The 56,211-nt window shown below is 71.7% G+C and carries 48 protein-coding genes, 1 rRNA gene and 1 other RNA gene (2 of these 50 cut by a window edge); 25 read left to right on the top strand and 25 right to left on the bottom strand.

Annotation, left to right across the window (positions count from 1 at the left end; genetic code table 11):
- A 16S ribosomal RNA gene (locus KO353_RS04595) occupies positions 1-78 on the bottom strand; it reaches 1,409 nt to the left of the window's first position.
- Positions 79-636: 558 nt separating this feature from the next.
- Between KO353_RS04595 and KO353_RS04600 the strand changes: the two genes are divergently transcribed.
- Entirely contained in the window at positions 637-1,908 is a 1,272-nt protein-coding gene (locus KO353_RS04600; protein ID WP_218286562.1) for a M23 family metallopeptidase, read from the top strand.
- 241 nt (positions 1,909-2,149) lie between these two features.
- Here KO353_RS04600 and clpB read toward each other — a convergent pair whose 3' ends face one another.
- Positions 2,150-4,732, bottom strand: a complete 2,583-nt coding sequence (clpB, locus tag KO353_RS04605) for an ATP-dependent chaperone ClpB (protein ID WP_218286563.1) — start codon at positions 4,730-4,732, stop codon at positions 2,150-2,152.
- A 140-nt stretch (positions 4,733-4,872) separates the two neighbouring features.
- Between clpB and KO353_RS04610 the strand changes: the two genes are divergently transcribed.
- Positions 4,873-5,637, top strand: coding sequence for an MOSC domain-containing protein (locus KO353_RS04610; RefSeq protein WP_218286564.1), 765 nt, complete (start codon positions 4,873-4,875; stop codon positions 5,635-5,637).
- 272 nt (positions 5,638-5,909) lie between these two features.
- On the opposite strand, the gene KO353_RS04615 is transcribed toward KO353_RS04610, so the two are convergent.
- The 9 genes from KO353_RS04615 to KO353_RS04655 form a co-directional block, all read right to left on the bottom strand.
- Positions 5,910-6,347 (bottom strand): DUF4167 domain-containing protein, encoded by a 438-nt coding sequence (locus KO353_RS04615; protein ID WP_218286565.1) that lies wholly within the window; start codon positions 6,345-6,347, stop codon positions 5,910-5,912.
- 220 nt (positions 6,348-6,567) lie between these two features.
- Positions 6,568-7,437 carry a peptide chain release factor N(5)-glutamine methyltransferase gene (gene prmC, locus KO353_RS04620; protein WP_218286566.1) on the bottom strand — a complete coding sequence of 290 codons (870 nt, stop codon included), beginning with the start codon at positions 7,435-7,437 and terminating at the stop codon, positions 6,568-6,570.
- Complete coding sequence (gene prfA, locus KO353_RS04625; protein WP_218286567.1) at positions 7,434-8,519, bottom strand: peptide chain release factor 1; 1,086 nt, start codon at positions 8,517-8,519, stop codon at positions 7,434-7,436. The genes prmC and prfA overlap by 4 nt, the downstream gene beginning before the upstream one ends.
- The gene (hisS, locus tag KO353_RS04630; protein ID WP_218286568.1) at positions 8,516-9,754 is read right to left on the bottom strand and encodes a histidine--tRNA ligase; all 1,239 of its coding nucleotides are present in this window, start codon (positions 9,752-9,754) and stop codon (positions 8,516-8,518) included. Before hisS ends, prfA begins: the two co-directional genes overlap by 4 nt.
- Positions 9,755-9,856: 102 nt before the next feature.
- Complete coding sequence (gene ispG, locus KO353_RS04635; protein WP_218286569.1) at positions 9,857-10,978, bottom strand: flavodoxin-dependent (E)-4-hydroxy-3-methylbut-2-enyl-diphosphate synthase; 1,122 nt, start codon at positions 10,976-10,978, stop codon at positions 9,857-9,859.
- Positions 10,979-11,031: 53 nt separating this feature from the next.
- On the bottom strand, positions 11,032-12,165 hold the full coding sequence (locus KO353_RS04640) for a helix-turn-helix domain-containing protein (protein WP_218286570.1): 1,134 nt from the start codon (positions 12,163-12,165) through the stop codon (positions 11,032-11,034).
- A 183-nt stretch (positions 12,166-12,348) separates the two neighbouring features.
- Positions 12,349-14,625, bottom strand: a complete 2,277-nt coding sequence (gene ptsP, locus KO353_RS04645; RefSeq protein ID WP_328774501.1) for a phosphoenolpyruvate--protein phosphotransferase — start codon at positions 14,623-14,625, stop codon at positions 12,349-12,351.
- Between the two features lie 9 nt (positions 14,626-14,634).
- Entirely contained in the window at positions 14,635-15,681 is a 1,047-nt protein-coding gene (locus KO353_RS04650) for an NAD(P)H-dependent flavin oxidoreductase (protein ID WP_218286571.1), read from the bottom strand.
- Positions 15,678-16,898, bottom strand: a complete 1,221-nt coding sequence (locus KO353_RS04655; protein ID WP_218286572.1) for an aspartate kinase — start codon at positions 16,896-16,898, stop codon at positions 15,678-15,680. Before KO353_RS04655 ends, KO353_RS04650 begins: the two co-directional genes overlap by 4 nt.
- 89 nt (positions 16,899-16,987) lie before the next feature.
- Between KO353_RS04655 and ubiG the strand changes: the two genes are divergently transcribed.
- The gene (ubiG, locus tag KO353_RS04660; RefSeq protein ID WP_235692024.1) at positions 16,988-17,710 is read left to right on the top strand and encodes a bifunctional 2-polyprenyl-6-hydroxyphenol methylase/3-demethylubiquinol 3-O-methyltransferase UbiG; all 723 of its coding nucleotides are present in this window, start codon (positions 16,988-16,990) and stop codon (positions 17,708-17,710) included.
- A gap of 154 nt (positions 17,711-17,864) precedes the next feature.
- A complete protein-coding gene (locus tag KO353_RS04665; RefSeq protein ID WP_218286574.1) occupies positions 17,865-20,093 on the top strand; it encodes an ATP-binding protein in 2,229 nt (742 codons plus the stop codon).
- 37 nt (positions 20,094-20,130) lie between these two features.
- Here KO353_RS04665 and KO353_RS04670 read toward each other — a convergent pair whose 3' ends face one another.
- From KO353_RS04670 to KO353_RS04690, 5 genes are all read right to left on the bottom strand, one after another.
- Entirely contained in the window at positions 20,131-20,604 is a 474-nt protein-coding gene (locus KO353_RS04670; protein WP_218286575.1) for a DUF1178 family protein, read from the bottom strand.
- Between the two features lie 104 nt (positions 20,605-20,708).
- The gene (gene grxC, locus KO353_RS04675; protein WP_218286576.1) at positions 20,709-20,969 is read right to left on the bottom strand and encodes a glutaredoxin 3; all 261 of its coding nucleotides are present in this window, start codon (positions 20,967-20,969) and stop codon (positions 20,709-20,711) included.
- Positions 20,962-21,795 (bottom strand): ComF family protein, encoded by an 834-nt coding sequence (locus KO353_RS04680; RefSeq protein WP_218286577.1) that lies wholly within the window; start codon positions 21,793-21,795, stop codon positions 20,962-20,964. Before KO353_RS04680 ends, grxC begins: the two co-directional genes overlap by 8 nt.
- Positions 21,773-23,344 carry a rhodanese-like domain-containing protein gene (locus KO353_RS04685; RefSeq protein WP_218286578.1) on the bottom strand — a complete coding sequence of 524 codons (1,572 nt, stop codon included), beginning with the start codon at positions 23,342-23,344 and terminating at the stop codon, positions 21,773-21,775. The genes KO353_RS04680 and KO353_RS04685 overlap by 23 nt, the downstream gene beginning before the upstream one ends.
- Positions 23,344-23,937, bottom strand: coding sequence for a cysteine dioxygenase family protein (locus tag KO353_RS04690; protein ID WP_218286579.1), 594 nt, complete (start codon positions 23,935-23,937; stop codon positions 23,344-23,346). Before KO353_RS04690 ends, KO353_RS04685 begins: the two co-directional genes overlap by 1 nt.
- Before the next feature lie 72 nt (positions 23,938-24,009).
- Between KO353_RS04690 and KO353_RS04695 the strand changes: the two genes are divergently transcribed.
- The 3 genes from KO353_RS04695 to radC are packed head-to-tail and all read left to right on the top strand — an operon-like array spanning position 24,010 to position 26,556.
- The gene (locus KO353_RS04695; RefSeq protein ID WP_218286580.1) at positions 24,010-24,972 is read left to right on the top strand and encodes a methyltransferase domain-containing protein; all 963 of its coding nucleotides are present in this window, start codon (positions 24,010-24,012) and stop codon (positions 24,970-24,972) included.
- Entirely contained in the window at positions 24,969-25,805 is an 837-nt protein-coding gene (gene map, locus KO353_RS04700) for a type I methionyl aminopeptidase (protein ID WP_218286581.1), read from the top strand. Before KO353_RS04695 ends, map begins: the two co-directional genes overlap by 4 nt.
- A 4-nt stretch (positions 25,806-25,809) precedes the next feature.
- Positions 25,810-26,556 (top strand): RadC family protein, encoded by a 747-nt coding sequence (radC, locus tag KO353_RS04705; RefSeq protein WP_218286582.1) that lies wholly within the window; start codon positions 25,810-25,812, stop codon positions 26,554-26,556.
- A gap of 134 nt (positions 26,557-26,690) precedes the next feature.
- Here radC and KO353_RS04710 read toward each other — a convergent pair whose 3' ends face one another.
- Positions 26,691-27,404, bottom strand: coding sequence for a TerC family protein (locus KO353_RS04710; protein ID WP_218286583.1), 714 nt, complete (start codon positions 27,402-27,404; stop codon positions 26,691-26,693).
- A gap of 113 nt (positions 27,405-27,517) precedes the next feature.
- On the opposite strand from KO353_RS04710, the gene purB reads away from it, so the two are divergent.
- Entirely contained in the window at positions 27,518-28,885 is a 1,368-nt protein-coding gene (purB, locus tag KO353_RS04715; protein WP_218286584.1) for an adenylosuccinate lyase, read from the top strand.
- Between the two features lie 217 nt (positions 28,886-29,102).
- On the opposite strand, the gene KO353_RS04720 is transcribed toward purB, so the two are convergent.
- Positions 29,103-29,441 carry a DUF1476 domain-containing protein gene (locus KO353_RS04720; RefSeq protein WP_218286585.1) on the bottom strand — a complete coding sequence of 113 codons (339 nt, stop codon included), beginning with the start codon at positions 29,439-29,441 and terminating at the stop codon, positions 29,103-29,105.
- Between the two features lie 144 nt (positions 29,442-29,585).
- Here KO353_RS04720 and KO353_RS16665 point away from each other — a divergent pair, with 144 nt between their 5' ends.
- The 10 genes from KO353_RS16665 (at position 29,586) to KO353_RS04770 (ending at position 39,639) form a co-directional block, all read left to right on the top strand.
- Complete coding sequence (locus KO353_RS16665; RefSeq protein WP_218286586.1) at positions 29,586-30,011, top strand: anti-virulence regulator CigR family protein; 426 nt, start codon at positions 29,586-29,588, stop codon at positions 30,009-30,011.
- Between the two features lie 128 nt (positions 30,012-30,139).
- On the top strand, positions 30,140-30,904 hold the full coding sequence (gene purC / locus KO353_RS04730; protein WP_218286587.1) for a phosphoribosylaminoimidazolesuccinocarboxamide synthase: 765 nt from the start codon (positions 30,140-30,142) through the stop codon (positions 30,902-30,904).
- 28 nt (positions 30,905-30,932) lie between these two features.
- Positions 30,933-31,175 carry a phosphoribosylformylglycinamidine synthase subunit PurS gene (gene purS / locus KO353_RS04735; protein ID WP_268906210.1) on the top strand — a complete coding sequence of 81 codons (243 nt, stop codon included), beginning with the start codon at positions 30,933-30,935 and terminating at the stop codon, positions 31,173-31,175.
- Positions 31,176-31,184: 9 nt separating this feature from the next.
- Positions 31,185-31,400 (top strand): hypothetical protein, encoded by a 216-nt coding sequence (locus tag KO353_RS04740; protein ID WP_218286588.1) that lies wholly within the window; start codon positions 31,185-31,187, stop codon positions 31,398-31,400.
- Positions 31,401-31,479: 79 nt separating this feature from the next.
- Positions 31,480-32,178: a phosphoribosylformylglycinamidine synthase subunit PurQ gene (purQ, locus tag KO353_RS04745; protein ID WP_218286589.1), complete on the top strand. Its 699-nt coding sequence runs from the start codon at positions 31,480-31,482 to the stop codon at positions 32,176-32,178.
- A gap of 215 nt (positions 32,179-32,393) precedes the next feature.
- Positions 32,394-33,827, top strand: coding sequence for a pyruvate kinase (gene pyk, locus KO353_RS04750; protein WP_218286590.1), 1,434 nt, complete (start codon positions 32,394-32,396; stop codon positions 33,825-33,827).
- Between the two features lie 192 nt (positions 33,828-34,019).
- Positions 34,020-35,057, top strand: a complete 1,038-nt coding sequence (gene dctP / locus KO353_RS04755; RefSeq protein ID WP_218286591.1) for a TRAP transporter substrate-binding protein DctP — start codon at positions 34,020-34,022, stop codon at positions 35,055-35,057.
- A 49-nt stretch (positions 35,058-35,106) separates the two neighbouring features.
- On the top strand, positions 35,107-35,625 hold the full coding sequence (locus KO353_RS04760; protein ID WP_235692025.1) for a TRAP transporter small permease: 519 nt from the start codon (positions 35,107-35,109) through the stop codon (positions 35,623-35,625).
- Between the two features lie 15 nt (positions 35,626-35,640).
- Positions 35,641-36,936 (top strand): TRAP transporter large permease, encoded by a 1,296-nt coding sequence (locus KO353_RS04765; protein WP_218286592.1) that lies wholly within the window; start codon positions 35,641-35,643, stop codon positions 36,934-36,936.
- A 177-nt stretch (positions 36,937-37,113) separates the two neighbouring features.
- Positions 37,114-39,639, top strand: coding sequence for a heavy metal translocating P-type ATPase (locus KO353_RS04770; protein WP_235692026.1), 2,526 nt, complete (start codon positions 37,114-37,116; stop codon positions 39,637-39,639).
- 259 nt (positions 39,640-39,898) lie between these two features.
- Here KO353_RS04770 and KO353_RS04775 read toward each other — a convergent pair whose 3' ends face one another.
- From KO353_RS04775 to hflK, 3 genes are read right to left on the bottom strand one after another with little or no spacing between them, the layout of a single operon-like run.
- The gene (locus tag KO353_RS04775; RefSeq protein ID WP_218286593.1) at positions 39,899-40,096 is read right to left on the bottom strand and encodes a DUF2065 family protein; all 198 of its coding nucleotides are present in this window, start codon (positions 40,094-40,096) and stop codon (positions 39,899-39,901) included.
- Positions 40,097-40,121: 25 nt separating this feature from the next.
- Positions 40,122-41,021, bottom strand: coding sequence for a protease modulator HflC (gene hflC / locus KO353_RS04780; RefSeq protein WP_218286594.1), 900 nt, complete (start codon positions 41,019-41,021; stop codon positions 40,122-40,124).
- Complete coding sequence (gene hflK / locus KO353_RS04785) at positions 41,018-42,205, bottom strand: FtsH protease activity modulator HflK (RefSeq protein ID WP_218286595.1); 1,188 nt, start codon at positions 42,203-42,205, stop codon at positions 41,018-41,020. Before hflK ends, hflC begins: the two co-directional genes overlap by 4 nt.
- Positions 42,206-42,358: 153 nt before the next feature.
- Between hflK and KO353_RS04790 the strand changes: the two genes are divergently transcribed.
- The gene (locus KO353_RS04790; RefSeq protein ID WP_218286596.1) at positions 42,359-43,489 is read left to right on the top strand and encodes an Mrp/NBP35 family ATP-binding protein; all 1,131 of its coding nucleotides are present in this window, start codon (positions 42,359-42,361) and stop codon (positions 43,487-43,489) included.
- A 167-nt stretch (positions 43,490-43,656) separates the two neighbouring features.
- On the opposite strand, the gene KO353_RS04795 is transcribed toward KO353_RS04790, so the two are convergent.
- The gene (locus tag KO353_RS04795) at positions 43,657-44,568 is read right to left on the bottom strand and encodes a ribokinase (protein ID WP_235692027.1); all 912 of its coding nucleotides are present in this window, start codon (positions 44,566-44,568) and stop codon (positions 43,657-43,659) included.
- Positions 44,569-44,572: 4 nt separating this feature from the next.
- Positions 44,573-45,511, bottom strand: coding sequence for an FAD-dependent thymidylate synthase (gene thyX / locus KO353_RS04800; protein ID WP_218286597.1), 939 nt, complete (start codon positions 45,509-45,511; stop codon positions 44,573-44,575).
- A gap of 69 nt (positions 45,512-45,580) precedes the next feature.
- Here thyX and ssrA point away from each other — a divergent pair.
- From ssrA to KO353_RS04830, 6 genes are all read left to right on the top strand, one after another.
- Positions 45,581-45,903: a transfer-messenger RNA gene (gene ssrA, locus KO353_RS04805) on the top strand.
- A gap of 100 nt (positions 45,904-46,003) precedes the next feature.
- Positions 46,004-46,516, top strand: a complete 513-nt coding sequence (locus KO353_RS04810) for an SspB family protein (RefSeq protein WP_218286598.1) — start codon at positions 46,004-46,006, stop codon at positions 46,514-46,516.
- A 103-nt stretch (positions 46,517-46,619) separates the two neighbouring features.
- Complete coding sequence (locus tag KO353_RS04815; RefSeq protein WP_235692028.1) at positions 46,620-48,275, top strand: fumarate hydratase; 1,656 nt, start codon at positions 46,620-46,622, stop codon at positions 48,273-48,275.
- A gap of 153 nt (positions 48,276-48,428) precedes the next feature.
- On the top strand, positions 48,429-48,836 hold the full coding sequence (locus tag KO353_RS04820; RefSeq protein WP_268906211.1) for a RidA family protein: 408 nt from the start codon (positions 48,429-48,431) through the stop codon (positions 48,834-48,836).
- 5 nt (positions 48,837-48,841) lie between these two features.
- Positions 48,842-49,240, top strand: a complete 399-nt coding sequence (locus tag KO353_RS04825) for a VOC family protein (protein ID WP_218286599.1) — start codon at positions 48,842-48,844, stop codon at positions 49,238-49,240.
- A gap of 171 nt (positions 49,241-49,411) precedes the next feature.
- Positions 49,412-49,630 (top strand): ribbon-helix-helix domain-containing protein, encoded by a 219-nt coding sequence (locus KO353_RS04830; RefSeq protein ID WP_218286600.1) that lies wholly within the window; start codon positions 49,412-49,414, stop codon positions 49,628-49,630.
- 5 nt (positions 49,631-49,635) lie between these two features.
- On the opposite strand, the gene KO353_RS04835 is transcribed toward KO353_RS04830, so the two are convergent.
- Together KO353_RS04835 and KO353_RS04840 are read right to left on the bottom strand one after the other, a co-directional pair.
- The gene (locus KO353_RS04835; protein ID WP_218286601.1) at positions 49,636-52,548 is read right to left on the bottom strand and encodes an AsmA family protein; all 2,913 of its coding nucleotides are present in this window, start codon (positions 52,546-52,548) and stop codon (positions 49,636-49,638) included.
- Positions 52,549-52,614: 66 nt separating this feature from the next.
- Positions 52,615-56,211, bottom strand: partial view of a hydantoinase B/oxoprolinase family protein gene (locus KO353_RS04840; RefSeq protein ID WP_218286602.1) — the 3' portion only. It continues 33 nt past the right edge of the window; the window shows 3,597 of its 3,630 coding nt (coding positions 34-3,630); the start codon falls outside the window, past its right edge; it ends in the stop codon at positions 52,615-52,617.

A 56,211-nucleotide genomic window follows, 5' to 3' on the forward strand; every position in this document is an offset into this window, starting at 1 on the left:
CCTTGCGGGGCGCACGACTTGCATGTGTTAGGCCTGCCGCCAGCGTTCGCTCTGAGCCAGGATCAAACTCTCAGGTTCATCCGAACACCCCCGAGGGGGCGCACGATGAACGGGGTCCGAACTGTCTCGCACTTTGGCGTCTTGGCATCGTGGCGATGCGTTCGACAGGCGATCCAGCCGAACCCCCGGAGCGCCGACACACGGGACCAAGTCCCGTGGGCCCGCGCCGGAGCAGCCAGACGCCCCCAACGCATCCCTTCCTCTCCGATCTCAACCTATCAAAGAGCGCTGCGGGGGACCTCATCCCCTCGCACCACGGCCTCTCCGCCGCGGCCCGCCATCAGGTGTTCCCATCGGCGAGGCGCGGCTTATACGCACGGCGATGCGCAATGTCAAACAGGTTTCAGGCCCCGCCGCAAGCCTTCTCCGCACCCGCCCCGGCAGGCCTCAACCGATTGACGCCATTCGGCTTTTTCCCCCTAGCGGTGGGGTGGCCCCGGAACGATCCACGCCGCCAGGAGGCCCTCGGCGCCCGCGCGCGGTCGCATGCCCGCCATGCGCCGAGCGGTTGACACACCCTGCGCGGGCGGCCGAGTGTGCGAGCGTCCGCGACCAACCCCATGGATTCGCAGCGTGATGCCTCGTCTCCGGGCCGTATTGGCCAGACTTGTCGCCGCTCTGCTCCTCACCGCGCCGCAGCTTGCGGCAGCGCTCGAGCTTGAAGGCCCGTTCGTCGCCAGCGAGGCGACGAGCGCCGAGCCGAGCGACCAGGCCGCCCTCCTGCCCGGTGAGGCGCTCGAGCCCGTGCTCCTCGAGGTCAGGCGGGGCGACACGCTGCTTGCCCTGCTCGGCAGGGCCGGGCTCGCCCCTGCCAAGGCGCATGCCGCCGTCGCGGCGATCAGGCCGCATCTGCGGCCACGCGATCTGCGGCCGGGGCAAGAGCTCTATCTGTTCCGTAGCCTCGATCCCTCGCGCCCGCTCGCCGCGCTCGCGATCGAGCCCTCCCCCGACCGGCGCGTCACCCTCTTCGCCCGCGAGGATGGCGGCTTCACGGCCACGCTCGAGGAGGTCGAGCGGGTGCGCCATCTCGTGCGCGCCGAGGGCGCGATCACCGCGAGCTTCTACGAGGATCTCACCCGCGCCTCGGTGCCGCCCGCCCTCGTGATGGGGCTCATTCGCGCCTTCTCCAACAGCATCGACTTCCAGCGCGACCTTCAGGGCGGAGAGCGTTTCGCGGTGATGTTCGAACGCTGGCGCGACCCGGACGGCGCGCTGATGGACCACGGCGATGCCTTGTTCGCCGAGCTCGAGGCGGGCGGCAGGGTGCACCGGATCTGGCGCTTCGTGGCGCCTGACGGCAGCGTCGACTGGTTCGACGAGAACGGCGTCTCGGTGCGGCGGTCGCTGTTGCGCACGCCGCTCGATGCGGCGCGGATCTCCTCAGGCTTCGGCATGCGCCGCCACCCGATCCTCGGCTACAGCCGAATGCACCAGGGGGTGGATTTCGCCGCGCCCACGGGAACGCCCGTCTATGCCGCGGGCGACGGGCGAGTCGCCTTCGCCGGCACGCGCGGCGGCTATGGCACCACGGTCGTGATCAACCATGCGGGTGGGGTCTCGACGCTCTACGCCCACCTCTCCTCGATCCAGCAGGGCTTGCGGCCCGGGTCGCTGGTGCGGCAGGGGCAGGTGATCGGCCGCGTCGGCTCGACGGGTCTCTCGACCGGGCCGCATCTCCATTTCGAGGTGCACCGCAACCACCAGCCGGTCAACCCGGCGGTCGCGCAGGTCATGCCGCCCAAGCGCCTCACCGGCCTCGCGCTTGCGGCCTTCCAGCGCGCGCGCGCCCGGGCCGAGCGTCAGTTCGCCCTGCTCGCGCCGGGCCGGGAGCTTGCCGCCGCCGACTGAGCGGCCCGCCGCCGAACGACGGGTATCGCCCCGGACCCGAACGCCCGGCACGTCCGCCCGTGGCCTGGTCGCGGGCGGTTTGCCTCCGCTCAAGCGGTCAGCTTACCCCGGCTGATCGGCCAAGAGGTGCGCCCAAGGCGATCGGCGGCCTGGAGGCGGGTCGAGGTGCCATCCCCCGCCCCGCCGTCCTGGGCCGGAGGCTCTCGCACCGGCCCCCGCCGCGCTCGCCCGTGGTCGAGTCTCAGGCCGCCTCGGCGAGCCTGCCGTTGATCACAAGCCCGTCGCCGGCTGCCGAGACATGCACGGTCTCGCCCTCGGCGATCGCGCCCTCGAGCAGCATCATGGCAAGCGGGTTCTGCAGCGACCGCTGGATCACCCGCTTCAGCGGCCTTGCCCCGTAGACCGGGTCGTAGCCGGCCTCGGCGAGCCAGGCCTTCGCATCCTCGCCCACCTCGAGCTTCACCTTCCGCTCCGCGAGCAGGGCCTTCAGGCGCTCGAGCTGGATCTCGACGATCGCCGCCATCTCGCTCCGGCCGAGGCGGCGGAACAGGATGATCTCGTCGAGCCGGTTCAGGAACTCCGGGCGGAACCGGCTGCGCACCACCGCCATCACCTGGCCGCGCACGAGATCGACATCCTCGTCCTCACGCTGCGCGGCGAGGATCTCGGAGCCGAGGTTCGAGGTCAGCACGATGATGGTGTTGCGGAAATCCACCGTCCGGCCCTGGCCGTCGGTCAGCCGCCCGTCGTCGAGCACCTGCAGGAGCACGTTGAACACGTCCTCGTGCGCCTTCTCGACCTCGTCGAACAGGATCACCTGGTAGGGCCGGCGCCGCACCGCCTCGGTCAGAGCCCCGCCCTCCTCGTAGCCGACATAGCCGGGTGGTGCGCCGATCAGCCGGGCGACGGCGTGCTTCTCCATGTACTCGGACATGTCGATGCGCACCATCGCCCGCTCGTCGTCGAACAGGAACGCGGCGAGCGCCTTGCAGAGCTCGGTCTTGCCCACGCCCGTGGGGCCGAGGAACAGGAACGAGCCGATCGGCCGGTTCGGGTCCTGAAGGCCTGCGCGCGCGCGGCGGACGGCGTTCGCCACCGCCCTGAGCGCATCCTCCTGCCCGACCACGCGGCGGCGGAGATTGTCCTCCATCGCGAGCAGCTTCGCCCGCTCGCCCTCGAGCATCTTGTCGACGGGAATGCCGGTCCAGCGGCTCACGACCTGGGCGATCTCGGCCTCCGTCACCGCCTCGTTGACGAGGCGGCCCTCCGAGCCGGCGGCGGCGATCCGCTTCTCGAGCTCGGGGATCACGCCGTAGCGGAGCTCCGAAGCGCGGGCGAGATCGCCCTGCCGCTGCGCCATCTCGGCTTCGGCCCGGGCGCGGTCAAGCCGCTCCTTGAGCGCCTGGGTCTCGGCGACGCGCGCCTTCTCGGCCTGCCACTCGGCCGTCATTGCGTTCGATTTCTCCTCGAGCTCGGCGATCTCGCGCTCGAGTCGCTGAAGCCGCTCCTTCGAGGCGGCGTCCTCCTCCTTCCGCAGCGCCTCGCGCTCGATCTTGAGCTGGATCAGCCTCCGGTCGAGCTCGTCGAGCTCCTCGGGCTTGCTGTCCACCTGCATGCGCAGGCGCGAGGCGGCCTCGTCGACGAGGTCGATCGCCTTGTCGGGCAGGAACCGGTCGGTGATGTAGCGGTTCGAGAGCGTCGCGGCAGCGACGAGGGCCGAGTCGGAGATCCGCACGCCGTGGTGCGTCTCGTACTTGTCCTTGATGCCGCGCAGGATCGAGATCGTGTCCTCGACCGAGGGCTCGGACACGAACACAGGCTGGAAGCGCCGGGCAAGGGCGGCGTCCTTCTCGACGTGCTTGCGGTATTCGTCGAGGGTGGTGGCGCCGATGCAGTGGAGCTCGCCGCGGGCGAGCGCCGGCTTGAGCAGGTTCGAGGCGTCCATCGCGCCTTCCGACTTGCCCGCGCCGACGAGGGTGTGCATCTCGTCGATGAACAGGATCACCTCGCCGGCGGCGTTCTCGATCTCGGCGAGAACGGCCTTCAGGCGCTCCTCGAACTCGCCGCGGAATTTCGCGCCAGCCACGAGGGCGCCGAGGTCGAGAGCGAGCACCCGCTTGCCCTTCAGCGCCTCCGGAACGTCGCCGTTGACGATCCGGAGCGCGAGCCCCTCGACGATCGCCGTCTTGCCCACCCCCGGTTCGCCGATCAGCACCGGGTTGTTCTTGGTCCGCCGCGCGAGCACCTGGACGACGCGCCGGATCTCCTCGTCGCGCCCGATCACCGGGTCGAGCTTGCCCTCGCGGGCAGCAGCGGTGATGTCGCGGGCATATTTGGAGAGCGCGTCGAACGTCTCCTCCGCGCCCTGGCTTGTCACCTTGCGTCCCTTGCGGATGTCGGCGACCGCGCGTTCGAGCGCTTGCGGCGTGGCGCCGGCCCCGCGCAGCGCCGCCCCCGCCGCCCCGTCCGCGTTGGCAAGCGCGACCAGAAGCCGGTCCTGCGCCACGAACTCGTCGCCTGCCTTCTGCGCCGCCTGCTGCGCGGCGTCGAGCACCCGCACGAGCTCAGGCGAGAGCATCGGCTGGCCGGCGCCCGGGCCCGACACCTTCGGCAGCCGCGCCAACGCACTGTCGACCGCGGCACGCGCCTTGGCCGGGTCGCCCCCGGCGGCGCGGATCAGCCCGGCGGCGGCACCGTCCGGGTCGTCGAGCAGGGCCTTGAGCAAGTGCTCGGGCAGGATCCGCTGATGGTATTCGCGGATGGCGATGGTGGATGCGGCCTGCAGGAAGCCGCGGGAGCGTTCGGTGAACTTCTCGATGTCCATGTCTCTGTCCCTCTTCGAGGCGACGGGCACCGTGTGCCCCCGAAGGCTGCACCCGGCGGCAGCGCCCGGTGCTCCGAGCGTTGCTGAAGGGAGATGGGAACCGCTTTGATGGCGCTCAAGTGCAAGAGAGGGCTCGCAGCGTGCGCGTCGAACACATCTACCGCTACCCCGTGAAGGGGCTGTCCGCCGAGGCGCTCGCCGAGGTTCATCTCGACCCGGGCGAGACCCTGCCGGGCGACAGGAAATTCGCGCTCGCGCACGGGGATGCGCCGTTCGACGAGGCGTCGCCCGCCTGGCTGCAGAAGCAGCATTTCGCGACGCTGATGGAGAACGAGCGGCTTGCTGCGCTGCACGCGGCCTGGGACGACCGGCGCGAGGTGCTGGTGCTGCGCCCGCCCGACGGCAAGGCGCTGACCGCCTCGACCGCCACCGCAGAGGGACGCGCGGCGATCGCTGCCTTCCTCGCCGACCTCCTCGGTCACGAGGTGCGCGGGCGCCCGCGCTTCGTCACCTCCCCCGGCCACAGTTTCTCCGACCATCGCAACAAGGTGGTGTCGCTGATCAATCTCGCCTCGCTCGCCGCGCTCGAGCGGGCAATGGGGCGAAGCCTCGACCCGCTGCGCTTCCGCGCGAACGTGTATTTCAGCGGCCTGCCCGCGTGGGCGGAGTTCGACTGGGTGGGCCGGACGATCGAGCTCGGCGGCGCGACGCTGCGGATCACGAAGCGGATCCCCCGCTGCGCCGCGACCGAGGTGAACCCGCTCACCGCGCGGCGGGATTGCGACCCGGTGCAGGGCCTGTGGGACGGGTTCGGCCACCCCGATCTCGGCGTCTACGGCAGGGTCGAGGCAGGCGGGCGGGTGGCAGTCGGCGACGCGATCGTGGTGCACGACGCCACGCCGTGAGCCGACGTTGGAGGCCTCAGCGGGGGCTTCGGCTCCGCTCGAGGCCGCGAGCGTTACCGTGGCGTCGCTCGCGCACGGCGTTGCACTCCCTGACGCCTGGGCACGGACGCCCGCTGACGGCGGACATGTCGAAAAAGAGAGAGGCGGGCGGCGCCGACAGGGGCCGCTCCCGGCCGGCGCCGGGTCGGGCGCAGTGCCGCGAGGGCTCCCCGATCTCCGCCTCGGAGCGTCGTCGAACGCTCCGCTTGGGGCGGAGCCCGGGAGTAGCCGGCTCAGTCGAGCCCGGGCGGCTGGAGCTTCGGCTGCTCGCCCTCGCCGGGGGCGAGCGGCTGATCGGCGGCGTGGCCGTTCATCGCCTGCTCGACGGCAGCCTCGAGCGGGTCGACCGCCTCGCCCTCGTAGCCGCGGCGCTGCTGGTGCCCGTTCTGGCCCTGCCCGTGGGCGTGTCCCTGGGCCTGCTGCATGGCGTTGAGGATGCGGAAATAGTGTTCGGCGTGCTGGAAGTAGCTCTCGGCCATCACCCGGTCGCCGGCCGAGGTCGCGTCGCGCCCGAGCTGGAGATACTTCTCGAACAGCTGCTGCGAGGTGCCGCGAAGCCGGACGTCCGGCCCGTTGCTGTCGAACACATGGTTGCGGTTGAGCGGCATGCCGCGGTGCTGGTGCCGGGAGGCCTGGTGATGGCCGCGGCCACGCATACGCTTGAGGTTCATCTTCCCGTATCTGCCATCGTTGTCGCAGCGTCGCTTGCCGGCCGGAGCCGACGCCCGGGCGGCGGCGTGTCTCGCCGGCGCCCCGGGGCCCGCACCACCCCGCGCCGCAAGCGGCGCCAGCGCCGCGCAGGGCGAGATCGAGGCGGAGTCGGTCGGCCCCTGAGGCACCCTAGTGCGGCGGCAAGGCCACGCCAACCGGTTTTTTTCCCAGGGACTTCGATCAGCCCTGCACGACCGCGAACGCACGCGGAACGCCGCCAAGGTCCTGCCGTATTTCCACGCATCGCAGCCCCGCCGACTCGGCCAGCGCCCCGACCTCTCGCGCTTGGCCTGCGCCGAGTTCGAGCACCGCCACACCCGACGGAGCAAGCAGGCGCGGCAGGTCAGGGATGATCGCCCGGTAGCAGGCAAGCCCGTCGGCGCCGCCGTCCAGCGCGACGCGCGGCTCGGCACGCGCCACCTCCGGGGCGAGGGTCGCGATCGTGCCGGTGGCGATATAGGGCGGATTGGCGGCGACGATGTCGAATCGCCCGGCCAACGCCGCGGCCCAGTCGCCGCAGACGAAGGCGCAGCGGTGGGCGAGCCCGGAGGCAACGGCATTGCCGCGGGCGACCGCGAGCGCTGCCTCGCTCCGGTCGAGCCCAACCCCCCAGGCGTTCGGGCACTCGGAGAGCAGCGCAAGCAGGATCGCGCCCGAACCGGTTCCGAGGTCGAGCACGCGACGGACGGCGTCGCGGCAGCCGGCGTGGTCGACCGCCGCGGCGACCACCGTCTCTGTATCGGGCCGGGGGATCAGCACGTCGGGAGTCACGGCGAGATCGAGCGTCCAGAAGCCCTGCCTGCCGATGAGGTAGGCCGTCGGCTCGCGTGCGGCGCGTCGGCGGACCAGCGCGCGGAACCGCTCGGCGTCGGCCTCCGTCACCGGACGATGCGCCTCGAGCGGCAGGGCGAGCGGCTTGCGCCCGAGCACATGGCCGAGCAGGAGCCGCGCCTCGATGCGCGCCTCCTCCACACCTGCCGCGCGAAGCCGATCCCCGGCCTCGCACAGAAGCGCGCCGACCGTCGCGCCGCCCGCTCGGGCGCCGGTCACGCCTCCTGCGCAAGCAGCTCTGCCTGCGCCTCCGCTGTCAGAGCGTCAATGATCTCGTCAAGCTCGCCTGCGAGCACGCGGTCGATCTTGTGCAGGGTGAGGCCGATGCGATGGTCGGTCACCCTCCCCTGCGGCACGTTGTAGGTTCGGATCCGTTCCGAACGGTCGCCCGTGCCGACCTGCGACCGGCGCAGGTCGGAGCGCGCCGAGGCTCTCGCCGCGCGCTCGCGCTCGTAAAGCCTGGCACGGAGGATCTTCATCGCCCGCGCCCGGTTCTTGTGCTGGCTCTTCTCGTCCTGGCAGACGACGACGATCCCGGAGGGCAGATGGGTGATCCGCACCGCGCTCTCGGTCTTGTTGACGTGCTGGCCGCCGGCGCCGGAGGCGCGGAACACGTCGATCCGGAGGTCCTGCTCGTTGATGGCGACATCGACCTCCTCGGCCTCGGGCAGCACCGCGACGGTCGCGGTCGAGGTGTGGATCCGCCCCTGCGCCTCGGTCGCCGGCACGCGTTGGATCCGGTGCACGCCGCTCTCGAACTTCAGCCTCGCATACACGTCCTTGCCGGTGATGGAGGCGACCGCCTCGCGAAAGCCGCCGAGGTCGTTCTCGGAGAGCTCGAGCACCTCGAAGCGCCAGCCGCGCGCCTCGGCGTAGCGGCGATACATCTCGAACAGGTCGGCGGCGAAGAGCGCCGCCTCGTCGCCGCCCGCACCGGCGCGCACCTCGAGGATGACGTTCCGCTCGTCCGCCTCGTCCTTCGGCAGGAGCGCGAGCCGGATGCCGTGCTCGAGCTCGTCGATCCGCGCAGCGAGCGCGCGGGCCTCCTCCTCCGCGAGCGCGCGCATCTCCGGATCGGCCGCCGCGTCGTCCCGCAGGGCCTCGGCCTCGGCGAGCTCGCGCTCGGCGCGCCTGAGCGACGCGATCCCCTCAGCGAGGGGAGCGAGCTGCGCCTGCTCGCGCGTCGCCGCGACGTAAGCGGGGCCTTCGAGGCCTTGCGCGAGCATCGCCTCGAGCTCGCGCGCGCGCGCAAGCACGCGATCGAGCCGTGCGGCGAAGGCGGGGGAGAGGCGACGGCTCATCCGGCAAGCCATTGCGGCAACTGATCGAGCGGCACCGCCTCCTGCGCGCCCGAGCGAAGGTCCTTCACCTGGGCGACGCCGGAGGCGATCTCGGCCTCGCCGAGGATCACGGCCGCGCGCGCACCCGCCTTGTTCGCCCGCTCCAGGCGCCGCTTCAGCGTGCCGCGGAACGCCATCTCGGCGCGGATCCCGGCGCGTCGCAGCGCAGTGAGCGCCGCAACCGCCGCCCGCTCCGACTCCTCGCCGATCGGGATCACCGCCACTGGAGCGATGGGCGCAGGCGGCGCGGGCAGAAGCATGGCAAGACGCTCGACCCCAGCCGCCCAGCCGACAGACGGCGTCGGCGGCCCGCCCATCTCCTCGACAAGGCCGTCATAGCGGCCACCCGCCATCACCGTTCCTTGGGCGCCGAGACGATCGGTGACAAACTCGAAAGCGGTGTGGGAATAATAGTCGAGGCCGCGCACGATGCGCGGATTGACCCGATAGGGCACGCCGAAGGCGTCGAGCGCCGCGAGCACCGCCTCCCAGCGGGCGCGTGCGGCCTCGGTCAGGTGGTCGAAGATGTCGGGCGCGTCGGCGAGGATGGCGCGGTCGCGCTCGTCCTTGCTGTCGAGAACGCGCAAGGGGTTGCGCTCGAGCCGGATCCGGCTGTCCTCAGACAGCGCCTGCTGATGGCGCTTGAGGAACGACACGAGAGCGGCACGCCAGGCATGCCGGCTCTCCGAATCGCCGAGCGTGTTGATCTCAAGCACCGTGCCGTCGGCGACGCCGAGAGCGTTGAGGATCTCCCACCCGCAGGCGATGGCCTCAGCATCAGCGAGCGGCTCCGCCGCGCCGAGGGTCTCGATGCCGATCTGGTGGAACTGCCGGTAGCGCCCCTTCTGCGGCCGCTCGTAGCGGAACATCGGCCCGGCGTAGAACACCTTCTGCGGCAGGTCCTGCGTCAGCCCGTTCGAGACGAGCGCGCGGCACACACCTGCGGTGTTCTCGGGGCGGAGCGTCACTTGCTCGCCGCCGCGGTCCTCGAAACTGTACATCTCCTTCATCACCACGTCGGAGGTGTCACCGAGGCTTCGGGTGAAGACGCGCGTGTCCTCGAGCACGGGCGTTTCCCACTCCTCGAAGCCCCAGAGGAGGGCGATACGGCGGGCGGTGTCGATGACGTGGCGGTGGCGTCGGGCGTCCTCGCCGATGAGGTCGCGCATGCCGCGCACGGGCTTGAGCGGGGTCACGGTGTCTCCGGCCGGGGAGGTGTCACGGTCGACGGCTCAAACGCCGCCTGCGCGCCCGCCTGTCAAGCCCGGGCGCGGCCGCGGGCCTCGCTTCGCCCCGGCTCAGGCTGCCGCCTCTGGCAGGGCGGTTTTGTCCCGCATCGCCTCCGCCTTCGCCTCCACCAGCGCGACGATATGGTCGATCATCTCCTCGGTGCTGATCGTATGGTCGGCCCTGCCGGCGGCGTAGACCATGTGCCGCCCCGCGCCGCCGCCGGTGAGCCCGAGATCGGTCATCAGCGCCTCGCCCGGCCCGTTCACCACGCAGCCGATGATCGAGAGGGTGATCGGCACCTCTATGTGCTCGAGCCGACGCTCGAGCGTCTCGACGGTGCGGATCACATCGAAGCCCTGGCGGGCGCAGGAGGGGCAGGCGATGATCTTCACGCCGCGGTGGCGCAGGTGCAGCGCCTTGAGGATCTCCCACCCCACGCGCACCTCCTCCTCCGGCTCGTCGGCGAGCGAGACGCGGATCGTGTCGCCGATCCCGGCCCACAGAAGCGAGCCGATGCCGAGGGCGGACTTCACCGTGCCGGTGCGGCGCGCGCCGGCCTCGGTGATGCCGAGATGGAGGGGGTGGTCGCAGGCTTCGGCGAGGAGCTGATAGGCGGCGACGGCAAGGAACACGTCCGAGGCCTTCACGCTGATCTTGAACTCGTGGAAGTCGTGCTCCTGCAACAGGGCCGCGTGCCACAGAGCGCTCTCGACCATCGCCTCCGGGTTCGGCTCCCCGTATTTCTCGAGCAGGTGCTTCTCGAGCGAGCCCGCGTTCACGCCGATCCGGATCGAGCAGCCATGGTCGCGCGCGGCCCGGATCACCTCCTTCACTCGATCGGGCGAGCCGATGTTGCCTGGGTTGATGCGCAGGCAGGCGGCGCCGGCCTTGGCCGCCTCGATCGCGCGGCGGTAGTGGAAGTGGATGTCGGCGACGATCGGCACGCCCACCTCGGGCACGATCTTGGCCAGAGCGGCGGTGCTCTCCTCGTCCGGCACCGAGACACGCACGATGTCGGCGCCGGCAATCTCGGCGCGGCGTATCTGGGCGATCGTCGCCGCGACGTCGGTCGTCGGCGTGTTGGTCATGGTCTGGACCGAGATCGGCGCATCGCCGCCGACGGCGACGCGCCCGACATGGATTTTGCGGCTCTTGCGCCGGGTGATCCTCTGGTAGGGACGATAGGACATGGTCGGATGCTCTCCCGCTCGGGCGGGAGAATGGCGTGCCGCGCGGCGTTCCGCTACCGCTGCAGGCTCGCGACCGCCTGTTTCAGGAGCTCGGGCTCGAGTGGCAGGTCGCGCCGCACTACACCGTGCTGCCCGAGGGTTGGCAGGGCATCGCCGTCGAGCACAATCTCGAGCCCGCCGGCATTGCCTGTGGTGAGCAGCAGGCCGGGACGGAGCGGGACGCGGTAGGTCTCGCCCGGCCGGAGCACGCGGTTGAAGAGAACAGTGCCGCCGTTCCGCTCGCGCACCTGGATCCAACTGTCGGCGCGGGCGCGCAAAAGCACCCGGCTTTCGTCAGCCGTGCCGAAGCTCTGCGCTGGCGCCTCCGCCTGCGGCGGTGGAGGCGGAGGGGTGAGGGTCGAGGCGCTGGCGCTGGTCGGGCTCGCGGCCGGGCGCGGCGCGGCCAGGCTCTCAGGCGTGACGGCAGGGCCGGTGGGCCACGGCCCGGTGGCCGGCAGGGCGACGCGCGGCTCGGGTGCGGGGGGGACGGGACCGGTGAGAGCGGGCGCGCCTCCACCGCCCGGCGACGGCTGAGGCAAGACTGGAGGCGGAGACTGCTGCGGCTGTGTGGCTGGCGGGGGCAGGGCCGAAGCCAGAGGCGCGGCGGAGACGGGAGGCTGGTTGGGCGTCGCGGACGGCGCAAGGGAGGCCGTCGCGGCGGCCGGCGGGGACTGTGGTGTCACCTCGATACGAGCGTAACGTTCGGGCAGAGCAGGCACAAGGTCGGCCACCCTCTGCCCGGTGCCCGAGAGGTAGTACCAGCCCCCGTAGAGCCCGGCCGCCAGCACAAGGCCGACGACGATCAGAGCGCCCGCTGGGATTCCCCGCTCGGGAACGGGGGCGGGGAAGGAGAGCTCGGGCTTGCGCGCATGCGCCGCCCCCGTCTCGAGGCGCCAGCGCCGGGCGACCTCCTCGGCGTCGAGCCCGAGCGCGGCGGCGTAGGTCTTGACGAAGCCGATCGCGTAGGCCTGCGCGGGCAGGGCGGACAGCCGCCCTTCCTCGATCGCCTCGATGTAGGGCCGGCGGATCTTGAGTGCGAGCGCGACGTCCTCGACCGCGAGCCCATGCCGCTGCCGCGCGGCCCGCAACAGGCCGCCGACCGCCGACTGACCAGCTGCCGGGACGGACACCATGTCCTCGGTCGCCATCGTCTTTCCGTCTTGCAGCACCGCAGACCTTCCTCGCACCACGGCAGCCTTCCGGGACCATGCCGCCCCCCGCCCTGGTGCCCAGCGCCCCATCGTCTAGCGCGGGACCCCCCTCTCCTGCCAGTCCTAACGTGAACACGTTACGAAATTCGATTAAGGACCGTGGCACGCCCGCCCGTGGCGCTAGAACGAGAGGCCGTGGTCACGCGCCCACGCTGCGATCTCCGCCCTGAGCGACCGCCCTCCGTGGGCGGACCGGCGAAGCCCGGCGAGGAAGCGCGTGAAGGCCCCGAGATCAAGCCCGCGCACCATCGCCTTCACGGCGGGAACCGCACTCGCCGGCATCGAGACAGCCCGGATGCCGACGCCGAGCACGGCGAGCGCCTCGAGCGGCCGAGACGCCGCCTCGCCGCAGAGGCTTAAGGGAACGCTCGCCGCCGCGGCCGCGGCGGCGACCTCGGCGAGCAGGTCAAGCACAGGGGCGGAGAGGAAGTCGTAGCGTCCGGCGAGCCTCGGGTTGCCGCGATCGGCCGCGAACAGGAACTGGGTGAGGTCGTTCGAGCCGATCGAGAGGAAATCCGCCTCATCGAGCAAGGCGGGAAGCTGCCACACGAGCGCCGGCACCTCGAGCATCGCCCCAACAAGCACCTGTTCGGGCGCGCGCCCGGCGCGGCGGAGCTGGGCGGTCTCGGCGCGCAGGATCGCCTTGGCGGCACGGAACTCCTCCACCGTCGTGACCATCGGGAACATCACGCGCAGCGTCCGCCCGGCCGTGGCGCGGAGCAGCGCCCGAAGCTGGCGCCTCAGCATCGCCGGGCGGTCGAGCCCGATCCGCAGCGACCGCCAGCCGAGCGCGGGGTTCTCCTCCTCGCCGTGCGGGAAGCCCGGCAGAAGCTTGTCGCCGCCGAGGTCGATGGTGCGGAACAACACCGGCCGCGCACCGGCGGCCTCGACCACGCGGGCGTAGAACGCCTCCTCGGCGTCCGGATCGGGCAGGCCGCCCCGGGCAAGCCAGGCGATCTCGGTCCGGAACAGGCCGATCCCCTCGGCGCCGCAGGAGTCGAGCTGGGCGAGGTCGGCGGCGAGCCCGGCGTTCATCAGGACGCTCACGCGCACGCCGTCTGCGGTCATCGGCGGCAGCGTCGCGGTCTCCGCAAGAGCGGCGCGCCGGGCCGAGCGGGCGGCGAGCGCGGCCTCATAGCCCGAGACGATCTCGCTCTCGGGGCGCAGGATCAGCCGCCCCTCCTCGGCGTCGAGCAGCACCGTCTCGCCCTCCTCGGCGCTGTCGACCGCGCCGCGGCAGCCCGCAAGCAGCGGCACCTCGAGCGCGCGGGCGATGATGGTCGCGTGCGCGGTGGGGCTTCCCTCCTCGAGCAGCAGGCCCGCAAGCCCGCGGCCGTGATAGTCGAGCAACTCCGCTGGGCCGAGACGTCGCGCGAGCAGGATGAAGCCCTGAGGCAGGCCCTCGGCGCGCGAGCCGCCGGCGAGATGGTCGATGAGCCTCCCGGCGGCGTCCTCGAGGTCGGCGAGCCGCTCGCGCAGATAGGCATCGCGCACGCGGCGCATCCGCGCGCGCAGCTCCGCAAGCTCGCGCTCGACCGCCGCCTCGGCCGTCAGCCCGGCCGCGACCGCGTCGCGGATCCGCGCGAGCCACCCGGCGTCGGCGGCGATCAGGCGATAGGCCTCGAACACCTCGCGCGTCTCGGCCGAGCCCGAGACGAGCCCGGCGCTGCCGGCGAGCAGGGTGTCGAGCCCCGCATGCATGGCGGCGACGGCCGCCTCGAGCCGCTCGCGCTCGGCCGCCGGGTCGGTCGCGAGCACGGCGGCGAGCGGCGGGCGGGCGCCGTGCCGCACGGCGGGGCCGAGGGCGATTCCGGGGGTGAGACCGACCCCTTCGAACACGCGCGGCAGGGTGCCGGCCAGAGCGCGCGGCACCTCGTCTCGGTCCCGCGGCGGGGGACGGAGGCCGAGCACGAGCTCGGCGAGAAGCATCGCGACCGTCTCGAGCGCCTCGACCTCAGGCTCCGTGTAGAGCCTTGCCTCGCGTGTCTGCACCGCAAGAACGCCGAGCACCCTGCCGGCGCGGAGCAAGGGCACGGCGAGCATCGAGGCGAAGGGCTCCTCGCCGGTCTCGGGCCGATAGGCGAAGGCGGGATGGTTCTGCGCGTCGGGAAGGTTGAGGGGGCGCGCCTCGGCCGCGACCGTGCCGACGATCCCCTCCCCGACCCTCAGCCGGGTCCGGTGGACCGCGTCCTGCCGCAGCCCCTCCGTGGCGACGAGCTCGAGGATCTCGCCCGGGCGCATCACGTAGATGGAGCAGACCTCGGCAGCGAGCTCGTCGGCGACGAGGCGCACGAGCGCGGCGAGCCGCGCCGCCGGCGCCTCGGCCTCGGCCATCACCGCCCGCAATCGGCTGAGCAGTCGTCGCGGCGCTGCCTCGTCCCTCGGCGCGGCGGCCACGGAGGTCGTTCAGTCCGCGGCCGCCGTCGCGGCGGCCGAGCTCCGCGCCATCAGGGCGGCGAGCGCCTGGTCGACGAGCTCGGCGATGATCTCTGCGGTTGGCTGCTCGCGGGTGACGAGGCCGACACTCTGCCCGGCCATCAGCGAGCCGTTCTCGACATCGCCCTCGATCACCGCGCGGCGCAGCGCGCCCGCCCAGAAATGCTCGATGGCGAGCTGCGCCTCCTCGCGGGTCAGCTCGCCGGCATTGTAGCGCCGCACCACCTCGGCCTGATGCGCCATGAAGCGCTCGGTTCCCTGGTTGACGAGGGCGCGCACCGGGATCACCGGAAAGCGCGGATCGAGCTGCACCGTGGGCAGGGCGTCGCGCGCGCTCGCGCGGATGTAGGCCTGCTTCAAGCGCGGATGGGCGATCGATTCGGTGGCGCAAACGAACCGCGTGCCGAGCTGCACTCCCGCCGCGCCCATCTCGAGGAAGGAGAGGATCGCCTCGCCCCGGCCGATGCCCCCCGCGACGAACACCGGAACCTCTGTCAGATGCGGCAGCACTTCCTGGGCGAGCACGGTCAGGCTGACAGGCCCGATATGCCCCCCCGCCTCCGAGCCTTCGATCACGAGCGCATCGGCCCCGGAGCGGACGAGCTTGCGCCCGAGCGACAGGGCGGGCGTGAAGCAGATCAGCTTCGCCCCGCCGTCTTTGACGCGCCGGATCGCGCCGCCGGGCGGCAACCCGCCCGCGAGCACGATATGGCTCACGCCATGGGCGAGACAGACGCCGATCAGCTCGTCGAGCTCGGGGTGCATGGTGATGAGGTTCACGCCGAAGGGCTTCGCGGTGAGCGCGCGGGTGGCGGCGATCTCGTCATCGAGCTGGCGCGGCGTCATCGAGCCGCAGGCGATCACGCCGAAGCCGCCTGCGTTGGAGATGGCGGAGACGAGGTTGCGCTCGCTGACCCAGCTCATCGCCCCGCCCATGATCGCGACCTCAGAGCCGAGGAACGCGGTTCCCCGGCGCCAGAGCGCGTCAAGCCGTGCGCGTGCCTCCGCCCGCGTCATCCGGCGGCGTCGAGGCCGTAGGCCGCGTGCAGGGCGCGCACCGCGAGCTCGGTGGCGTCCTCGCGGATCAGCACCGAGATCTTGATCTCGGAGGTGGTGATCACCTCGATGTTGATGCCGCGCGCGGCGAGAGCCCGGAACATGGTGTTGGCGACCCCGGCATGGCTGCGCATGCCGATGCCGACGACCGAGATCTTGGCCACGCCCGAATCGGCCGAAACCTCCGCGTAGCCGATCTCGCCCGACCGCGCCCTGAGCGTGTCTAGGGTGCGGGCGAGATCGGCCTTGCCGACGGTGAAGGTGAGATCGGTCGTGCCGTCGGCAGAGACGTTCTGCACGATCATGTCGACATTGACGTTGGCCTCGGCGAGCGGGCCGAACACCGCGGCCGCGATGCCCGGCCGGTCCGGCACGCGGCGAAGCGTCACCTTGGCCTCGTCGCGCGAATAGGCGATGCCGCTGACCAGTTCCTTCTCCACGATCTCGTCCTCATCGACCACGAGCGTGCCCGGCTTGTCCTCGAAGGAGGATAGCACCTGGACGCGCACACGTTCCTTCATCGCAAGCTCGACCGAGCGCGTCTGCAACACCTTCGCGCCGAGCGAGGCCATCTCGAGCATCTCCTCGTAGGCGATCCGCTCGAGCTTGCGCGCCCGCGGCACGATCCGCGGGTCGGTCGTGTACACGCCGTCGACATCGGTGAAGATGTCGCAGCGGTCGGCCTCGAGGGCGGACGCGAGCGCGACCGCGGAGAGGTCGGAGCCGCCGCGGCCGAGGGTGGTGATGCGGTTGTCGGGGCCGAGCCCCTGGAAGCCGGCCACCACCGGCACCTGCCCGGCCTGCATGCGGCGGATCAGTTCCCCGCCCTCGATCCGTTGCACTCTCGCCTTGCCGTGCGCCCCGTCGGTCGCCACCGGGATCTGCCAGCCCTGCCAGGAGCGGGCATCGACCCCGATCGCCTGCAGCGCAATCGCCGTCAGCCCCGAGGTGACCTGCTCGCCGGTCGCGACCACCGCGTCGTATTCCCGCGCGTCGTGCAGCGGCGACAGCGCCTGGCACCAGGCGACGAGCTGGTTCGTCACCCCGGCCATGGCGGAGACCACGACGGCCACTTCGTGGCCGGCATCGACCTCGCGCTTGACGCGCGCGGCGACGGTGCGGATTCGGTCGAGATCGGCGACGGAGGTGCCGCCGAACTTCATCACGAGACGAGCCATCGGGGAACACCGGGAAGGCTTGGCGCGTTGCGGGCGCCGAATCGTGCGACACATAAAGGCCCGAGGGTATGGCGGCAATGGGGCGCGGCATGGCGCGTGGCGCGGGCGGCACGGTGGAGGCGGCGGAGGTGGCGCGGTTCGACGCGCTCGCCGCCCGCTGGTGGGACCCGGACGGGCCGATGCGGCCGCTGCACCGGATGAACCCGCTCAGGACGCGCTGGGTCATGGCACGGGCGGCGGAGGCCGGCATCGCCTGGCCGGGCGCGCGCGTGCTCGATGTCGGCTGCGGCGCTGGGCTCGCGGCCGAGGCCTTCGCCCGCGCCGGCGCCGAGGTGACCGGGATCGACGCCGCAGCGGAAGCGATCGCCGCCGCCCGCGCCCATGCCGCCGCGCAAGGTCTTGCCGTCACCTACCGGGTCGCGCCGCCTGAGACGCTGGTCGACGAGGGAGCGGTGTTCGACGTCGTCACCGCCCTCGAGGTGATCGAACACGTCGCCGACACCGGCGCCTTCCTCGCGGCGCTCGCCGCCCTCACCCGGCCCGGTGGTCTCGTCGCGCTCTCGACGATCAACCGAACCCTCCGCTCCTTCGCCCTCGCCAAGGTCGGGGCGGAGTATATCGCGCGGATCCTGCCGCGCGGCACGCATGACTGGCGGCGCTTCGTCACCCCGGCCGAACTCGGGCGCGAGCTTCGCGGGGCCGGGTTCCGCCCGGTGGCGACGGCGGGGATGACGCTCCGGCTTCCCTTCGCGGCCTGGGTCGAGACCCGCGACCTCTCGGTGAACTATCTGGCGGCGGCGATTCGGCTCTGAGGGGGCCGGGCGCTCGCGATTGCCTCTAGGCATATCATCCTACTATTGGGTATAGTGTCCTCGGGCCGCCGCAGCAGCGCGGCGCACGCGCCGCGACGGCCGGATCGCGGCCGCTCGGCCCCCACACCACGGCGCCCGCGAGGATCAGCACAGCATGGCCCCTTACCCCACCGAACGGAACAAAAAGGGAACAAGCCCTTTGGGCGGATACGTGCTTCTCGAGGACGTCTCCTCCTCGGCCCATCGGCTCGGCCAGCGCACCGTCGCGCTTCTCCTCGTCGCCACACTGGTGCCGATCCTGCTCGCAGGCGCGGCGATCGCCTATCTGCGCGACGCCGCGGTCGAGGACGCGAAGACGCGCCTTCTGACCGTGCTCGAAGTGGCCGCCCGGCACGCAGAGAGCGTGCTCGAGCTCAACGGCGAGATCGCGCGCCTGCTCGCCGAGGACCTCGCCGACCCGGGCAGCGGCCGGAGCGTCGCCGAACGCGCCACCGACCCGGGCCTCGCCGCCCGGCTCGCGGCGATCGCAGACCGCCACGACGCGGTCGCCTCGGTGATGGTGACGGATGCCGCAGGGCTGGTGCTGATGCACTCGGCCGGGCTGCCCGCCGGGCCCGTGCGCCTCGACGGCGCAGACGGGCTCGCGCGCGCCCTTGCCGGCGAGCCGGGGCCGCTGCTGGTCCGCCCCTATTCCTGCCCGATCACCGGCACGATGCAGTTGTCCGTGGCAGTGGCCATCCCGGGGCCGGCAGGGCCGGCCGGAGCGGTGCTCGTTGCGACGCCTGCCGATTATCTCTCGCGCTTCTACGCCTCGGTTCGGCCCTTCCGGGACTTCCTCGTTACCTGGGTCGACGTCGACGGCTGGCAGCTCGCGGGTCGGGAGGACGCGACGGCGGGACGGCGGGCGATGAGCGATCCCTCCTGGATCGCCCAGGCGATTGCGCCCAGCGCGGACGCCGCGACCAGCCTCGTCCAGGAGGGGCCAGGGTCGAGCGCACGGCTCGTTCTCGTGCAGCGGCTCGCCCGCTGGCCGATCGCGGTCGTGGTCTCGGCCGACCGCAAGGAAGTCGCGTCCGGCAATGACAGCCTCGCCCTTGTCATTCTCGGCGTGCTGCTCGTCGCCTCCGGTGCCGTCTGGTGGCTCGCCCGGTCGCTGCGCAAAGGGGCGCTGGCGCATGCCGCCCTGATTGAGAGCCTCGGCGAGGCCGATGCCGCCCGACGCCAGGCGGAGGACCGGCTGCACCACGCGCAAAAGCTCGAGAGTGTCGGCATGCTCACCGGCGGCGTGGCGCACGACTTCAACAACCTGCTCTCGGTGCTGCTCGGCTGCACAGAGGCGCTCGCGCTGCGCTTCCGCGATGACCCCCGCGCGCGCGAGACCACGGATCTGATGCTGCGCACGATTGAGCGCGGCTCCAACCTCACCGGCCAGCTCCTGTCCTTTGCCCGCAAGCAGATGCTGTTCCCCGTCGCCTGCGACGTCGGCCGGCAGGTGGAGCGCTGCCGAACCCTGCTCGCCAAGGCGGCAGGAGAGGCCAACGAGCTTGTCCTCGACCTCTCGCCGGCGGCCCTGCCGGTGCGGGTCGATCCGACCCATCTCGACGCGTGCCTGATCAACCTCGTCTCGAACGCCCGCGACGGGATGCAGCGCCAGGGGCGGATCGTGGTGCGCACGCGCGCGCGCGCCATCACGCCGGCCGATGCGACCGAGGACCTGCCGGCGGGCGAGTACGCGGTGATCGATGTCGAGGACAATGGCTGCGGCATGGGGCCGGAGGTGATGGCGCGCGCCTTCGAGCCCTTCTTCACCACCAAGGAGCCGGGGCGCGGAACGGGCCTCGGGCTCTCGATGGTCTACGGCTTCGCCACCCAGTCAGGTGGCACGGCGCGGATCGAGAGCCGGATGGGCCGCGGCACCCGCGTCTCGGTGTTCCTGCCGCTCTCGGCCGAGCAGGACCATGAACCGGCACCGATGCCGGAGGAGACGCCGGAGCACATCACCGCCCGGATCCTGCTCGTCGATGACGACGCCACCGTCCGGGGCGTTATGGCGGCAACCCTGCGCGACCTCGGCGCCCAGGTGGTGGAGTGCGGCGATGCTCGCTCGGCGCGCGACCATCTCGCCACCGGGGGCTTCGACATCATGGTCACCGACGTCGTCATGCCCGGCGACATGACCGGCCAGGAGCTCGCCCTCTGGGCCAAGCAGCAGCGGAGGAACCTGCCCGTGCTGATGATCTCTGGCTTCGTCGGCGGGGAGATGAACCCGGCTCTGACGCTGATGGAGGACATCGCCTTCCTGCCGAAGCCGATCACGCGGAGCGAGCTCGCCCGCTCGATCGCCGGGCTGCTCGCCGCCGCGCGACAGAAGGCACAGGGGTGAGCGCGCCGCGGCTCGGCGCGGCCGCAGCGGCGCGGGCTCAGCCGTCCGCCGGCTTCACCCAGGGGATGGTCTCGAAGCGTATCCCGTCTTCCCTGAGCGCCTCGGCCTCCTCCGGGGTCGCCTCACCGTAGATCCCGCGCGGTTCCGCCTCGCCCTCGTGAATACGCCGCGCTTCTTCGGCGAACCGGGGGCCGACATAGTCGCAGTTGCGCTCGATCTCGGCGCGAAGACGCTGCAACATCGCCACTATCTCGGCGGGCATCGGCCCGGCGGCCGCCTTCGCCGCCGCCGCTTGAGCCGGCTGGCCGCGCCCCGGATCGGCCTCCGTGCTGCCCCTGCCCTTCGCGCCGGAGCCGATCGCCGGCGTCATCAGCGCCCGCTCGACACGCCTCGAACCGCAGCTCGGGCACTCGACAAGCCCGCGCGCGGCCATCCTCTCGAAGGTGGCGCTGTCCTTGAACCAGCCGTCGAATGTGTGGCCTTCGTGGCAGCGAAGAGTGTAGTGGATCATCCGTTCCCTCGTGCGACGGCCGGGACCCGCCCTGCGCGCCGGCGATGACTGGATGATGGCATCCCTGGCACTCTGCGCAAGGGAGTGCCAACACACGGTGAAGATCAGCCGACGCCGAGGAGGGCGTCGAGCCGGCCGGCACGGTCGAGCGCGGCGAGGTCGTCATAGCCGCCGAGCGGCTTGCCATCGACGAAGACCTGCGGAACAGTCGTCCTGCCGCCCGAGCGTGTGATCGCCTCGGCGCGCGCCGCCGAACCGGACGGAGCGTCGATCTCGCGGAACGGCACCCCCTTCTTCGCGAGCAGGGCCTTCGCCGCAGCGCAATAGGGGCACCAGGCGGTGGTGTAGATCTCGATCTCAGCCATTGCCCGGGACGTCGCCCGCTGTGTCCGCCGCGTCAAGGGCCTCGTCAGGCTTGGGCGCCGGCGTGCGCGCCACGGTCAGCACGTCAACCGCCGAGGCACCGGCGGCGAGCAGCGCCTCCGAGCAGGCATTGGCCGTCGCGCCTGAGGTCAGAACGTCATCGATCAGAAGCACGCGGGCCCCGCCCAGCCTGCCGGCGAAGCGCGCCGACACGGCGATCGCCCCCGCAAGCGCCCGGCGTCGCGCTCCCGCCGAGAGATCGGCGAGCGGGGCGGTCCGCCGCGTGCGGCGAAGCAGCGCCGGCGCGACCGGCTTGCCCGTGATCGACCCGAGCGCATGGGCGAGCAGGGCGGCCTGGTTGTAGCGCCGGCTGATCAGCCGCAGCCGGTGCAGAGGCACGGGCGCGATCACGTCCGCCTCGGCGAGGAGGGCCGCTCCGGCCGACGCCATCGCTCGGGCGAAGGCGGGGGCGAGCTCGGTCCGGTCGCCATACTTGAACGCGAGCAGCAGCGGCTTCGACGCCTCGTCGTAGACCCAAGCCGCCCGCGCGCGCTCAAAGGACGGCGGATACTCGAGGCAGGAGGCGCACAGCCCCGCCTCAACGGCTTCGGCCGAATGGCCGAAAGGCAGGCCGCAGCAGCGGCAGTGCGGCGGGCCGATGCGGCGGAGCCGAGGAAAGCAGGACGGGCACAGGAGCCCCTGCTCGGCCACGGGCTCGCTGCAGGCGAAACAGGCGGGCGGCACGAGCACATCCGCCGCCCGGCGCAGAAGCCCCCCCGCGAGCCGGGCGAGCTGCGACCGCGGCTCAGCCGAAGCCGGCATCGCCATCGCGCGCGATCTCCTTCACAAGATCGATCTCCCAGGAGAGGTAGGCATGCATCGCCTCCTCCACACCCGTGTTCCGGTCATAGGGGCGGAGATAGGTGTCGATGCAGGCCTCGTCGGGCGGGTTCGTGCGGTCGGCTGCGAGCGGGAGACCGGCCGCCGCCCAGGCCGCGACACCCCCCTCGAGGACGCCGACGCGGGCCGCCGTCAGCTCCTCAAGCTCCTCGACCGCAAGCGCGGCAAGGCGATTGCCGTCGGGCGAAGTCACGGCGACAAGCCCCTGGTCGGGAAGCCGCCCCGCAAGCGCATCGAGCCGTGTGCGCACGCCCCAGAGAGCGCCCGGGATGTGGCTCTCTCGAAAGGCGATCGAACGGGCGAGATCGACCACCCTCCCCGCCCCGGCCTCGAGCGCCGCCTTGACCGAGCGAAGCGGCAGGGTCTCGACCTCGGGCAGGGCCACCTCCGGCTGCCAGGGCCCGCTCTCGAGCGGACCCTCGAGCCCTCCCTCGAGAACATGGATGTCGCGATGGCCCATCTGCGCGAGCCACTGTGCCGTCATCCGCGCCCGCACGCCGGTGTCGTCGATGAGAACGATCCGCGCGTTTCGCACCGCGATCCAGGAATCGGTCGCCTGCACGAGCTGGCCGCCCGGGGCGCTCCGGCTGCCCGGGAGGTGGCCCGCCTCGTACTCCCTCGGGTCGCGCACATCGAGAAGGTAGAGCGTGCGCGTGCCGTCCTGTTGCCAGGCGGCCAGCGTGTCGCGGTTGATAAGCCCGACGCCGTGCCGGCGCCGAAGCGCCTCGGCGCGGGCCAGAGCCTGCTCGAGCTCCGGCGGCGTTCCTTCGCGGTAGCGCGCTGTCGCGCCGCGGGCGCAGGCAAGCCCCGCGAGCTCCCAGCCCATTGTGCCGTTGCGCAGCGCCACCACACGGTTCGGGATGCCGAAGCGACGCAGGCTCTCGGCGCCGAGAATCGAGCGCGTGCGGCCGGCGCAGTTGACGACGACCAGCGTCTCGGGGTCGGGAGCGAGCGCGGCGATCCGGTAGGCGAGCTCGCCGCCCGGGACGTTGATCCCGCCGGGGATCGACATCCGGGTGAACTCCTCGAACGGGCGGCTGTCGAGGATCAGGAGCCGCTCGCCGCGGTCGATCAGCGCCTTGAGCTCAAGCGCGTCGATGCTCTCGGTGCCGTAGTGGTGCTCGACCCACTCGCCGAACGCCTTCGACGGCACGTTGACGCCCGAGAACAGCACATAGCCGGCCCGCTCCCAGGCCGGCGTTCCGCCCTCGAGCACCGAGACGTCGGCGAAGCCCATCGCTTCGAGCTCCGCGGCGGCACGCTCGGCGAGGCCGCGCCCGTCGTCGGTCACGACGATGCGCGCGCGCGGGTTCGGCACGAGAGCGCGCGCGATCAGCGGCAGGCGCGACAGCGGCAGAGGCGAGGCCCAGAAGAGATGGCCCGAGCCGAACTCTCCCTCCTCCCGCGCGTCGAGGATCGCGAGCTCGCGCCCGTCGCGGATCGCGGCCTTGAGCGCCGCCGGCGTGATCCGGCGCATCAGGCGGGCCGGTTCACCGTGGGCCTCATGAAGGTGGCGTTGTAGGGCGTCGCCTGCCCCGTGGCCGGGTCATAAGCCATGCGCTGATCGAGCCGCTCGAGCGCGAGCCCGTACATGTGCAGGTGGCGGGTCGGCACCGTGCCCGTTGTGTGGATCGAGTGGATGTCCTCGGGCATGAGCGCGATGCCCGTGCCCGGCCGGACCACGACCTCGCGCACCACCTCGAGGCCGCGCTCGGTCCGGGCGTAAACCTTGTTCAGCTCCTCGCCCTCGACCGCGACCACCACGGCCCAGGTGGTGTGGTCATGCGGCTTCGTCTCGTTGCCCGGGTTGAGAGCGTTGAGGTAGAGGGCGAAGCGCCCGTCCGGATCCTCGTGCAGGAGATAGCGCCGGCTTCCCTTCTCGCCCTCGGGCGGCGGCGGGAATTCGGTGGACGGAAACAGATGCGCCTCTGCGGCGAGCGCCTCGAGCTCCGCCATGATCGCGGCGAGCGACTCGCGCGTCACGCCGAGGCGCGCCTCGATGCCGCGCACGCGCTCCACCGTCGCCGCGACCGCGGCTGCGCGCGCGGCAAGGATCGTCGTGTCGTTCATTCCTCTTCTCTCCCCTAGCTCCGGTCATCGGGCATCCTGCCCCTGCTTGGCGTCGGCGGGCAACCGGCCCACATGCCGGGTATGAACACGGTGATGGAGGTGTTCGACCGGAAGCTGCACCGGAAGCGGCGCGAGCGCGCCGCCCGGCTCGTCGCGTCGGCCGAGCCGATCCTCGCCGAGACGGCCGCCCGGCTCGCCGACCGGCTCGACGACACCACCCGTCGCTTCACCCGGGCGCTCGATCTCGGCGGCCGGCACGGGCTGATGGCGCGCCTGCTCCGCGCCCGCGGCATCCCCTTCGTCGTCTCGGCCGATCCCGCCCCGGCAATGGCGCGGCGTGCCGCGGCCTCGTGTGGGCGTGCGGTCGCGGCCGACGAGGAGGCGCTGCCCTTCGCCCCGGGCTCGTTCGACCTCGTGGTGTCGAATCTCTCGCTTCACTGGGTGAACGACCTCCCCGGCGCGCTTCTGCAGATACGGCAGGCACTCGAACCCGATGGGCTGTTCCTCGCGACCCTGTGGGCTTTGGGCACGCTCGCTCCAGTGCGAGAGGCCTTCCTCGCGGCCGAAGCCGAGGTGACGGGCGGCGCCTCGCCCCGCGTCTCCCCCTTCGCCGACCTCCGCGATTGCGCCGCACTCCTGCAGCGTGCGGGCTTCGCCCTGCCGGTCGCCGACGTTGAGACGATCACGGTCGAGTATCGCGACCCGTTCGCCCTGTTCGCCGACCTGCGGGCTCTCGGCGAGACCAATGCCGTGGCCGCGCTGAACCGCACCTCGCTTCGGCGTGCCGTGCTCGGCCGCGCCGTTGCGCGTCTGGCGGAAGGCGCGCGCGGCGGCGTGATCGCCATCCCCTTCGTCGTCGCGACGCTCACCGGCTGGGCGCCACATGCGAGCCAGCCGAAGCCGCTCGCCCCGGGCAGCGCGCGGCTCCGGCTCGCCGACGCGCTCGGCACTGTCGAGCACGCTGCGGGGCAGGGTTCGGCTTGCGCCACCGCCGCCGCCGCGCTAGGCGATCGCCTTCAGGCGAAGAGGACATGAACCAGCTCGAGCGCGACGCGGGGGGTGGCACGGCCGAGGCACGCCGGATCGTGCTGCATGACCCCGAGGATTTCGAGGGGATGCGCCGCGCCGGCCGGCTCGCCGCCGCCACCCTCGACATGATCGCCCCGCATGTCCGCCCAGGGGTGAGCACGGCGGAGCTCGACCGGCTGTGCCATGACTTCATCACCGCCCATGGGGCAGTGCCCGCACCGCTCGGCTACCGGGGCTTCCCGAAGTCGATCTGCACCTCCGTCAACCATGTCGTCTGCCACGGCATCCCGGGCGAGCGCCGGCTCGAGGAGGGAGACATCATCAACATCGACGTCACCGTGATCCTCGATGGCTGGCATGGCGACACCTCGCGCATGTTCGCCGCCGGCGAGCCCTCGCGCGCAGCGAAGCGCTTGATGGACGTGACCTACGAGGCGATGTGGCGGGGCATACGCGCGATCCGCCCCGGGGCGAGGCTCGGCGACGTCGGCTTCGCGATCCAGAGCTATGTCGAGCGGCATCGCTTCTCCGTGGTGCGCGACTTCTGCGGCCACGGGCTCGGCCGGAACTTCCACGAGGCGCCGAACATCCTGCACTTCGGCCGCCCCGGCGAGGGGATCACGCTGCGCCAGGGGATGTTCTTCACCGTCGAGCCGATGGTCAACGCCGGCCGGCCGGAGGTGAAGATCCTTGACGACGGCTGGACCGCGGTGACGCGCGACCGGCGCCTCTCGGCGCAGTTCGAGCACTGCGTCGGCGTCACCGCCACAGGCGTCGAGGTGTTCACCCTCTCGGAGGCGGAACGGAAGGACCCGCGCTTCGCCCCGTTCGGGGCCTGAGGCCATGCCGCGGCGCAAGGGGGGCGTGGCGGGCGGCGACCTGTTCGAACCCGCGGCAGCGCCCCCACAGAAGGGGCGAAGCGAGCCCGGCCATCTCGACCACCGCCGGCGCATGCGCGAGCGGCTCTTCACCGCCGGCCCCGACGCTCTTGCCGACTACGAGCTGCTTGAAATGGTGCTCTATGCCGTGCCGCGGGTGGACACCAAGCCGCTCGCGAAGGCGCTGATCGCCCGGTTCGGCAGTTTCGCCGCCGCAATCGCCGCGCCGCGAAGCGAGCTTCTCGCCGTTGACGGCATGGGCGATGCGGCGGTGGCGGCGCTCAAGGTCGTCCAGGCGGCGAGCCTGCGCCTTCTGAAGGCCGAGCTCACGGAGCGGCCGGTCCTGTCCTCCTGGGACCGGCTGCTCGACTATCTCCACGCCTCACTTGCGCGCGAGCCGGTGGAGCAGGTTCGGGCGCTCTTCCTCGACAGCCGCAACCGGCTGATCGCCGACGAGCAGCAGGGGCGAGGGACGGTGAACCACACGCCGCTCTATCCGCGCGAGGTGCTCAAACGCGCGCTCGAGCTCAAGGCGGCGGCGCTGATCCTCGTGCACAACCACCCCTCCGGTGACCCCACGCCGAGCCGGGCCGACATCGAACTCACGCGCGAGCTGGCGTCGGCGGCGAAGGCGCTCGGCCTCGCACTGCATGACCATGTGATCGTCGGCATGGGGCGGTGGATGAGCTTCCGGCGCGAGGGGCTTCTCTAGCCGCTGTCGACCGGCACCTCGCGCCCGGGAGCCGCGGCCGCCCGGATCAGCCCCGGCGCACACCGTCGCCGGCCCCAGCTTTGCCGGGCACGGGCGATCCGATCGTCGGCCTGGTCCCGCGCCGCTTTCGCCGCTCAGGGCAGTGTCCGCCGCCGCAGGATCAGGAGATCGGCGAGCACGTAGAGCAGGATCGCGGCCCCCGCGACCGAGATCATCACCGTCGGGTCAGGCGAGAGCCCGACATGGCGGGCCACGCCCGGCCAGCCCTCCCACAGCATCTTCAGCGAGACATAGACGATCAGCGCCAGACCGAGCCAGCCGATCCAGCGGTGCCGATCGAGCATCCGCGCAATATAGGAGGCCGCCACCCCCATCAGCACCACCGAGAGAAGCAGGCCGAAGGCCATGATGTAGGGGTGCTCCTTGGAGGCCGCGGCCACGGCGAGAACGTTGTCGAGGCTCATCGAGACGTCGGCGATGACGATCTGGTACATCGCCTGGGCGAAGGTCTTCGGCTGCGCGTTGAAGCCTTCCGCGGCATGCTTGCTCTCCGCCTCGCGCGCGCCGCGAAGCTCCTGGTACATCTTCCAGCAGACCCAGACGAGCAGGAGCCCGCCGACGAAGACGAGCTCGGTGATCTCGAGCAGCTGCGTCGTCATCAGGGCGAACAGGATGCGCAAGAGCGCGGCAGCGCCGATGCCGAGGATGATCGCGCGCCGGCGCTGTTCCGGCGGCAGGCCGGCGGCCGCCATGCCGACGACGACGGCATTGTCTCCCGCAAGCGCGATGTCGATGCCGATGACGGCAACAAGCGCCCAGATTTGGGAACCGGAGATCGAGAGGTCCATCACGCGCTGCCGTGTGCGAGGGCGGAACAGCCCGTCATAGCGGGCGATGGGCGGCGGCTTGTCAACCCTCGCCGGGCGGCGCACACACGCCGCGCAAGCCACGAGGACAGACGATGATCCCACGCTACAGCCGCCCGGAGATGGCAGCGATCTGGGAGCCCCGGAACCGCTACCGGATCTGGTTCGAGATCGAGGCCCTGGTGGCCGAACGGCAGGGCGAGCTTGGCCAGATCCCCCGCGAGGCAGCGCGGGCGATCCGCGAGAAGGGCGGCCCGCGGGTCGCGTCGATGACGGAAGCCGACCTCGCCCGGATCGACGCGATCGAGGCGGAGGTGCGGCATGACGTGATCGCCTTCCTCACCTGGCTCGGCGAGGGGATCGGGCCGGAGGCGCGGTTCCTGCACCAGGGGCTCACCTCCTCCGACGTGCTCGATACGACGCTTGCCGTTCAGTTCACCCAGGCGCTCGACCTGATCGACCGGGGGCTGGCGCGGCTTCTCGACGCGCTCAAGGCGCGCGCGCTCGAACATCGCCATACCGTGACGATCGGCAGAAGCCACGGCATCCACGCCGAGCCGACCTCGTTCGGGCTGAAGCTCGCCGGCCACTGGGCCGAGTTCGCGCGCGGGCGCGAGCGGCTCGCCGCGGCGCGGCGCGAGATTGGCACCTGCGCCATCTCCGGCGCCGTCGGCACCTTCGCCCATGTCGATCCCTCGATCGAGGCCTTCGTCGCTGCCCGCCTCGGCCTCGCGGTCGAGCCGGTCTCGACCCAGGTGATCCCGCGTGACCGGCATGCGATGGTCTTCGCCGTGCTTGCGGTGATCGCCGCCGGCATCGAGCGGCTCGCGATCGAGATCCGGCACCTGCAGCGGTCGGAGGTGCGCGAGGCGGAGGAATACTTCCACCCGGGCCAGAAGGGCTCCTCGGCGATGCCGCACAAGCGCAACCCGGTGCTGTCGGAGAACCTCACGGGGCTCGCGCGGCTCGTGCGGGGAATGGTGGTGCCGGCGCTCGAGAACGTCGCTCTCTGGCACGAGCGTGACATCTCGCACTCCTCGGTCGAGCGCGTGATCGCGCCGGATGCGACGATCGCTCTCGACTTCGCCCTGCAGCGTCTTGCCGGGATGATCGAGACGCTCGTGATCTATCCGGAGCGGATGGCGGCCAATCTCGAGGCGCTCGGCGGCGTGGTGCATTCGGGCGAGGTGCTGCTCGCGCTCACCCAGGCCGGGATGAGCCGCGAGGCGGCCTACGCCGCGGTCCAGCGCAATGCGATGGCGACCTGGGCCGCGCTCGGCACGGAGGGGGCGCGCACGTTCCGCGACCACCTGCTCGCCGACCCGGAGGTGACGGCGTATCTCGACGCCGCGGCGATCGACCGGGCGATGGACCCGAGGCTGCATCTGCGCCATGTCGATACCGTGCTCGCCCGCGTGTTCGGCGACGACGAGGAGCGCCCGGGCGACGTCGATGGCGGCTGAGGGGCCGGGCGGCAGCGCGGGAGAGCCCGGGCGCCCCTCTCGGCTGCCCCGACGGCGAGGGTGCGATCGTGCGGCTCGATATCGCCGCGAGTGCAGTCAGTCGGCCGGGCAGACGTGACACCGGCCTCCGGTGCGGCGGGAAGCGGTGAGGGGGCCGCGGCGACCGCGCCGGGCCGGCGACCGTCTCCCGACCGGACGCAGAGCCGGGCCAGCCGAGTCAGGCCTTCGGACCTTCCGCCGCCACCTGCTGACGCGCGGTGGCGAGCGCCTCGTCATAGACGGCGCGCAGCTCGTCCATCGACGGCGCCTGACCGGCGGCGAGGAGGTCGGCCGCGACCTTCTCGAGAACGTCCTCGTGACCGGGCTTCTTCAAGTCGGCCGTCACGACGCTCCGCGCATACTCCTCGGCCTCCGCCCCGCTCTTGCCGAGCCGCTGTGCCGCCCACAGGCCGAACAGGCGGTTGCGCCGCGCCTGGGCGCGGAACTCCTGCTCCTGATCCAGCTTGAACTTCGCCTCGAAGCCCCTCTCGCGCTCGGCGAAAGCGTCCGTGCTCATCGCACCTCCCCCGCGGCATGCGCCTTCCATTCCGCGCCTCCTCTAGCAGAAGCCGGCGCGGTCTGCACCGTCGTCCTCAGGCGCTCCGATCGCGCCGCGGATGGCCGACTTGCGTAAGCGGCGGATCGGGGCGAGTGTTAGGGTATGATCGTGTCGTTCCGGCGGGCGCTTCTCGTTGCGCTGCTCTGCCCCTCGCTTGCCGAGGCGCAGCCGCCGCCCGGGCGCGGACAGGGCTACGGCCAGGCGATCCCGGGCCTGCCGCAGGGCCAGCCCTCGCCCCGGCCGGGCCAGGTGACGGTCGCCTTCACCGCGGCCGAGCAGGCGCGGATCAGCGCCTGGCTCGCCGCCAACGCCGGCTCGCTTCGCCCCCTCCCCCCAGGCATCGCCCGCAACGTCGCCCGCGGCAAGCCGCTGCCGCCGGGGATCGCCAAGCGCGCCGCTCCCGCCTCGCTGCTCGCCCAGCTCGTCGCCCGGCCGGGCTACGAGGTCCTGGTGGTGGGAACCACCGTGGTGCTCGCCCAGGCCGGCAGCCTGCTCGTGCACGACATCGTGCAGTCAACCCTGCGCTGAGCCCGCCCGGTCGAGCCGGCCGCGAGCGCCGTCTCCCGGCCGCGGCACCGCTGTGGCCGCAGGCGCGGGCGTGCTATATCGCGATGCGACAGAAGACCTCGCGCAGCGGGGAAGGGGTGTTTCCGACCATGGCGCGCCGCAGGCAGCTCTACGAAGGCAAGGCGAAGATCCTGTTCGAGGGGCCGGAACCGGGCACCCTCGTGCAGTATTTCAAGGACGATGCCACCGCCTTCAACGCCCAGAAAAAGGGGGTGATCACCGGCAAGGGCGTGCTGAACAACCGCATCAGCGAGTTCATCATGACCCGGCTTGCCGAGATCGGCGTGCCGACGCATTTCGTCCGGCGCCTGAACATGCGCGAGCAGCTGATCCGCGAAGTCGAGATCATCCCGCTCGAGGTGGTGGTTCGCAACGTCGCCGCAGGCAGCCTCTCCACCCGCCTCGGCATCCCCGAGGGCACGCCGCTGCCGCGCTCGATCGTCGAGTACTACTACAAGAACGACCAGCTCGGTGACCCGATGGTGGCCGAGGAGCATATCACCGCCTTCGGCTGGGCCTCGGTCCAGGACCTCGACGACATCATGGCGCTGTCGCTTCGGGTGAACGACTTCCTCACCGGCCTCTTCCTCGGCGTCGGCATCCGGCTCGTCGACTTCAAGCTCGAGTTCGGCCGGCTGTGGGAGAACGACGAGATGCGGATCGTGCTCGCCGACGAGATCTCCCCCGATTCGTGCCGGCTGTGGGACATCAAGACGAACGAGAAGCTCGACAAGGACCGGTTTCGCCGCGACCTCGGCAAGGTCGAGGAGGCTTACCAGGAGGTGGCGCGGCGGTTGGGGATCCTGCCCGAGGCGGGGATGCGCGACCTCAAGGGCCCGGAGACGATGCAGTGACGCGCCCCGCCCCTGGGAGTGCCTCGCGGTGACGAAGGCGCGCGTGACGGTCATGCCCAAATCGGGCGTTCTCGACCCAGAGGGGCGGGCGATTGCGCACGCCCTCGGAACGCTCGGCTTCACAGGGGTCGAGGAGGTTCGGGCGGGCAAGGTGATCGAGCTGACGCTCGCCGAGGCAGACCCGGCGAAGGCTCGGGCCACCGCCGAGGAGATGGCGCGGAAGCTGCTCGCCAACAGCGTCATTGAAAGCTTCCGCGTCGAGCTCGTCTGAAGGGCGGCGGTGGCCAAGGCCTCGATCCTCGTCTTCCTGGTGCTCACCGTCGTGATCGCGCTCGCGCTGCGCCGGCGCGAGGCGGAGAGGCTCCGCGCGGGGGGCTTCGTCGCCCGCAAGCGGGCGGCTATTCGCCTGTGGTTCGATGCGGCGGCGCTCGCCGTCGGCGCGACGCTCGTGACGCTCGCCGCGATGCACTGGCTGAGGCTCGGCACCTGGTGGTGAGCCCGCGAATCGGACGCTCCGAGGCGAGCCGCTCGCCGCTTGCGCCCGCTCCGGGCGCCGCGGAGGGGGGCGGCGCGTCATGAGCGCTCTCCGCGCCGGCATCGTCGTGTTCCCCGGAACGAACCGCGAGCGCGACATGGCGATCGCGCTCGAGCGCGCCACGGGCCGCCGCCCCGTGATGCTCTGGCACCGCGACGCCGCGCTTCCGCCCGGGCTTGACCTCGTGGTTCTGCCGGGCGGGTTCAGCTATGGCGACTATCTGCGCTGCGGCGCGATCGCCGCACGCTCCCCGATCATGCGCGCGGTGGCCGACCATGCCGCGCGCGGCGGCCTGATCTTGGGCGTCTGCAACGGCTTCCAGATCCTCTGCGAGGCCGGGCTGCTCCCCGGCGCGCTGCTGCGCAACGCCACGTTGCGCTTCCTCGCGATGGACTGCCTGATGCGGGTCGAGCGCACCGACACGCCCTTTACCGCCCGCTACGCCCCGGGCGCGATCATCCGCGCCCCGCTCGCCCATGGCGACGGCAACTACGTCGCCGATGAGCCGGTGCTCGACCGGCTCGAGGGGGAGGGTCTGGTCGCGTTCCGCTATGTCAACGAAGCCGGCGAGGCGTTGCCGGCGGCGGCGCCGAACGGGGCGGCGCGCAATATCGCCGGGATCTTCTCCGAGAACCGCCGCATCCTCGGGCTGATGCCGCATCCTGAGGATCTCGTCGATCCGCTGATGGGCGGGACCGACGGCTTGGCCCTGTTCGAGAGCCTCGCCGAGGCGGCGTGAGCCGATGGGCGGAGAGCGCCGCGACATCGCCGCCGACGTCCCGAGGCCGCGCCCGGGGCTTGCCCGCAGCGGCGCTTCCTGCTTGCGCGATCGGGCGGCGCCCTGGCCGACGTCTCGCGTGACGGAAGCGCCTCCGGTACAGCCTGATCTCGATCCCCTTCCGTTCCGATCAGCGTTGCCCCGCGCGCCGCGGCTCGGGCCCGCGCGAGGCTGAGATGCGACGGAAGCCCACGCTCCGGCGCCATCGACGCACCAAGATCGTCGCCACCCTCGGCCCCGCCTCCTCGACACCGGAGGTGATCGAGGCGCTGTTCCTCGCCGGCGCCGACGTGTTCCGGCTGAACTTCAGCCATGGCACGCATGAGGAGCATCTCGCGCGTCTCACTGCGATCCGCGCGATCGAGAAGCGTGCGGGGCGGCCGATTGGCGTGCTCGCCGACCTGCAGGGGCCGAAGCTCCGCGTCGGCACCTTCGGCGGCGGCCGCGTCCAGCTCCAGACCGGCCAGACCTTCCGCCTCGACCTCTCCCCCGTGCCGGGGGATCGCACCCGGGTTGCGCTGCCGCACCCAGAGATCATCGCCGCCGCGCGCATCGGTTCCACCCTCCTGATCGACGACGGCAAGGTGCGGCTGCGTGTGACGCGCGTGCGCCCCGATCATCTCGAGACCGAAGTGGTCGTCGGCGGCCAGGTGTCCGACCGCAAGGGCGTGAACGTGCCCGACATCGCCCTGCCGATCCCGGCGCTGACCGAGAAGGACCGGCGCGACCTCGCCTTCGCGCTCGAGCACGGCATCGAGTATGTCGGCCTCTCCTTCGTGCAGAAGCCGGAGGACGTCGCGCAGGCGAAACGGCTCGTCGACGGCCGCGCCTGGATCATGGCGAAGCTCGAGAAGCCCTCGGCGCTCGAGGCGCTCGACGAGATCGTCGCGCTCGCCGACTGCGTGATGGTCGCGCGCGGCGATCTCGGCGTCGAGCTGCCGCCCGAGGCGGTGCCGCTTGCCCAGAAGCGGATCGTCAAGGCCTGCCGTCGCGCGGGCAAGCCGGTGGTGGTGGCGACACAGATGCTCGAGAGCATGATCTCGGCGCCCACCCCGACGCGCGCCGAGGCCTCCGACGTCGCGACCGCCGTGTTCGACGGGGCGGATGCGGTGATGCTCTCGGCCGAGAGCGCCGCCGGCGCCTTCCCGCGCGAGGCGGTGGCGATGATGGACCGGATCGTCGCCCGCGTGGAGGCTGACCCGACCTGGCGCGAGATCGTCGAGGCGACGCGCAACCCGCCCGAGCGCTCGACGGCCGATGCGATCGCCGCTGCCGCACGCCAGGTCGCCGCGACGATCGGGGCGAAGGCGATTGCGACCTTCACGATGAGCGGTGCGACCGCCCTGCGCATGGGGCGCGAGCGGCCCGAGGCGCCGATCCTCGGGCTCACGCCGCGGATCGAGACGGCACGGCGGCTCACCGTCGTCTGGGGCGTGCACCCCGTGGTGACTGCGGATGTCCATTCCATGACCGAGACGGTCTCGAAGAGCCTCCGCATCGCCGGCCAGGAGGGGTTCCTGCGGCAGGGGGAGGAGCTCGTCGTGGTCGCGGGCGTGCCCTTCGGCGCCTCGGGAAGCACGAACGCCCTGCGCGTCGCCGTCATGCCCTGAGCGGTTGCTCCCCCACACCCGCGGCCGCCACCCGGAAAGGGCCGCCCGCCCCCGCCTCCGGCCCGTTCGCGTCTTCCAACGCTCTTGCCGCGGGGGCGCCTCTCCCACATGCTCTCGCCCGACACTGGCTTCCGCCGCCGGAAGCCAGAATTGCAACGCCGCCGCGCCAAGGCGGCGAAGGAGGGGGACGCCATGCGCACGCCATTCGCCCGACGCTCGATCCTGATCGCCGCCGCCGCCGCGCCGCTCGCCGCGCCTTGGGTGTCGCGCGCCCAATCGCTGAAGAGCGAGTACAAGCTCTCGGTCGTCGGCAACCGGCCGATCCCGCTCTCCGCCAGCGCCTTCGAGTGGGCCGAGCTCGTCACCCAGCGCACCGGCGGGCGGATCAACGTCAAGGTCTATCCGGGCAGCCAGCTCGTCGGCGGCGACCAGACGCGCGAGCTCGTGGCGATGCGCCAGGGCGTGATCGACTTCTGCGTCTCCTCCACCATCAACCTCTCGCCGCAGATCCGCGAGATGAACCTCTTTTCGCTGCCGTTTCTGATGCCCGGGCCTGCCGCCTTCGATGCGCTGATCAACGGCGAGGTCGGGAGGGACCTGTTCCGCGTGCTCGCCACCCGGGATGTTGTGCCGCTTGCGTGGGGCGAGAACGGCTTCCGCGAGCTCTCCAACAGCAAGCGGCCGATCCGTCGCCCGGCCGACCTGCGGGGGATGAAGATCCGTTTCGCGGCCGGAGCGATCTTCAGCGACATCTACACCCAACTCGGCGCCAACCCGGTGCAGATGTCCTTCGCCGACCTCCAGCCCGCGCTCTCGACCGGCGCGGTCGATGGGCAGGAGAACCCGATCAACCTGTTTCTCGCCTTCCGCATGGACACGCTCGCCCAGAAGCACCTGACGATCTGGAACTACGTCGCGGACGCGGGGATCTTCCACGTCGCGAAGCCCGTGTGGGACAGCTTCAGCCGGGCGGACCAGGAGATCGTCGCCGAGAGCGCCCGCGAGGCGGCAAAGCGTCAGATCGCCGCCGCGCGCAAGGGGCTCGGCTTCGACGGCGATCGTTCCTCGCTCGACGAGCTCGCCCGTCGGGGTGTCGAGGTCGTCGCACTGACGCTCGAGGAGAAGCGCGCCTTCGCCGAGGCGACGAAGCCCGTGTTCGACAAGTGGGCGGCGCAGGTGGGCGCCGAGCTCGCGCGCAAGGCGCAGGCCGCCGTCGCCGCGAGCGCGTGACCGCGCGCCGCCTCCCCCGCACGGCTCGCTCGGTGCGCCTCGGGTGGCGGTGAGCGAGCCCCCCGAGCGGCAGCCCGGGCTCAAGCTCGGCGAAGCCCCGCCGCGGCTGCCGGTCACGCTCGAAGGGGCGGCGGTGGCTCTCCTGATGGCGGTGCTCGCCGCCATCACCTTCGCCAACGTGCTCGTCCGCTACTTCACCGACCGCTCCTTCGCCTTCACCGAGGAATACTCGGTGGCGCTGATGGTGGTGCTCACCCTGCTCGGCGCCTCGGCCGCGTTCGCCGCCGACTGGCACATCCGCATGACCTATTTCGTCGAGAAGCTCCGGCCCGCCGTGCAGCGCCGACTCGAGCTCGTGGTGCTCGGCGCCTCGCTTCTGCTCTTTTCGCTCGTGACGTGGTACGGCGCGCGGCTTGCCTGGGACGAGTACCGCTTCGAGGTCCTCTCTCCCGGGCTCGGCGTGCCGCAGTGGCAGTATACGGTCACGCTGCCGGTGATCGCCGCGCTGATCTCTCTGCGAATCCTCGGGCGGCTCGTGCGGGTGGCACGGGCAAGGCGAAGCATCTGAGCCGGCCGACCCGGCATGGCCCTCGAAGGCTCGCTGATCCTGCTCGGCCTGTTCTTCGGGATGCTGCTCCTCGGCGTCCCGGTCGCCGTCTCGCTCGGGCTTTCGGGCACGGTCGTGCTGCTCGTCGAGGCTTTGGGCATCATGGCCCTGCCGACGAACATCTGGACCGGGATCGCGAAGTATCCCCTGCTCGCGCTCCCGATGTTCGTGCTCGCAGGCATGGTGTTCGAGAAGTCCGGCGTGGCCGAACGGCTCGTGCGCTTCGCTGCGGCGCTGATCGGCGCGCGGCATGGCGGGCTCGGCCTCGTCGCGATCCTCGTCTGCATGCTGCTCGGCGGGATCTCCGGCTCAGGTGCCGCTGATGCGGCCGCCGTCGCCTCCGTGATGCTGCCCTCGATGCTGAAGCAGGGTTACCCGCGCCCCTATTGCGCGAGCGTGATCGCGGCCGCGGGCTCCACCGCCGTGCTGATCCCGCCCTCCATCCCCTTCATCGTCTATTCCGTGTTCGTCCCGGGCGTGTCGGTGCCGGCGCTGTTCGTGGGCGGTCTCGTGCCTGGGCTCCTGTGCGGGCTCGCGCTGATGCTGCCCGCCATCGCGCTCGCCCGCGTGCACAGCTTCGGGGTGCCGGGCCCCGAGACGCAGCGCGAGGGCCTCGGCCAGGCCTTCCGCGACGCGGCCTGGGGCCTCGCCGCGCCGATCGTCATCCTCGGCGGGCTCCGCTCCGGCCTGTTCACCCCGACCGAGGCGGCCGTCGTCGCGGTCGCCTACGGGCTGTTCGTCGGCCTCGTCGTGTACCGAACCCTCACGCCCGCCTCGCTCTACGCGGTGTTCCGCGACGCCGGCGAGATCTCGGCCGTGGTTCTGATGATCGTCGCGGCTGCCTCGATCTTCGCCCATGCTGGGGCGACCGTCGGCGCCTTCGACTCGCTCGCCCGCGCCCTGATCAGCCTCGCGCCAGGGGAGGTCGGGATGCTGCTTGCGATCAACCTGCTCATCCTGGTCGCTGGCATGCTGATCGACGCGATCTCGATCTTTCTCGTCTTTTTGCCGATCCTTGTGCCGATCGCCCGCAGCTTCGGCTGGGACCTCACCTGGTTCGGCATCATGCTGACGATGAACATCGCGATCGGCGCCTTCACGCCGCCGATGGCGGTGAACCTGATGGTCACCTGCAAGGTGGCAGGCTGTTCGATTGAGAGTACGGTGCCGTGGGTGGTGTGGTTCGTCGCGGCGATGGCCGCGGCGCTCCTCCTCGTCGCCTTCGTGCCGGAGGTCGCGCTGTTCCTGCCGCGCCTGTTGGGCGATCTCTGACGCCCTCGCGGCACGCCCGGCCGGGTTGCGGCTGCTTGACCCGGAGGGCAGAGGAGGGTTTAGACAGGGCATGCAGCCGCCCCGGCGACAGGGCACACGTCTCGCCGCCCCGAGGATACACGGCGCATGCCTGCGGCGCGTTGCTTGGCCACGGCCCCGGCCTCGGGACCGTCGGCGATGAACGCTTCCGACGCGGGTGGGATGGCGCCCGCCCCCCGTGACGCAGAGCCCATGCTCGTGGTGCCGATCGAGGGCATGAGCTGCGCCTCCTGCATCGGCCGCGTCGAGCGCGCGATCGCCGCCGTTCCGGGGGTCAGGTCCGTCTCGGTCAACCTCGCGACGCAGCGTGCAGCCGTCCGCTTCGCGGGCCAGCCGAATGCCGCCGCCGTGGTCGAGGCGATCGTCCGCGCCGGCTATGCCGTTCCGACCACGGTGACCGATCTCGCGATCGAGGGGATGAGCTGCGCTTCCTGTGTGGGCCGTGTCGAGCGCGCGCTCAGGGCGGTGCCAGGAGTGAGCGAGGCCACGGTCAATCTCGCGACCGGCCGCGCCCGCGTGGCGCATCTTGCGAGCCTTCCGCCCGGGAGCCTCGAGGCAGCGGTCAGCGCCGCGGGGTACGGGGCGGTGCGGATCGGGGCCGACGCACCGGCAGCGCAGGCCGAGCGCGCTCGCAGCGCCGAGCGTGCCGAGGAGAGAGGCCTCAGACGCGATGCCATCATCGCCGCGGTGCTCGCCTTGCCGCTCGCCGTGCTCGAGATGGGCGCGCATCTCTCGTCGGCGGTCCACCATGTCATTGACGAAACGATCGGGATCGCCCTCTCCTGGAAGCTCCAGTTCCTGCTCGCCGCCGCCGTGATGGCCTGGCCCGGGCGGCGCATCCAGCAGGCGGGGTGGCGCGCGCTGTGGCGCGGTGCGCCGGACATGAACGCGCTCGTCGCCCTCGGCACCAGTGCGGCGTTCGCCTACTCGACGGTCGCGACCTTCGCGCCCTCGCTCCTTCCCGAAGGCGCCCAGCACGTGTACTTCGAGGCGGCTGCGGTGATCGTCGCCCTGATCCTGTTCGGCCGCTGGCTCGAGGCGCGCAGCCGGAGCAGGACCTCGGAGGCGATCCGTAAACTCGTCAGCCTGCAGCCGCCGACCGCGCGCGTGCTGCGCGACGGCGAGGAACGCGAGATCCCGGCTGAAGAGCTCGTCGCCGGTGACATCTTCCTCGTCCGCCCGGGCGAGCGCCTGCCTGCAGACGGCGAGGTGATCGAGGGCGCCTCGTTCGTCGACGAATCGATGATCACCGGCGAGCCCGTGCCGGTGCCGAAACACCCTGGCGTGCGCGTCAGCGGCGGCACCGTGAACGGAACCGGCAGCCTCAGGGTTCGTGCCACGGCCGTGGGCGCGGACACGGTGCTTGCGCGGATCGTCCGCATGGTCGAGGAGGCGCAGGCCGGCAAGCTGCCGATCCAGGCGCTGGTCGACCGGGTGACCGCCTGGTTCGTTCCCGCCGTTCTCGCCATCGCCGCGGTGACCTTCCTCGTCTGGCTTGTCGCCGGGCCCGAGCCCTCGCTCACCTTCGCCCTCGTCAACGCGGTCGCGGTTCTGATCATCGCCTGCCCCTGTGCGATGGGGCTTGCCACGCCGACCTCGATCATGGTCGCAACCGGCCGGGCCGGCGAGCTCGGCGTTCTGTTCCGCAGGGGCGAGGCGCTCCAGTCGCTCGCCTCCGTCGCGGTGATGGCGTTCGACAAGACCGGCACGCTGACCGAGGGCAGGCCGGAGGTGACCGATCTCGTCGTCGCGCCGGGCGAGGAGGAAGCCGCGGTGCTCGCGCTCGCCGCCGCCGTCGAGGCGCGGTCGGAACACCCGATCGCGCGCGCGATCGTCGCCGCCGCCTCGGCCCGCGGCCTTGCCGTTGCCGAAGCAGAGCGTTTCGAGTCCGTTCCAGGCTTCGGGGCCGTCGCCGAGGTCGCTGGGCGTCGCGTGGCCGTCGGCTCGGCGCGCCACCTCGAACGCCTGGGCATCGACCCGGGCCCGCTGGCCGAGGCCGCGCTTCTGCTCGCACGCAAGGGCAGGACGCCGCTCCTCGTCGCGGACGGCGATCGCTGCGTCGCCGCGATCGCGGTCGCCGATCCCGTGAAGCCCTCGGCGCCGGCGGCGCTCTCGGCGCTGCGCGGGATGGGCCTCCGAATCGCGATGGTGACGGGCGATAACCGCAAGGCGGCGGAGGCGATCGCGGAAAGCCTCGGGATCGTCGACGTCGTCGCCGAGGTACCGCCCGAGGGCAAGGTCGAGGCCATCGCGGCGCTCCGGTCGGGAGGGCGGACGGTGGCCTTCGTCGGCGACGGACTCAACGATGCCCCGGTCCTCGCCTCTGCCGATGTCGGGCTTGCGGTGGGCACGGGGACGGATGTCGCGATCGAGAGTGCCGAGGTTGTGCTGATGAGCGGAGACCTGCGGGCGGTCGTGACAGCGGTCGCGCTCAGCCGCGCGACGCTTCGCAACATAGGCCAGAATCTGGCTTGGGCCTTTGGCTACAACGCTGCCCTGATCCCGGTCGCCGCCGGGGTGCTGTGGCCGTTCGGCGGCCCGCTGCTCTCTCCCATCTTCGCGGCCGCGGCGATGGGGCTCTCCAGCGTGTTCGTCGTGACGAACGCCTTGCGTCTTCGGCGCTTCCGGCCGGCGCGTGCGACGATCGGGGAGGTAGCGCGCTGACGGTCAGGAAGGGAGCGGGGCGTTGCCTGACGCATCCCCTGGGCGATCGGGCGGACGATCGCGAGCGCCTCCGACTCTGCCGCGCGCCACGGCCGGGAGGAGCAGGCTCGGTCAGCGGCGATCGAGCCGGCAGGATCGGCGTCACGTCTCGCCAGCCGGCCTGGACGCCACGCGTCTGACCTCGGCAGAGCGCGGCCGGCGCGCGTGTCTCCCCCGCGGGGCCTACGCCTGCGCCGTCCCGACGCGGACCGCTCCGTCGTCAGACGAGCAGCGACGCCAGCGCGACGATGAGGAGACCGAGTGTCGCGGCGGCGACGCCGACGGCGCGCAGCGCGCCGTCCTCGAGGGAGAGGAGCGCCGCGAGCGCCCGGCGCACCTGTGCGGGGAAGGCCGCATAGAGCAGGCCCTCGGCCGCGATCACGAGGCCGAGGGCCGCAAGCAGCAGGGCGACGGACAAGGACCGCCGCGACCGGAGGAGTGCCTCAGCGCACCCCGGCGGCCCGGACGTCCTGCGGGATATCCTTGAAGAAGCGGAAGAACTCGCTGTCCGGCGTCAGCACGAGTCGGCCACCCTCGGAGCCTTCGCCGAACGCCTCGCGATAGGCCTGCATGCTCCGCCAGAAGGCGAAGAACTGGATGTCGCGCTGGAACGCCTCGGCGAGGATCCGGATGCTCTCCTGCTCGCCCTGGCCGCGCAGGATGTCGGCCTGCGCCTGGGCCTCGGCGAGGATTACGGTCCGCTCGCGCTCCGCACTCGCTCGGACGCGGGCCGCGACCTCGGCGCCTTCGGCTCGAGCCTCGCGGGCGACGCGCTCGCGCTCGGACTGCATCCGGTTCAGGATCGCCTGGGTGTTCTCCTCCGGCAGGTCGGCGCGGCGGATTCGCACATCCTCGATCTCGATGCCGAAGCGACGCGCCTCGTTGTTCACCTGGGTGCGGATGTCGGCCATGATTCGGCCGCGGTCGGCCGACAGGACGGCGAGCAGAGGCTCGTTGCCGAGCACGCGCCTCAGCGCCGAGGTGACGATCGACGACAGCCGCGCCCGGATGGCGTTATCGCCGACACCGACCGTCTGGTAGTACTGCAGCGGGTCGACGATGCGGAAGCGCGTGAAGGCATCGACGATCAGTCGACGCTGGTCGCCGAGGATCACCTCCTCGCCCGGCATGTCGTAATCGAGCAGGCGCTTGTCGAAGCTGAGCGTGTTCTGGACGATCGGCAACTTCGCGTTCAGCCCCGGTTCGGTGATCACGCGCACCGGCTTGCCGAACTGAAGCACCAGCACCTGCTGCGTCTGGTGCACCGTGAACAGGGTCGAGAACAGGACGACGCCGACGACCGCGAGGCCGATGACGCCGCCGATGATCGCCTTCTGGTTCATCGCGTCACTCCGCTGGCACGGGCGGCGGGGGTAGCAGGGGCGGCGGGGATCGGCATCGGCTTGTCACCGAGGCCGGCTGCCTGCCGCGCGGCGCCGCGATTGAGGTCGTTCAAGGGAAGGAACGGAACCACGTTCTGCACCTTGTCATCGACGACGATGGTCGGGCTCCGGCGGAGCACCTCCTCCATCGTCTCGAGATAGAGGCGCAGGCGGGTGACATCGCGCGCCTCGCTGTAGGCGGAGAGCACGGCGATGAAGCGCTGCGCCTCGCCGTTGGCGCGGGCGATCCGCGCCTCGCGCTCGCCCTGTGCCTCCTGAACGAGACGCTCGGCCTCGCCTCGGGCGCGCGGGATGATGTCGTTGCGGAACGCCTCGGCCTCGTTGCGCAGACGCTCACGGTCGGCGTTGGCGCGCTGCACGTCGCGGAAGGCGTCGATCACCGCCGCCGGCGGGTCAACCTTCTGGAGCTGGATCTGCGTCACCTCGATCCCGGCCCCGTACTGGTCCATGATCGCCTGGGTGCCGGTGCGCACCGCCTGCTCGATCTGGGCGCGCGCCTCGGTCAGCGCGCGTTGGATCGGTGTGCGGCCGATCACCTCGCGCATCACGCTCTCGGCGGCCGATTTGAGCGTCTGTTCGGGATTGCGGATGTTGAAGAGGAAATCGGGGGCGTTCGAGATGCGCCACAGCACCGAGAAGTCGATGTCGATGATGTTCTCGTCACCGGTGAGCATCAGGCTCTCCTCGATGACATCACGCAACGGCCCGACCCGCGCGACGCCGCCATCGACGCCGCTGCGGAAGCCGACCTCGATCCGATTGACGCGGGTCACCCGCGGGGTGAGCACGGTCTCGATCGGTGCGGGCAGGGCATAGTTCAACCCCGGCGCAGTGACGCGGTTGAACGCGCCGAAGCGGAGCACGATGCCCTGCTCGTCCGGCTGAACGCGATAGAAGCCCGAGAGAAGCCAGATGCCCACGAGCACGAGGCCGATGATGGCAAGCCCTTTGCCGCCGCCGAAGCCGTGCGGGAGGAAGCGGCGGACGAAGTCCTGCCCCTTGCGCAGCAGCTCGTCGAGATTGGGCGCCTGCGGAAGCTGCGGGCCACCGCCGCCCCACGGCCCTCCCTGCCGTCCGCCGCCGCCCCAGGGGCTGCCGCCCCCGCTGTTGTTCGTCCAGGGCATGTGCTGTGTCCCGGCCTTCTCGCTGTTGGAAGCCCCTCACCCGCGCCCCATATCGGACGGCGGCAGCGCGACCCACTGGTCGCGCCAAGGCGCCGTCGGGTGCCAACCCACCGGCCGCCCGGATATCGTCCAGTCCGGAGGGGTTTTCAAGAGATGACTGCAGTGACGCCCGAGACAGTGATGGCGGCGCTCGCCCGCCTGCGCGACCCCGAACGCGGCGCCGACATCGTCTCGCTCGGGATGGTGCAGGGCCTCACGATACGCGGCGGGCTCGTCTCCTTCGCTCTCGAGGTGCCGCGCGAGCGCGCCGCAGCGCTCGAACCGCTGCGCAAGGCGGCCGAGGCGGCGGTCTCCGCCCTGCCCGGCGTGCTCAACACGACCGTCGTGCTCACCGCCCACCGCGGCGACCCGACGCCACAGGGGCAGACCGCCGGCGCCCGGGCGGCGGACGCGGCGGCGGGGCGAGGCAAGGGCCCGCAGCTCCTCGGCACCTGCCGCGCCATCGTCGCCGTCGCCTCGGGCAAGGGCGGGGTGGGCAAGAGCACGACGGCAGCGAATCTCGCGATCGCGCTCGCCCAATCGGGCCTCGCCGTCGGCCTGCTCGATGCCGACATCTACGGGCCGTCGATGCCGCGCATGCTGGGCGTGCGGGGCCGGCCGCACGCGGCGGGTCAGATGATCGCGCCGATGGAGAAATGGGGCCTCAAGGTCATGTCGATCGGCTTCCTCGTCGAGGAGGAGACGCCGATGATCTGGCGCGGGCCGATGGTGATGGGCGCGCTCGAGCAGATGATGTCCCAGGTGCTCTGGGGGCCGCTCGACATCATGGTGGTGGACATGCCGCCCGGCACGGGCGACGCCCAGCTGACGATGGCCCAGCGCGTGCCGCTGACCGGCGCGGTGATCGTCTCCACGCCGCAGGATGTGGCGCTGATCGACGCACGCCGCGGCATCGCCATGTTCGCGCGCACCAACGTGCCGGTGCTCGGGCTGATCGAGAACATGAGCTATTTCTGCTGCCCGAACTGCGGCCACCGGAGCGAGATCTTCGGCCATGGCGGTGCACGCCGCGAGGCAGAACGGCTCGGCACCGAGTTCCTCGGCGAGATCCCGCTCAGGCTTGACATCCGCACCACCTCGGACGAGGGAGCGCCGATCACGGCCACCCAGCCCGACGGCGAGGAGGCGAGGATCTACCGCGCCATCGCCGCTCGGGTCTGGGCCAAGTGCGAGGCGGTGCTCGCCCGACGCGCCGCCTCCGCCCCGAGAATCGTCGTCGAATAGAGGCCCAGGGGCCGGTCGAGCGCCGCGACGACGACCGCAGAGGCGGCGCCCGCGAGCAGCGGCGGAGCCACCCAGGCAAGGGTCAGCGAGGCGATCAGCCCGGCCTCTGCCATCAGCGCCCAGGCGGAGAAGAGCCTGTGCGCGGCGGGTGCGTGGTGCGGCATCGGTCAGGGCAGCCCGGGGGTATTCTCGCCGCGGGCGAGCAGAGCCTCGGTCGCGGCGGCATCCGGAATGCTCCCCTGCGAGCCCGGCCGGGTGCAGGCGAGCGCCGCGGCGGCGGCGGCACGGCGCAGCGCCAAGGCGAGGTCCTGCCCGCGGTCGAGCGCGGCGGCGAGCACGCCTGAGAAGGTGTCGCCGGCGGCGGTGGTGTCTGACGCGGCGACGGCGAAGGCAGGCTGGTCGATCAGGCCGGCGGCGGTCGCCGCAACCGCCCCCTTCTCGCCACGCGTCAGGATCACGTCTGGGCCGCCGAGAGCGCGGCGCAGCGCCGCCGGCGCGGCGTCGGTGCCGAGGCGCAAGGCGAGCGCCGCCGCCTCTCCCTCGTTGACGATGAGGAGATCGACCGCGGCGACCGCCTCGCGCGGAAGCGGCAGGGGCGGGGCGAGGTTCAGAACGATCCGCGCGCCGCGGGCACGAGCGCGGGCGATCAGCAACGCCGTCTCCTCGGCGTCGACCTCCATCTGGAGGAGAAGCGTCGTCGCCGCGCCGAGATCGTCCTCGGCGATCTGCGACGCCCTTACGAGACGATTGGCGCCCGGAGCGACGGCGATCTGGTTGCGCCCGGCGGGATCGACGCAGATCATCGCCACCCCTGTCGGAGCGGGAACCGTCGCAAGCAGGGAGAGGTCGACGCCGGCCTCGCGGAGCGTCACGAGGGCGGATGCGGCGAAGGAGTCGTCCCCCACAGCGCCCGCGAAGCGAACCCGCGCCCCGTCGCGCGCGGCGGCGACCGCCTGGTTCGCCCCCTTGCCGCCCGGCTCGCTGCGCAAGCCCTCGCCGAGCACCGTCTCGCCAGGCGCGGGAAGGCTCGGCACCGGCACGATCAGGTCGAGATTGACCGAGCCGAAGACGAGGATCACCGCCTCAGGCCTCGCGCCCGAGAGCGGCCATGAACTCGCGCCACTCGCGCCGGCTCATCCCTGCGCTCTCGGCCGTCACCGTCTCGCCGGCGAGCATGCGCTTGAGCGCCGCGAGCATCTGCGCCGAGAAGGTCACCGCTCCGAGCCGGTAGTCGAGGAAGGCCTGGGCGGTGATCGGCACCCAGGCCTTGACGACCTCAAGCATCACCTCGGCATAGGCGCGGATCTCGTACTGGGCGTGCGGATCGGCGCGAAGCGACAGGAAGTGCAGAAGGTTGTGGAGGTCCGTCTTCCAATACCACTGGGTGTAGGTGTTGAGCGTGAGGTTCATGCGCGCGAGCTCGCGCGCGAGCCCACGCCGTGAGGGGTCGGCGCGGGCTCCATCCTCGCCCTCGTTGAGCATCCAGAGGTAGTGGTCGTGGCAGCGGGCGGCGTCCTCGCGCAGAAGACGCAGCACCTCTTCGGCCTCCTCCCCGTCGAGCAGCGCGCCGCGGCCCTGGCGGTTGTCGGCGCTCTGGGCGGCGAGCGCCTCGCGCGCGGGGATGTAGAACTCGCGGTCGAGCACCGAGTAGCGTGCCGAGATCTCGTTGACGTTGGCGGTTCGGTGGCGGATCCACTGCCGCGCGACGAAGATCGGCAGCTTCACATGCCACTTGATCTCGGCCATCTCGAAGGGGGTCGAGTGCCGATGGCGCATCAGGTAGCGGATCAGCCCCGCATCGTCCTGCACCCGCTTCGTGCCGCGGCCGTAGGAGACGCGCGCGGCCTGCACAATCGCAGCGTCATCGCCCATGTAGTCGACCACACGAAGGAAACCGTGGTCGAGCACCGGAAGCGGCGTGTAGAGCAGCGCTTCGAGAGCAGGAACCGTCGGGCGCAGGGTGCGCGCCTCGGCCGCGCGCGCTGCGCCGATCTCTGCCCCTTGCGCGTCCGTCAGCTCCATACGCTGCCCTCCCTTCTCGTCTGTCGGTTCCCCCGCCTCGGCGCCCGAGCCTCGCCCGTGCGTCCGTCGCCCCTTCCGCCGGGCCCGCCCGTTTCCTATAATCCGGGCTGCCGGGGCAACCCGGCTATGGCGATAAACGGTGCCTGGAATAAGCGTAGCGGACCCGGGGGCAGTGCCCGGCGCCTCCACCATCATCTCCCCCTGCGGCGGGGGCCTTAAGGGGGCGAAACAGGCTCGACGCGCGTGGTAAAGAGGTACCTTTCGCCCGGCACGGTTCCGCCGTCATCGGGCCAATCCACAAGTGCCAACGACAACAGCCGTATGGCGCTCGCTGCCTGATCTGATCGGGTAAGCGCGGTTCGGGGGGCACCGGGCAACAGAAGCCCCCCACTCCTCCCCATGTCGGTGACATTGCCGAGGCGTGACAGGGCGGTGCCGCGCGACGTAGGGTTTCCCTTGCGGACAGGGGTGCTTGGAGAGGTCGGGCACGGGATGGCGCAGGATGAACCCGGGCTGAAGGATAGCCTTCTTCCCTACGAGAGCTGGATCCAGGAGAGCCTGCGCGGCGTTATGCGATTCGCGCTCGCCCGCGTTGCCGCAGAGGGGCTGCCCGGGGATCACCATTTCTACATCACCTTCCGGACGGACTGCCCCGGCGTCGTCCTGCCCGAGCGTCTGCGCGCGCAGTATCCGCGCGAGATGACGATCGTCCTGCAGCACCAGTTCGACGATCTTGAGGCGACGGAGGCCGAGTTTTCGGTCACACTCTATTTCGGCGGCGTTCCGGCACGCCTTTCCATCCCCTGGTCGGCGGTCACCCAGTTCGCCGACCCCTCCGTCCGCTTCGGCCTGCGTTTCGAGACGCCCGACCCGGCCCCGAAGGTGAGCCTGCCCGCGCCGCGGCAGGCGGAGGCCGCGCCCATGGCGCCCGCAGCCGCGGCGGAGACGGGGCCGCAGGTGGTCAGCCTGGACGCCTTCCGCAAGCGCCCGCCCGGCAAGGGCTAGGCGGCGCGCGGGGCGGGCGGGATGTTGGCCGCCCGCTTCTGGCCGGGAACGGCCGGCCATGCGATAAGCGGAGCGAGCCAGGAATTGACACAGGGAGCCGCGCATGAACGCGCCCGCCGCGCGCGCCGCTGCAACCGGCGCCTTCCTCTACAGCCCGATGTTCCCGCTTGGAGAGACCGCGACACCGTGGCGGAAGCTTGCCCTCGACGGGGTCGCGACGATCGAGGCTGCGGGCCGCCGCGTTCTCACCATCGCGCCCGAGACACTCACCGAACTCGCCTTCCAGGCGTTCCGCGACGTCTCGCACCTGCTCCGCCCCCAGCACCTCGCCCAGCTCCGCGCCATCCTCGACGACCCGGAGGCCTCGGCGAACGATCGCTATGTCGCGCTCGAACTGTTGAAGAACGCCAACATCGCCGCGGGCGGCGTGCTGCCGATGTGCCAGGACACCGGCACCGCGCTCGTGTTCGGCAAGAAGGGGCAGCGCGTCTGGGTCGAAGGCAACGAGGAGGAGGCGCTCTCGCGCGGGGTGTGGCGCACCTTCACCGAGACGAACCTCCGCTACAGCCAGATGGCGCCGCTGTCGATGTTCGAGGAGGTGAACACGGCCAACAACCTCCCCGTCCAGTTCGACATCATGGCCGCACCAGGCGAGGAGCATGCCGAGGAATTCCACTTCCTGTTCGTGGCCAAGGGCGGGGGAAGCGCGAACAAGACCTTCCTGTTCCAGGAGACGCGGGCGCTGCTCAACGAGGCGCGGCTCTACGAGTTCCTCGAGGCGAAGCTGAAGACTCTCGGCACCTCCGCCTGCCCGCCCTACCACCTCGCGATCGTGATCGGCGGCACCTCGGCCGAGGCGACGCTGAAGACCGTCAAGCTCGCCTCGACGCGGTATCTCGACGCCCTGCCCACACAGGGCTCGATCGCCGGCCACGCCTTCCGCGATCTCGAGGCGGAGATGAAGGTGCTCGAGATCAGCCGCCGCCTCGGCATCGGCGCGCAGTTCGGCGGCAAGTATTTCTGCCATGACGTCCGCGTCATCCGCCTGCCCCGCCACGGCGCCTCTCTTCCCGTCGGCATCGGCGTCTCCTGCGCGGCCGACCGGCAGATCCTCGCCAAGATCACGCCGGAGGGCGTGTTCCTCGAACAGCTCGAGACCGACCCGGCGAAATACCTTCCCGAGACGACGGATGCCGAGCTCGGCGGCGAGTGCGTGCACGTCGACCTCACCCGGCCGATGAGCGAGATCCGCGCCGCGCTGTCGAAGCTCCCCGTCAAGACGCGGGTGATGCTCTCGGGCCCGATGGTGGTCGCGCGCGACATCGCCCATGCGCGGCTGAAGGAGCGGCTCGACCGCGGCCTGCCGCTGCCCGACTACATGAAGGATCACCCCGTCTATTACGCCGGCCCCGCCAAGACGCCGGCGGGCTACGTCACCGGCTCCTTCGGCCCGACCACGGCGGGGCGGATGGACAGCTACGTGCCCGAGTTCCAGAAGGCGGGCGGGTCGCTCGTGATGCTCGCGAAGGGCAACCGCTCGCGTGCCGTGCGCGAAAGCTGCGCCCGGTACGGCGGCTTCTATCTCGGCTCGGTCGGCGGCCCGGCGGCGCGGCTCGCCAAGGACTGCATCACCAAGGTGGAGGTGCTCGAGTTCCCCGAGCTCGGCATGGAGGCGGTGTGGCGGATCGAGGTGAAGGACTTCCCGGCCTTCATCGTCATCGACGACAAGGGCAACGACTTCTATGACGGGCTCGAGTGAGGGCGCAGCCCCGCCGCTGATGCCGCTGCCGGCTCCGCCGCGTTGCGCCATCCCCGGCTCACGGCGGGCGCCACGGGAGGCTTGGGCCGAGCGCGGCGCCGAGGCGCGTGTCGGCGACGGCCGCTCGAACCCGGCGCCGAACAGCTCGGCTGCGTGACGAAGAGGAAGGCGGCGATGCGCAAGTGGATCTCCTCAGGCTCCCGGTTCGAGGAGGAGGTGGGCTATTCTCGCGCCGTGGTGGACGGCGACTACGTCTGGGTCTCCGGCACCACAGGCTATGATTACACCACCATGACGATCGCCGACGATGTGGTGGCCCAGGCTGAGCAGTGCTTCGCCAACATCGCCCGCGCTCTGGCCGAGGCCGGGGCGAGCCTCGACGATGTGGTGCGCGTGCTCACGATCGTCCCGAACCCGGCCGACTGGCCGCCCTGCTGGCCCGTGTTCAAGCGCCATCTTGGCCGCGCCCGGCCGACCTCGACGCTGATCCATGCCGGCCTCGCCACGCCGGCGATGCGGATCGAGATCGAGGTGACGGCGAAGCTGCCGAAAGGAGCCTAAAGTCGATGCGCTTCGCGGTCGACCGGCTCGATCACCTCGTCATCACCTGCCAGGACATTGAGGTGATGGCGAGCTGGTACCAGCGCGTTCTCGGGATGGAGCGCGAGGCCTTCGGGCTCAAGAAGCGCACCGCGCTTCGTTTCGGGGGGCAGAAGATCAATCTCCGCCCCAAGGAGGAAACCCAGGCGAGCTGGTTCAGCGGCGCGGCGGCCGCCCCCGGCACGCAGGACCTCTGCTTCATCGTCACCGTGCCGGCCGCCGACATCGTCGCCCATCTGCACGGCTGCGGCGTGACGATCGAAGAGGGGCCGGTGACGAAGCACGGGGCGCTCGGTCCGATCACCTCGGTCTATTGCCGCGACCCCGACGGCAACCTGATCGAGCTCGCCACCTACCAGTTCTGACGGTGCTGCGCCCGCCGCCCGACCAGCTTCAGCCGGAACCGCAACGCGACGCGATGCGGGCCGAGGCGGCCGGTGCGGCGCGGGCGGAGACAGTGCGGCGCGGGACGGCCGCTGCGGCCATGCCCGCGGGCCGGCGGCCGGCAGCCGGCCGCGCCTGACCCGCTCTCCGACATGGCCGGACATCTCGAGAAACGCTCGCTCAGCCTCGCCGGGCACCGGACTTCGGTCGCGCTCGAGCCGGCGTTCTGGCGTGCGCTCGAGGAGGAGGCGGCGCGCGAGGGGATCAGTCTCGCCGCGCTCATCCGCACGATCGACGCGGAACGCCCCGACCCCTCTGTGCCGCTCGCCCGCGCGCTCAGGCTGCATGTGCTCGCCGCCCGGGGCGGTTGAGAGGCTCAGGGCCTGCGCGCGCGGGCGCGCTCGGCGAGGTGGCGTGCGACGGCGGCGGTCTCGACCACGCGCCGCGGCGCGGCGACCGGCCCAGACGCCCTGAGCCCGATCTCGGGCAGCGTCTCTCCTCCCCCGACCGGGGTGATGGCAAGCGCGAGCCCGATCGCCCCGGCGCGGAGGTCGATCTCGCCCGTTCCGGAGCCGTGACCGTACGGGGACCGGAAGGTCAGCCCGGTGATCGCCGCGATGCCGGCCTCGGCGCGCAGCACGAGCGTCGCCTGCTCGATCGCAGTGGCACCGCCCGCGAGGGCGCGGCGGATGCGCGCGAGCGCCTCCGCCTCCGGCAAGGGTGCGGCCAACGCCTCGGCCGCAGCAGCGAGGTCGAAGCCGACGAGCACGCCATCGGCGACGGTGATCCGCAGATCGCCGCGGAGCGAGGCGAACCAGCCGGCGGGCGATTGCCCCTGGCCGGAGAGGCTCGCGGCGAGGCTGACGCTGCCGCCGGCGAGGTCGAACGGAAGCTCGAGCTGAGGCCGGTCGATCACCACATCGGCGAGCACGACATCGACGGCGAGCTCCCCGGCGGCGGAAAGGCTTGCGGAGCCCGCGATCGTTCCGCCGCGCAGCCTGCCGGTCAGCGAAGCGAGCCTCAGCGTTCCACCGGCGAGCTCGCCCTCCGCCGCGACGGCGGCGAGCCCCGCCGTCGTGCCGACCGGCATCTCGGCCGCACGGATCGCAAAGGTTCCGCTCCAGCCGGCGAGCGGCGCGAGATCGATCGGCCGCCTCCCCTCCCACACGGGGGGTGGAAGCGGAAGCCGCTCCGCCTCCACGGCAAGCCGGAACCGCCCGCCGCCCGGCTCGAGGCCGAGCTCGCCGGAAAGCCCCGCACGCAGATCCCCCGCGACCACCTCGGCACGCCCGACCGTGACCGTCCGTTGCGCGGCCGTTCCCTCGGCCACGATCGCAAGCGACCCCTGGCCGAGCCACGCCTCGGTGCCGGCGATCCCGAGAGCGGCGAGAAGCCGCGGCGCCCCGGGATGGCGCAGCGCCACCCGACCGGTCACGCGCCCGAAATCAGTGTCGGCGAGGCCGGCCACCTCGAGCCGCGCGTCGAGCAGTTCGGCAAAGCCGGTGATCGCGACCTGCTCGCCGGCGGCGCGCGCCGCGGCACGGATGGTGAACCCCCCCTGCCAGACCGGCGCGGCGGCGGCGATGAGGTTGGAGGCCGGAACGAGCGACGCGAGCCGCGACGCATCGGTCCCGGAGAAGTCGAGCTCGAAATCGGAGATCCGGCTGCGCGCCCCGGCCTCGCCCGAGCCGGAGAGCGTCAGCACCCCGCCCGCGAGGTCACCGGCGGCGAGGCGCCGCACCGCCACCTGCCCGCGCGCGAGCGTGGCATCGAGCGTCACCTCGCGCGCCACCACCCCAAAGGCAGAGACCTCGTCCGCCTCGAGGCGAAGATTCGCGTCGATCGGCGGCAGTGCCGCGAGCGCCTCGCCGAGACCCTTCCCACCCAGAACCCGGTCGAGCTCGAGACGCGCGACGCGCAAGCCCGCGCCGATCTCGGCGACACTCCCGGCCGCGGCGGGAGGGCGGATCACCACGCCCCCCGAGATCGGCACGCCGTCGAGACGGGCCGTGGCCTGCTCGATCTGGAGCAGGCCCGGCTCGGCGGAGAGCCGCGAGGAGAGGGAGAGCGAGCGGAACCCTTCCACCCCGGCCCACACCCGATCGAGCGAGAGCCAGGCGAGCAGGCCGCGCAGGTCAGGCGCCTCGAGCTCGACGAGCCCCTCGAAGCGCGGGCCGCGTTCCGCGGCGATGACGGCGCCGGCGAGCGCCACCCCTGCCCCGCCCGGCAGCACCGCCGCCGCCTCGTTCACCGCGACCTGCCCGTCGGCGATGAGCAATGCGGCGCGGAGCGAGCGCAGCGTGCCGCCGCCGATCTCCGCCGCCTCGAGCGAGAGATCGAGCCCGATCGGGAAGGGTGTGGCGGCAAGCGCGCCGCTCGCGGGAGCCACCCACGGGTCGAGCGGGAAGCGCACGCCGGCAAGAGCGATGTCCACCCTCGGCTCGGGCCGGGTGGCGAAGCTTGCCGCGCCTGAGAGTCGCGAGGGGCCGAGCTGGAGCGTGAGCTGGTCGGCGCTGCCCGCCCCGCCTTCGACGGCGAGACGCGCCTCGGCGCGGAAGGGTAGAGCCGGAGCGGGCAGAAGCTGCGAGAGATCGGCCCCTTCCGCCTCCACCTTCCCGGAGAAGACGAACCCGCCGTGCAGCACCACGCCGGCGACGGCGACGCGCGCGCCGCGGCCGAAGAACGCCGCCTCCAGCGTCGCCGCCCCGTCAAGCCCCGCCCGGCCGAGCGTCAGCTGCGCCTCGACCGGCATCGACCCGAGAGAGTACCGCCCCACGAGCGTGTAGGGGCCGAATGGCCCCTGCGCCGAAAGCCGCCCCGACACATGGGCGAGACGGACCGTGCCGACGGTGATCTCGCCCCGCTCGAGCGAGACGCGCGTGCCGGCGAGAAACGGCGGGGGGCGGGACGACGCCGCCCAGAGCGGGATCGGCACATCGCGGATGGCGAGGCGCGGGGCGACGAGGGTCAGCTCGCTTACCGCCACCTCGCCGATCAAGAGCCGGCCGAGAGCGAGGGTGAGGCGAAGCTCCTCGGCCGTTCCGGTGACAGTGTCGCCCGCCTCGCCGATGGCGACACCCCGCGCGACGAGGCGCGGTTCGGGCAGAAGCGCCAGCGCGAAGGGGCCGTCGATCCGGAACTCCCGCCCGAGCTCGGCGGAGGCGATCCGCTCGAGCTCAGCGCGATAGGCCGACCAGTCGAGCCGCGGCGGCACGAGCCAGGCCGCGAGCACCGCAAGCGCGGCGAGGAACGCGGCGAACCACGCAAGGAGGCGGAGAAGGGCAGCCACGCGAGCGACTTGCCAGAGCGCGGGTGGGTTCACAAGCGCCGAGGCCCCCTCGGCACCTGTGCGTGCTCACGGAGAGCCGTAGCCGCCGCCGCCGGGAGTCTCGATCACCACCACGTCGCCGGGGAGGAGCTCGACCCGGTCGGTGCCGGAGAGCTCGACGACGGTGCCGTCGGCGCGCTCGACACGCTGCCGCCCCGGCGCTCCGTCCGCCCCGCCGGCGAGTCCGAAGGGCGGGACGGTGCGCCGGCTTGCGAGGATCACCGCCGTCATCGGCGCGAGGAACCGTATCCGACGCACCGCTCCGTCGCCGCCGCGCCAGCGCCCTGCCCCGCCCGAGCCGCGGCGGATCGAGAACTCCTCGAGCAGAACGGGGTAGCGGAGCTCGAGGATCTCCGGGTCGGTCATCCGCGTGTTGGTCATGTGCGTCTGCACGGCGGAGGTGCCGTCGAAGCCCGGGCCGGCGCCTGTGCCGCCGCAGATCGTCTCGTAGTACTGGAACGTGCCGTCGCCGAAGGTGAAGTTGTTCATCGTCGCCTGGCTGCAGGCGATCGCGCCGAGCGCGCCGAACAAGGCGTTCGTCACCGCCTGGCTGACCTCGACATTGCCGGCGACGACCGCCGCCGGAGGCCTTGGTGCGAGAAAGGAGCCCTCCGGCACGATGATGGTGATCGGCCTGAGGCAGCCGTCGTTCAGCGGGATGTCGGCGCCGACGAGGCAGCGGAAGCAGTAGAGCACGGCGGCGCGCGTGACCGCCGGTGGGGCGTTGAAATTGTCGGGTCGCTGCGGGCCCGTTCCGGTGAAGTCGATCACCGCGCTTCGCGAGTCGTGATCGACGCGCACCGCGACGCGAAGCAGGCTGCCGTCATCCATCTGGTAGTCGAAGGCGCCATCACGCAGGCGGTTGATCACCCGACGCACGCTCTCCTCGGCGTTGTCCCGCACATGCCGCATGTAGCGACGCACCGTCTCGAGCCCGAACTCGGCGACGATGCGCCTCAGTTCGCGCACGCCCTTCTCGTTCGCCGCAACCTGGGCCTTGATGTCGGCGACGTTCATGTCCGGATTGCGCGCGGGGTAGCGCGCCTGCGCGAGCAGGGCGCGGAACTCCGCCTCGCGGAAGCGGCCGCCGTCGACGAGCAGGAAGTTGTCGATCAGCACGCCCTCCTCCTCGAGGGTGCGCGACAAGGGCGGCATCGAGCCTGGGGTAACGCCCCCGACATCGGCATGATGGCCGCGCGAGCCGACGAAGAAGAGAAGCTCCCGCCCCGCCTCGTCGAACACGGGCGTGATCACCGTGATGTCGGGCAGGTGCGTGCCGCCATTGTAGGGGTTGTTGAGCGCCACCACGTCGCCGGGCTTGAGCGTGAAGCGGCGGGCGGCGAGCACCGTGCGCACGCTCTCGCCCATCGCGCCGAGATGGACCGGGATGTGCGGGGCGTTGGCGACGAGGTTTCCTTCGGCGTCGAAGACGGCGCAGGAGAAGTCGAGCCGCTCCTTGATGTTCACGCTCTGGGCGGTGTTCTGCAGGACGAGACCGGCCTGTTCCGCGATCGATATGAACAGGTTGTTGAAGAGTTCGAGCATCACCGGGTCTGCGCCCTCGCCCTGCTCCCCGGTGCCGATCGCGTCGCGCCCCGGCCGGGGGCTCGCGCGTCGCAGCACGAGGTGGTTCGACGCCGTCACCTCGGCACGCCAGCCGGGCTCGACCACCGTCGTCGCCGTCGCCTCGCGGATCAGGGCCGGGCCCGAGATCGTGTCGCCGGCGAGCAGGGAGGCGCGGTCGAACACCGGGGTGTCCCAGGCGCGACCGGCGGTGAACATCTCGACGCGGTCGATCGGGGCGAGCGGCTCCTCGCCGCGTGCCGGGAGGCGCTCCTCGTGCACCGTCTCGCCGGGACAGATGGCCTCGACCGCAGCCGCCTCGACGATCACCCGGCGTTCGGGTGTGGCGAAGCCGAAGCGGGCGCGATGCGCCTCGGTGAAGGCCGCGAGCGTGGCTTCGAGATCGCCGAACGGCACCGGCAGCGTCGTGTCGGTGCCCTCGTAGCGCAGGTGGAGGGTGCGGGTGATCCGGATCCGGCCGCGGTCGGCGCCCTGGGCTGCGAGCGCCTCCGCCGCTTCGGCCGCGAGCCGGTCGAGCACGGCGGCGACGGGGCCCATCTCCGCCGGCTCGAGCGGACGCTCCACCGCCGCCTCGCGCAGCGCCGCCTGGTCGGCGAGCCCCATGCCATAGGCCGAGAGCACGCCAGCGAAGGGGTGGATGAACACCGTCTCCATGCCGAGTTCGTCGGCGACGAGGCAGGCGTGCTGCCCGGCCGCCCCGCCGAAGCACTGGAGCGCAAATCGCGAGGGGTCATGCCCGCGGGCGATCGAGACCTGCTTGATCGCATTCGCCATGTTGGCGACCGCGATGCGGAGGAACCCTTCCGCCACCTCGCGCGGGTCGCGCAGCGGGGTCGCGGTGTCGCGCGCGATCCGGGCGGCGAGAGCGGTGAAGCACTCGCGCACGATCGCGGCATCGAGCGGCAGGTCTCCGCCGGGGCCGAAGATCGCGGGGAAGTGCGCGGGCTGGATCTTGCCCACACAGACATTCGCATCCGTCACGGTCAGCGGCCCGCCGCGGCGATAGCAGGCCGGCCCTGGGTTGGCACCGGCGCTGTCGGGCCCGACGCGGTAGCGCGCGCCGTCGAAGTGCAGGATCGAGCCGCCGCCCGCAGCGACCGTGTTGATCGCGAGCATCGGCGCGCGGATCCGCACACCCGCGACCAGCGTTTCGAAGCTGCGCTCGAAGGCGCCGTCGTAGAGGGCGACATCGGTCGAGGTGCCGCCCATGTCGAAGCTGATGATCCGGTCGAAGCCGGCCATGGCGGCGGTCCGCACGGCCCCGACGATCCCGCCCGCGGGGCCGGAGAGGATCGCATCCTTGCCCTGGAACGCGCCCGCCTTCGCGAGCCCGCCGTTCGACTGCATGAAGTAGAGCGGCGCGTCGCCGAGCTCCGCCTCCACCTGGGCGACGTAGCGTCGGAGGATCGGCGAGAGATAGGCATCAGCAACCGTCGTGTCGCCGCGGCCGACCCATTTGATGAGCGGGCTCACCGCGTGGCTCGCGCTCACCTGGGCGAAGCCGACCTCGCGCGCGACCGCCGCGACCGCCTGCTCATGCGCCGGGTTCTTCCAGGCATGCATCAGCACGATCGCGACAGCGCGCAGGCCGTCGGCATGCGCCTCCGCGAGCAGGGCGCGCGTGGCCTCGAGGTCGAGCGGCTCGCGCTCGGAGCCGTCCACCATCAGCCGGCCCGGGATCTCGACCACGCGCTCGTACAGCATCGAGGGGAGGGTGATCGCGAGGTCGAACAGGCGCGGACGCGTCTGCCAGCCGATCCGGAGCGTGTCGGCGAAGCCCCGGTTGACGACGAGAAGCGTCCGCTCGCCCTTGCGTTCGAGCAGGGCGTTGGTCGCGACCGTCGTACCCATCCTGACGGCGGCGATCAGCCCCGGCGGGATCGGGGCGTCGGCGTCGAGCCCGAGAACGGCCCGGATCCCGGCGACCGCCGCGTCGCGGTAGCGCCCGGGGTTCTCCGACAGCAGCTTGTGGGTCGAGAGCGTGCCGTCAGGGGCGCGGGCGACGATGTCGGTGAAGGTGCCGCCGCGGTCGATCCAGAA

It is taken from the genome of Elioraea tepida, from assembly GCF_019203965.1.
Taxonomy (GTDB): domain Bacteria; phylum Pseudomonadota; class Alphaproteobacteria; order Acetobacterales; family Acetobacteraceae; genus Elioraea_A; species Elioraea_A tepida.

Excerpts from the sequence above, each read along its gene's own strand:
- KO353_RS04600 (WP_218286562.1), top strand. The coding sequence starts at position 637 with ATGCCTCGTCTCCGGGCCGTATTGGCCAGACTTGTCGCCGCTCTGCTC.
- clpB (WP_218286563.1), bottom strand. The coding sequence starts at position 4,732 with ATGGACATCGAGAAGTTCACCGAACGCTCCCGCGGCTTCCTGCAGGCC.
- KO353_RS04615 (WP_218286565.1), bottom strand. The coding sequence starts at position 6,347 with ATGAACCTCAAGCGTATGCGTGGCCGCGGCCATCACCAGGCCTCCCGG.
- prfA (WP_218286567.1), bottom strand. The coding sequence starts at position 8,519 with ATGAGCCGTCGCCTCTCCCCCGCCTTCGCCGCACGGCTCGATCGCGTG.
- ispG (WP_218286569.1), bottom strand. The coding sequence starts at position 10,978 with ATGTCCTATCGTCCCTACCAGAGGATCACCCGGCGCAAGAGCCGCAAA.
- KO353_RS04640 (WP_218286570.1), bottom strand. The coding sequence starts at position 12,165 with ATGGCGACCGAGGACATGGTGTCCGTCCCGGCAGCTGGTCAGTCGGCG.
- KO353_RS04650 (WP_218286571.1), bottom strand. The coding sequence starts at position 15,681 with ATGACGCGGGCGGAGGCACGCGCACGGCTTGACGCGCTCTGGCGCCGG.
- KO353_RS04655 (WP_218286572.1), bottom strand. The coding sequence starts at position 16,898 with ATGGCTCGTCTCGTGATGAAGTTCGGCGGCACCTCCGTCGCCGATCTC.
- ubiG (WP_235692024.1), top strand. The coding sequence starts at position 16,988 with ATGGCGCGTGGCGCGGGCGGCACGGTGGAGGCGGCGGAGGTGGCGCGG.
- KO353_RS04665 (WP_218286574.1), top strand. The coding sequence starts at position 17,865 with ATGGCCCCTTACCCCACCGAACGGAACAAAAAGGGAACAAGCCCTTTG.
- KO353_RS04670 (WP_218286575.1), bottom strand. The coding sequence starts at position 20,604 with ATGATCCACTACACTCTTCGCTGCCACGAAGGCCACACATTCGACGGC.
- grxC (WP_218286576.1), bottom strand. The coding sequence starts at position 20,969 with ATGGCTGAGATCGAGATCTACACCACCGCCTGGTGCCCCTATTGCGCT.
- KO353_RS04680 (WP_218286577.1), bottom strand. The coding sequence starts at position 21,795 with ATGGCGATGCCGGCTTCGGCTGAGCCGCGGTCGCAGCTCGCCCGGCTC.
- KO353_RS04685 (WP_218286578.1), bottom strand. The coding sequence starts at position 23,344 with ATGCGCCGGATCACGCCGGCGGCGCTCAAGGCCGCGATCCGCGACGGG.
- KO353_RS04690 (WP_218286579.1), bottom strand. The coding sequence starts at position 23,937 with ATGAACGACACGACGATCCTTGCCGCGCGCGCAGCCGCGGTCGCGGCG.
- KO353_RS04695 (WP_218286580.1), top strand. The coding sequence starts at position 24,010 with ATGCCGGGTATGAACACGGTGATGGAGGTGTTCGACCGGAAGCTGCAC.
- map (WP_218286581.1), top strand. The coding sequence starts at position 24,969 with ATGAACCAGCTCGAGCGCGACGCGGGGGGTGGCACGGCCGAGGCACGC.
- radC (WP_218286582.1), top strand. The coding sequence starts at position 25,810 with ATGCCGCGGCGCAAGGGGGGCGTGGCGGGCGGCGACCTGTTCGAACCC.
- KO353_RS04710 (WP_218286583.1), bottom strand. The coding sequence starts at position 27,404 with ATGGACCTCTCGATCTCCGGTTCCCAAATCTGGGCGCTTGTTGCCGTC.
- purB (WP_218286584.1), top strand. The coding sequence starts at position 27,518 with ATGATCCCACGCTACAGCCGCCCGGAGATGGCAGCGATCTGGGAGCCC.
- KO353_RS04720 (WP_218286585.1), bottom strand. The coding sequence starts at position 29,441 with ATGAGCACGGACGCTTTCGCCGAGCGCGAGAGGGGCTTCGAGGCGAAG.
- KO353_RS16665 (WP_218286586.1), top strand. The coding sequence starts at position 29,586 with ATGATCGTGTCGTTCCGGCGGGCGCTTCTCGTTGCGCTGCTCTGCCCC.
- purC (WP_218286587.1), top strand. The coding sequence starts at position 30,140 with ATGGCGCGCCGCAGGCAGCTCTACGAAGGCAAGGCGAAGATCCTGTTC.
- purQ (WP_218286589.1), top strand. The coding sequence starts at position 31,480 with ATGAGCGCTCTCCGCGCCGGCATCGTCGTGTTCCCCGGAACGAACCGC.
- pyk (WP_218286590.1), top strand. The coding sequence starts at position 32,394 with ATGCGACGGAAGCCCACGCTCCGGCGCCATCGACGCACCAAGATCGTC.
- dctP (WP_218286591.1), top strand. The coding sequence starts at position 34,020 with ATGCGCACGCCATTCGCCCGACGCTCGATCCTGATCGCCGCCGCCGCC.
- KO353_RS04765 (WP_218286592.1), top strand. The coding sequence starts at position 35,641 with ATGGCCCTCGAAGGCTCGCTGATCCTGCTCGGCCTGTTCTTCGGGATG.
- KO353_RS04770 (WP_235692026.1), top strand. The coding sequence starts at position 37,114 with ATGAACGCTTCCGACGCGGGTGGGATGGCGCCCGCCCCCCGTGACGCA.
- hflC (WP_218286594.1), bottom strand. The coding sequence starts at position 41,021 with ATGAACCAGAAGGCGATCATCGGCGGCGTCATCGGCCTCGCGGTCGTC.
- hflK (WP_218286595.1), bottom strand. The coding sequence starts at position 42,205 with ATGCCCTGGACGAACAACAGCGGGGGCGGCAGCCCCTGGGGCGGCGGC.
- KO353_RS04790 (WP_218286596.1), top strand. The coding sequence starts at position 42,359 with ATGACTGCAGTGACGCCCGAGACAGTGATGGCGGCGCTCGCCCGCCTG.
- thyX (WP_218286597.1), bottom strand. The coding sequence starts at position 45,511 with ATGGAGCTGACGGACGCGCAAGGGGCAGAGATCGGCGCAGCGCGCGCG.
- KO353_RS04810 (WP_218286598.1), top strand. The coding sequence starts at position 46,004 with ATGGCGCAGGATGAACCCGGGCTGAAGGATAGCCTTCTTCCCTACGAG.
- KO353_RS04815 (WP_235692028.1), top strand. The coding sequence starts at position 46,620 with ATGAACGCGCCCGCCGCGCGCGCCGCTGCAACCGGCGCCTTCCTCTAC.
- KO353_RS04825 (WP_218286599.1), top strand. The coding sequence starts at position 48,842 with ATGCGCTTCGCGGTCGACCGGCTCGATCACCTCGTCATCACCTGCCAG.
- KO353_RS04830 (WP_218286600.1), top strand. The coding sequence starts at position 49,412 with ATGGCCGGACATCTCGAGAAACGCTCGCTCAGCCTCGCCGGGCACCGG.